This is a genomic window from Caballeronia sp. GACF4 (genome assembly GCF_023631025.1).
Lineage (GTDB): Bacteria > Pseudomonadota > Gammaproteobacteria > Burkholderiales > Burkholderiaceae > Caballeronia.
The window spans coordinates 285,699-340,726 of sequence record NZ_JALQDW010000007.1; the positions used below are offsets into that span (position 1 = coordinate 285,699).

Here is a 55,028-nt window from a genome sequence, read left to right on the forward strand (position 1 = left end):
GCGTGCCGGCATCCCGTTGCGGCCGATCGACAAACGCGCTCGTCATTCCGTTCCCGTCCCGACGAGCGCGCGTGCTTAGTGACGCTTGAAGACGAGCGAACCGTTCGTTCCGCCGAAGCCGAACGAATTTTTCACCGCGACGTCGATCTTCATTTCCCGCGCGGTGTTCGCGCAGTAGTCCAGGTCGCACTGCGGGTCCTGGTTGAAGATGTTGATGGTCGGCGGCGAAACCTGGTTATGGATCGCGAGCACGGTAAAGACCGACTCCAGCCCGCCCGCGCCGCCCAGCAAGTGGCCGGTCATCGACTTGGTGGAATTGACGACGACGCTCTTCGCGTGATCGCCGAGCGCGCGCTTGATGCCCGTGGTTTCCGCGATATCGCCGAGCGGCGTGGACGTGCCGTGCGCGTTCACGTAGTTCACTTCGTCGACATTGACCTTCGCGTTCTTCAACGCGTTGACCATGGCGCGGCGGCCGCCGTCGCCGTCTTCGGGCGGTGCGGTCATGTGATAGGCGTCGCCGCTCATGCCGTAGCCGAGCACTTCCGCATAGATCTTCGCGCCGCGCGCCTTCGCGTGTTCGTACTCTTCGAGCACCATCACGCCCGCGCCTTCGCCAAGCACGAAGCCGTCGCGGTCGGTGTCCCACGGGCGGCTGGCCGTGGCGGGGTCGTCGTTACGCTGCGAGAGCGCGCGCGCCGCCGCAAAGCCGCCGATACCGAGCGGAGAAACCGTGGCTTCCGCGCCGCCCGCGATCATCACGTCCGCGTCGCCGTATTCGATCAAACGCGATGCTTCGCCGATGCAGTGCAAACCGGTCGTGCAAGCCGTGACGATGGCCAGATTCGGACCCTTGAGACCGAAGCGGATGGACAGATGACCGGAGATCATGTTGATGATCGACGCCGGCACGAAGAACGGCGAAATACGGCGCGGACCGCGGTTGAGCAGCTCGGTTTGGGTGACTTCGATCATCGGCAAGCCGCCGATGCCCGAACCCACCACCACGCCCACGCGCTCCGCGTTTTCCTCGGTGATTTCGAGGCCGCTGTCCTGCATGGCCTGCACGCCGGCCGCAAAGCCGTAATGGATGAAGGTATCCATGTGGCGCGCTTCTTTGGCGGGCATGTAGTCTTCGATGTTGAAGCCCTTCACTTCGCCCGCGAAACGCGTGGAGAAGTTCGTGGCATCGAACTTGGTGATGTTGGCGATGCCCGACTTGCCCGCGACCAGATTCGCCCAGCCGTCGGCAACGGTATTGCCGACAGGCGAAACGAGCCCAAGGCCTGTAACAACAACTCGACGACGGCTCACGATAACCCCTTATCCATAGAATGACGAAAAACAAAAGCCACAGCGCCCACAGGAAACCGCCCTGTGTGCCCTGTGGCTGTTAAATCGGTCTGAGCAGCGACAAAACATCTGGCTCGATGAGCGATGAGTCGCTGGCGCGTCCGGCCTTAGGCCTTGACGTTGGCGCGAGCGTAGTCGATTGCTTGCTGAACCGTGGTGATCTTTTCTGCCTCTTCATCGGGAATTTCCATGCCGAACTCGTCTTCCAGTGCCATCACCAGTTCGACGGTATCGAGCGAGTCAGCGCCGAGATCGTTGACGAACGAAGCTTCGTTCTTGATTTCAGCTTCGGCCACGCCGAGTTGTTCGGCGACGATCTTCTTCACGCGCTGTTCGATGTTGTCCATGCAGCCCTCCGAGGGATAAAAAGTTCAAAAATACGAGTGCGCGCATTTTATCAGGTTTGGACCCGCAAAATACGGCGCGTCAGTTCCATGCTGCGCTGCCCGACGCGCTCCTACAAGAGGGCTTGCCGGGCTTCACAGCGATTTTTTCTGCCACCGAGTCCGGCGGTGCGCGCCATGCCTTGAGCATTTTGCGCGCCCGTCTCGGCGCGGATATTAAGCGAAAAACGGCGAAATGCCTATTGCGCCCTTTCCTCGCCTTTACAGCTTTACATGTACATGCCGCCGTTCACGTGCAAGGTCGTGCCGGTGATGTATCCAGCGAACGGCGACGCCAGGAACGACACAGCATGCGCGATATCTTCCGGGCTGCCCAGTCGGCCAAGTGGTATCTGCGCGGTGAGCGCGGTGCGCTGCTCTTCGGGCAAAACCTTGGTCATGTCGGTATCGATGAAACCCGGCGCGATGCAGTTCACCGTAATGCCGCGGCTGCCGATCTCGCGTGCGAGCGCCCGCGTCATGCCCGCCACGCCCGCCTTCGCCGCCGCATAGTTGGCCTGGCCGGGATTGCCCGACGAGCCGACCACCGACGTGATGTTGATGATGCGCCCGCCACGCGCCTTCATCATGGGGCGCAGGACGGCGCGTGATAGACGAAACACGGCGCGCAGATTGGTGTCGATGACGGCGTCGAATTCGTCATCTTTCATGCGCATGGCGAGCTGATCTTTGGTGATGCCCGCGTTGTTCACGAGAATGTTCAGGCCACCGAACTCCTTGACCGTGGACTCGATGAACGAGTCCGCGGCGGCTGCGTCGTTGACGTCGAGCACCGCGCCGCGACCCTTGCCGCCCGCTTGCTGCAACGCTTCGCCGATGCCGGCCGCGCCGCTTTCGCTCGTCGCCGTGCCGATGACCGTCGCGCCCTGCCGCGCGAGTTCCAGCGCGATTGCCCGGCCAATGCCGCGCGACGCGCCCGTGACGATAGCTACCTGATTGTCCAGATTCATTGTTCCACTCCGACTATGCAGCGATCAGTTTGCGCGTTTCTTCGAGCGATGCCGGATCGAAAATCGATCCGGCGACGAGGTTGCCGTCGATCCGCTTCGTGAGACCCGCGAGCACCTTGCCCGGACCGCATTCAATCACGTGCGTGACGCCTTCGCGCGCAATCGCCTGCACGCAATCGACCCAGCGCACCGGGCCTGCTGCCTGACGCACGAGCGCGTCCTTGATAGCGGCGGGATCGGAGACGTTTGCCACGTCGATGTTATTGATCAGCGGAATCCGCGGCGCCTCGATGTCGACCTTCGCGAGGTAATCGCGCAACTGGTCCGAAGCGGGCTTGAGCAGCGACGAATGAAACGGCGCGGAAACCGGCAGCGGCAGCGCGCGCTTCGCGCCCTTCGCCTTCGCGACTTCGCATGCCTTTTCGACGGCCGCCTTGGAGCCCGCGATCACGACTTGCGCCGGCGCGTTGAAGTTGACGGCTTCGACCACGCCCGCCGACGACGCTTCGGCGCAGACGGCGCGCACGGTGTCGTCGTCGAGACCCAGGATCGCGGCCATGCCGCCGACGCCCACCGGAACCGCGCTCTGCATTGCTTGCGCGCGGAATCGCACGAGCGGCACGGCATCCGCGAAAGCCAGCGCGCCGGCCGCGACGAGCGCGGTGTATTCGCCGAGGCTATGGCCTGCAACGATCGCCGGCTTCAGACCGGTTTGTGCTTCCCACACGCGGTAAATGGCATAAGCCGCCGTCAGCATGACGGGCTGTGTGTTGGTCGTGAGATTCAGCTCTTCGGCCGGACCTTCGGCGATCAGCTTGCCGAGATCCTGGCCGAGCGCATCGGATGCCTGCTGCACGGTGTCGCGCACGACGGCGTGATCGGCGAATGCGCTGAGCATGCCGATCGACTGCGAACCCTGGCCGGGGAAAACGAACGCAAATTTCATATCGTCCTCGTTGGATTGGAACGATCCGCCTCTCTGCGCCGGCCGGCAAATGGCCGACGCCGGCTGTGCTTGCGCCGCGCGCGCATGGTGCGGTCGCGGCGGCCTTTTCAGCGGATCGAATTCAGATTGATGGGGATCGAGAAGATTGAGGAAGAAAGCGAGTGGCTTGAGCGATCAATAGCGGAAGACCGACGCGCCCCACGTGAAGCCGCCGCCCACGCCTTCGATCAGCACGTTCTGGCCACGCTTGATACGCCCGTCGCGCACGGCGACATCGAGCGCTAGCGGAATCGACGCCGCCGACGTATTGCCATGCTCGCCCACCGTCACGACCATGCGCTCCTGCGGCAGATGCAGCTTGCGGCAAGTGCTCTGCATGATGCGGATGTTGGCTTGATGGGGGATCAGCCAGTCGATGTCGTTCGGCGTGAGCTTCGCTTTCTCCAGCGCTTCGATAGCCACTTTTTCGAGCACGTTGACGGCGAGCTTGAACACCGCCTGGCCATCCATGTGCAGGAACGCGCTGCCTGAAATCACGCCGCCGTTCACGTTGCCCGGCGTGCAGAGAATGTCGGAATAGCTGCCGTCCGCATGCAGCGCGCTCGACAGCACGCCCGCTTCCTCGGACGCCTGCAGCACGACCGCGCCCGCGCCGTCGCCGAACAGCACGCAGGTCGTGCGGTCCTTGAAGTCGAGAATGCGCGAGAACGTTTCCGCGCCGACGACGAGCGCCGTGCGATTCAGACCGCTGCGAATGAAACTGTCCGCCGTCGCGACGCCATAAGCGAAACCGGAACAGACGGCCTGCACGTCGAACGCCGCGCCGTTGTTTTTGATGCCGAGCTTGTTCTGCAAGAGACACGCCGTGCTCGGAAACACGAAGTCCGGCGTGGAGGTTGCCACGATAATGAGATCGATGGATTGCGGGTCGATGCCCGCCGCCTCGATGGCTCGTTGCGATGCGACCAGCGCGAGATCGCTCGTGGTTTGATCGGGAGCCGCGAAGTGCCGTGCGTGAATGCCGGTTCGCGCGACGATCCATTCGTCGCTCGTCTCGACGCCTTCTTTAGCGAGACGGTCCGCCAATGCCTGATTCGTAACGCGCTCGGCCGGCAGATAGCTGCCTGTGCCGAGCACTCGAGCGTAAAGATTGGATTGAGCCATTATGCCTTCGAGTGTAGCGCAGTGCCCGAGGCGTCCGGCGGATTCGGACGCGAGTTCGGCTGCGGGTTCAGTTCCGTCGCGACGCCGCTTGCGGCATCGGTGGCGGAAGTGCTCGCGGCGCCTTCGCGCGCGGCAGGCGCATTCTCCTCCATTGCGCGCACGAGACGTTCGAGCACACCATTTTTGACGGCATCATACCCGCGTTTGATGGCCCACTCAAACCCGAAGGCTTCGGCCGATCCGTGGCTCTTGATCACGAGGCCGCGCAATCCCAGCAAGGCGGCGCCGTTATATTGCGCGGGATCGACGCGCTTCTTGAAACGCTTGAGAACGGGCAGCGCCACCAGCGCCATCAGCTTGCTCGGCAGGTTGCGGCTGAACTCTTCCTTGATGATGTCGGCGAGCATTTTCGCGAGACCTTCGGAAGTCTTCAACGCGACATTGCCGACGAAGCCGTCGCAGACCACGACATCGGTCGTGCCTTTATAGATGTCGTTGCCTTCCACGTTGCCGTAGAAGTTGAGCGTGCTCGCACGCAGCAGTTCGCCCGCGCGCTTGATCGTTTCGTTGCCCTTGATGACTTCTTCGCCGATATTGAGCAAGCCGATGGTCGGCCGCTCGCGCCCTTCGATCGCCGAAACGAGCGCGTGGCCCATTTCCGCGAACTGCAGCAGATGCTCGGGTTCGCAGTCGACATTGGCGCCGAGATCGAGCACGGTGGTGTAGCCCTTCTGGCTCGGCATGGCGAACGCGATGGCCGGCCGCTCGATACCGGCGAGCGTTTTCAACACATAGCGGGAGACCGCCATGAGCGCGCCGGTGTTGCCGGCGGAGATGCAGGTTTGCGCCTCGCCCTCTTTGACGAGGTTGAGCGCGACGCGCATCGACGAATCTTTCTTCTTGCGCAGCGCGACTTCGACGGGGTCGTCCATGGCGACGACTTCGGTCGCGGGAACGACGGTCAGGCGTGGTTCGTCCAGCGCCTTCAATTTTTTCAATTGCGCGCGAATGGACTGCTCGATGCCGACGAGCATCAGATGCGCGTCGGGATGCGCGCGCACGAAATTGACGGCAGCGGGAACGGTCACGGCCGGACCGTGATCGCCTCCCATGCAGTCAATGGTTATCTTTACGGTCATGGGAAGCGACGAATTTCAGGCACAAAAAAGCGGCAGTGAAATGCCGCCTTCTTGTCGTACCGGGAAAGTGTCAAAAGCGTAGCAGGCGCGAGCGTCCGCTGTGCGGTGACGCATCAAGCCAAGCGCGAAACGCTTAGTCGTTCTTCGTCTTGACGACTTTCTTGCCACGATAGTAGCCATTCGGGCTCACGTGGTGACGCAGATGCACTTCACCCGTGCTCGGCTCAACTGCCAGCGGCGCTGCGTTGAGGAAGTCGTGGGAACGGTGCATGCCGCGCTTCGACGGCGACTTCTTGTTTTGCTGAACTGCCATGATTACTCCAGAAAAATTTTGCGAATTCTAACACAGCCCGAACCGCCGACAGCCCTCGACCTGCAGGCCATCGGGTTGATCGTGAGCGCTTCGCGCCACCAGTTTGTTGCGTGCTGCCGATCCTGCTAGAGCTTTGCCCCGGCTCATTGCCGACATTGCCAAGGCTCGAGCCTCGAGTCCGTTCAATGCTTCTTGTCGTCCTTGAGTTTCTGCAGAACGGCAAACGGATTGGGCTTGTCCGATTTTCCAGAAGCGCCCGGTTCGCCGTCCGCTTCGCCTGCTTCGTCACCGTCTTCGCCCTGGAGCAGACTTTCATGCACCTTGGGGCAGACGTTGTGCTTCGGCACGAGCGGCAAGGCCAACAACAACTCTTCTTCGATCAAGTCGATCAGATCGAACTGATGCGAGCCTACGATCACATCGACTTCATCGTCATCGAGCGGATACTCGTCCGCTTCTTCTTCCGTCGCCACGATCCGATCAGTCGCATCGACATCGAGATGCTGCGAATACGGCAAAAGACAGCGCTGGCACATCAGATAAACCGAGCCGTGCACCGCGAGGCGCAAATAAGGCTGCGGCGCTTCCGTGCCGTTGTCCTGCAATTCCGGCTGGGTCGATCCCTCGGCCTGCCAGGTGAACACCGTGTCGCGGTCTGGCGCATCTGCCGGCACTTCGGCTAACATGCGCGGCAGTTGCGAAACGCGGACCGCGCCCGCTGCCTGCCTGCCGCTCTTGGCAAAATCGTAAAGATCGAGCGCGCGCGGATTGGCGGGGCTCGCAGGTTTGCCAGGATTCTGAGTCATGTGCGCTCCTGCTATGTGCCGTGCGTTGTTCGTACGTGTTTCGTTCGGGTGCGGTCGGCGCTTCGGTTAGCGCTTGAGTCTGCAATTGGCTACGCGCCCGCTGCTACAGTCCGGTACTGCTACGAGTCAGTATGCACCGCCCGGTGCCAAAAGGCAGGCGTGGCTTGCCCGGATTTGCAGCACGACGTCAAACGTGCTTTGTTTGCGTCACCTTTGTTGCGCCGCCTTCGTTGATTCCGCGGTACTACGATACTAGTTATCCCTTACCGACTCACCGGCTAGAGCGCCCAAGCGCCGTACCGATGAAAAGCCCAAAACTATAACGGCTTTGTTCTTTCGAGTCAAACACTTAAGGACTCGTTCGCAACCCGTCGTTTTTCACCCATTTTTGCTGATTTCCCTTTATGTCCGACGTTTTTGCTTCGTCTTCGCCCACGCGACGCCTGGTTCTGGCGTCGGGTTCGCCATATCGGCGCGAGTTATTGGCGCGTTTGCGCATACCTTTCGATGTCATCGTGTCCGATGTCGATGAAACGCCGCTTGCCGGCGAATCGCCCGAGGCAACGGCCGTGCGTCTTTCCATCGCCAAGGCGCGCGCGGCGGCAGTCGAGGCGCCGGGCGCGCTCATAATCGGCTCCGATCAGGTCGCGACCTTCGACGGACGTCAGATCGGCAAGCCCGGCACGCACGACAACGCCGTCGCGCAACTGCGCGCGATGCGCGGCCGCGGCGTCGACTTCCACAGCGCGCTGTGCGTGTTCGACAGCACCACGGAAAGCGTGCAATCGGCCGACATCGTCACCCGCGTGCAGTTTCGCGATTACACGGACGCCGAAATCGAAGCCTACCTTCGCGCCGAAACGCCCTACGACTGCGCGGGCAGCGCCAAGTCCGAAGGGCTCGGCATTGCATTGCTCGATGCGATCGACTCCGACGATCCCACCGCGCTCATCGGCCTGCCGCTCATCGCGCTGAGCAAGATGTTGCGCGCGGCCGGTTTCCCCCTTCTCGGAGCGGCAGCATGAGCGGCGTCCTTTATCTGATCCCCAATACGCTTGGCGAAGGCGATGCCGAAGCACTCGCGCAAGTGCTGCCCGAGCCGGTGCGCGCGCAGGCAGCCGCGCTAGGTTATTACATCGGCGAGAACGCCAAGACGACGCGCGCATTCCTCAAGAAAGTAGGCACGACGCGGCCGATTCAGGAAATCGAGGTTCGGGAGCTGAACGTCAATACGCCGCCCGGCGAAATCGACAAACTGCTCGCGCCGATTCTCGCCGGCGCCGACGCGGGACTCGTCTCGGAAGCCGGCTGCCCCGCCGTCGCCGATCCGGGCGCGCTGCTCGTGCGGCGCGCGCATCAGCGAGGCGTGAAGGTCGTGCCGTTCGTCGGACCGAGTTCAATTCTGCTCGCGCTCATGGCGTCGGGCATGAACGGCCAGAGCTTCGCGTTCAACGGCTATCTTCCCGTGGATGCCGCCGAGCGCGGCAAGCGCCTGCGCGAGCTGGAACAACTGTCGCGCAAGGCGAACCAGACGCAGATTTTCATCGAAACACCGTATCGCAATCGGGCGATGCTGGACACGCTCATCGCGACCTGCGCGCCATCGACGCTGATCTGCGTCGCGGTGGATTTGACGCTGCCGGGCGAAACCATCGTGACGCGCACGGCAGCGGACTGGAAGAAGCAAGCCGCGCCGGAATTGCACAAACGGCCGGCGATTTTTCTGTTGCTGGGGGCTTGAGGTCGGTGCGGTCAGGCGTGGGTTTGTGCGCTGCTCGCCCTCACGCCCTCACCGCACCTGCACCTTCCCGCCAAGCGTCAACGCCCGCACCGCCGCATCGCCGACAGAAGCGCCAAAGCGCTTCACCACCTTCTCGCCGATGCTTTCCTTCTGCGTGTAATCGACGATATCCGGCTGCTTGATGATCTCGCGCGCGACGTAGCTGGCGTCGCCGAAACCATCCGCGAGTCCAAGCTGGACGCTCTTCTCGCCTGTCCAGAACTCTCCCGAAAACAAGTCAGGATCGTCCTTCAGACGCGTGCCGCGCCCCTGTTTCACCGCGTCGATGAACTGCGCGTGGATCTGATCGAGCATGTCCTGGGCGTGCGCGGTCATCTGCGGCGTCTCGGGCGAAAACGGATCGAACGAACCCTTGTTCGCGCCCGCCGTATGCATGCGGCGCTGGATGCCGAGCTTGTCCATCAGCCCGGTGAAGCCGAAACCGTCCATCAGCACGCCAATCGAGCCGACGATGCTCGCCTTGTCCACGTAAATCTTGTCCGCCGCCGCCGCGACGTAATAGCCGCCCGACGCGCACATGTCATCGACGACGACGTAAAGCGGCGTCTTCGGATACTTCGCCCGCAAACGCTTGATTTCGCGATAAATAATGCCCGCCTGCACCGGCGAGCCGCCCGGACTGTTGATGCGCAAAATCACGCCCGCCGTGCCGTCGTCCTCGAACGCGCTTTCGAGCGCGCCGCCGATGTTGTCGGCGCTGGCATCGCCATTACTCGAAATCTCGCCCTGCAAGTCGATGAGCGCGGTATGGCGCGTACTCTTGGCGACGTGGTCGCCGGTCAGATCGAACACGCGCCAGGCGATCACGGCAATCACCGCGAGAAATACGAAGCGAAAGAAAATGCGCCAGCGCCGCGCCGCACGCTGCTCGCGAACGGATGCAAGCGCGATGCGTTCGAGCGCCTCGCGCTCCCAATTGTCATTGCCGCGATCGTTACCGCGCGGGTTTTGAGGAAAGTTGTCGGACATGCGTTTGCCTTCTGGTCGTCAAACCAGCTCAAGGAAAAATGGGGATTCAGGCCGGGCGCAGCGTGTCGTCGGGCAGCCAGAAGACCGCGCGGCCTTCGGGCGTGTCGCGTTCCTCGACGGCGAGTGCGCGCAGACGCGCGCCGCGGCACGGACCGCCGACGCACTTGCCCGTGTCGGGCTCGTAGATCGCGCCGTGCGTCGCGCACATCAAGTATAGGCCCGAGCTTTCGAAGAACTGGCCTTCGACCCAGTCCAGTTCCATCGGGACATGCGCGCAGCGGTTGAGGTAGCCGAAAGGTTTGCCGTCGTAGCGCACGAAGAACACCACCGCTTCGCCGCTCGCGTCCGCCGCGTTCAGGCGCCGGCCCGCGCCGCCGTCGACGAGTTCATCGGCGGCGCACACGCGCACGGCGTTCGCGGCTTGCGTCGGCTCGCTCATGCGTGCTCCCGCAGCCAGCCCGCCAGAGACGCGATGCTATCCGCGCAGAACTTCGGTTCCAGCTTCGTCAGCGAATCTGCCGGATGCGCGCCGTAGCCCACGCCGATGCCCGCCGCGCCCGCGTTGATCGCCATCTGCAGGTCGTGCGTGGTGTCGCCGATCATCACCGTGCGCGACAAATCCTGGCCGAGTTCGCGCGTGAGTTCGTGGAGCATGGCCGGATGCGGCTTCGAAAAGGTTTCGTCGGCGCAGCGCGTGGCGTCGAAATGGCTCGTGAGGCGCGACTCGTCGAGCGCGCGGTTCAGTCCGACACGGCTCTTGCCCGTCGCCACCGCGAGAAAATAGCCCTCTTCGCGCAGTTCCCGAAGCAACTCGCGCACGCCAGTGAAAAGTTCGGTCGTCTGGCCGGTCGTCAAAAAGTGATAGCGATAACGCTCGGCCAGACGCGGATAGTCGGAAGGATCGAGCGTGGGCGCGCAAATCTGCAGCGCGTCCCTGAGGCCGAGGCCGATCACGTAGCTCGCAGATTCATCGGCCGGAACTGGCAGCCCCAGATCGCGGCATGCCGCCTGAATGCTGCGCGTGATGTGCGCGGTCGAATCCATCAAGGTGCCGTCCCAGTCGAAGACGATCAAATCGAATTGCTGCCGCGCCATGTAACGTGTCTCACTGTTGATCTTGGTTTAAGAGCTTGAGCTGGTCGATGCAGCGCCGGCATTCCGCCGGCAGCGGCGCTTCGAGCTGCAGCGGCTCGCCGGTCGCCGGATGCGTGATTTTCAGTCGATAAGCGTGCAAAAACATGCGTTTGAGCGACGGTTTCGCGTTCGGACGCGCGAGCTCCTTGTTGAGCGCGAAATCGCCGTATTTGGCATCGCCCGCAATAGGCAGGCCGAGACTCGCCATATGCACGCGAATCTGGTGCGTGCGGCCGGTTTTAAGTTCGGCCTCGACCCAGGCGTAGTCGTTCCAGCGCTCGATCAGATTGAAAACCGTATGCGACGGCAGACCGTTCTCCTGAATCCGCACGCGCCGCTCGCCGTCCGCCGCCACGTACTTGTGCAGCGGCTCCTTGACGATACGCCGCCGTCCCCAGTCGCTTGGCCAGTCGCCATGTCCGAGCGCGTAGTAACGTTTGTCGACGCGATTCTCACGAATCTGCTCGTGCAGATTGACGAGCGCCGCACGCTTTTTGGCAAGCATGAGCACACCGGACGTCTCGCGATCCAGCCGATGCACGAGTTCGAGAAATTTCGCGTGCGGGCGCGCGTTGCGCAATTGTTCGATGACGCCGAACGCCACGCCGCTTCCGCCGTGTACCGCGACGCCCGACGGTTTGTCGATGACGATCAAATGGTCGTCCTCGAAAATGATGGGGAATTCAGCGGCCGGCGCGTTCGACGACAGCGGTTTTTCATCCGGCTGCGCGACACGAATGGGCGGCACGCGCACGAGATCGCCGATTTCGAGCCGGTACGCGGAATCGATTCGGCCTTTGTTCACGCGCACTTCGCCACTGCGCAGAATTCGGTAAATATGGCTTTTGGGCACGCCCTTGCAGACGCGCAACAGAAAATTGTCGATGCGCTGACCGGCAGCGGTTTCGTCGATTTCGATCATCGACACCTGCTCGCTTGCGACCTGTTTATGGGATGTTTTGCCTAACTCATTCATTCTGAATATAATTTGCGAGCAGTCTGAAAAACAGCGTGACACGAAAACCGTGGCTGCGAACTATCAGACTGTACAGGTGCAAGCAATAAACCATCATTTTACTTGCGCCCAGGGCCGGTTGCTCGCCCGGAAAATCGAGCAACAAGTTGCACGCACGGCGATATCACCGGCAGGGACGGGGCCCACAGGCGCGTTCGGTCGAGTGATCGTCGATCGGTAACGGATTTTTGGTCAAAAAGAATTTTTATCGGCGAGAAGCGATGGCGCCCGGTCGTTGAAGCCGGTCGCCCGCCCAGATTTTCCCCTGCCATCGAGCAACGGGACGAACGGCAAATCGAAGCTCGCCGATTGCGAACAACTCGCGACGACATCGCGGCTGCGCTGATTCCGGCGAAGCGCGATAGCAGTTAAAAAACGTCGCAGTGAGGCGAGACATGCGGCACGCCAGCGGAGCTTTCGGGTCTGCGGCCGTGCCAGCGCGGTCAGGCAAGGGTCGAGGTCGGCGAAGAAGCATCGCGCGAAATTACGCGAGGCCGCCCTCCTGCATTGCCGCCGTCGGAGGAGAAGGCTCTGTTCGAAGAGCGCAGCGGGTTTGGCGCGTCTAATTTGAGACGCGAAACCCCCGGCGCCGCCGTTTTTCCTCGACGCGTTTTACCGCGCAGCGCACCGTATCGGCGCGCCTCCCAGTTGTCGCAAGGTGCCCCACGGCCCGGCCCGCTCATGCGCCCGTGCCCGCTTTCGGCAATTCTCCCGCCAGAAGTCCCGCTCCAGCGTGCTTTGTGACAACACACAAAAAGCGCGGCACGCTCGCCCTCCCGCTTCGCCCGCCGATGTTCGACCACGGGTTCGAACTCCGCGCCGATTCGCAAGATGAGGGACGGCAGAGCCGCTCTGGAGCCGTTCAATGAAACGCATGCTGTTTAATGCGACGCAGCAGGAAGAACTCCGCGTCGCCATCGTCGATGGGCAGAAGCTCATCGATATCGACATCGAAACCGCCGGGCGCGAACAGCGCAAAGGCAACATCTACAAGGGAGTCGTCACCCGCATCGAGCCGTCGCTCGAAGCCTGTTTCGTCAACTACGGCGAGGACCGCCACGGTTTTCTGCCGTTCAAGGAAGTAGCCCGCCAATATTTTCGCGACGGCATCGAGATGCGCTCCGCGCGCATTCAGGACGCGCTGCGCGAAGGCCAAGAACTGATCGTTCAGGTCGAAAAGGAAGAGCGCGGCAACAAGGGCGCGGCGCTGACCACGTTCATTTCGCTCGCCGGACGCTATCTCGTCCTGATGCCGAACAACCCGCGCGGCGGCGGCGTGTCGCGCCGGATCGAAGGCGACGAGCGGCAGGAACTGCGCGAAACCATGGCGCAGCTCGAACTGCCGGAAGGCATGAGCATCATCGCGCGCACGGCGGGAATCGGACGCTCGGCCGAAGAACTCCAGTGGGACCTGAATTACCTGATGCAACTGTGGCGCGCGATCGAAGCCGCGTCGCAGAGCGGCGTCGCCGGCCAGCCCATGCTGATTTATCTCGAATCGAGCCTCGTCATTCGCGCGATTCGCGACTATTTCCAGCCGGATATCGGCGAAATTCTCATCGACACGACCGAAATCCATGATCAGGCGCGCGCCTTCATGGACATCGTGATGCCCGACAACCTGCAAAAGGTGAAGCGCTATCACGACGACGTGCCGCTGTTCTCGCGTTTCCAGATCGAGCATCAGATTGAAACCGCGTACTCGCGCACGGTGCCGCTGCCTTCGGGCGGCGCGATCGTGATCGATCACACCGAGGCGCTCGTCGCCATCGACGTGAACTCGGCGCGCGCAACCAAGGGCGCCGACATCGAGGAAACCGCCACGCGCACCAATCTGGAAGCCGCCGACGAAGTCGCGCGCCAGTTGCGTCTGCGCGATCTGGGCGGGCTGATCGTGATCGACTTCATCGACATGGAGTCGGCAAAAAGCCAGCGCGAGGTCGAACAGCGCCTGAAAGACGCGCTCAAGCACGACCGTGCGCGCGTACAAATGGGCAAGATTTCGCGCTTCGGGTTGATGGAACTGTCGCGTCAGCGGCTGCGTCCGGCACTCTCCGAAGGCAGCCACGTCACCTGCCCGCGTTGTAACGGCACGGGCCATATCCGCGATACCGAGTCGTCCGCGCTGCAAGTGCTGCGGATCATTCAGGAAGAAGCGATGAAGGAAAACACCGCGGCGATTCATTGCCAGGTGCCGGTCGAAGTGACCGCCTTCCTGTTGAACGAAAAGCGCTCGGAAATCAACAAGATTGAGTCGCGCTTCAAGGTCAACGTCGTTCTGATTCCGAACAAGCATCTGGAGACGCCGCATTACAAGCTGGAGCGTCTGCGTCACGACGATGCCCGTCTCGACGAACCGCGCGCCTCGTGGAAGATGGCAGTGGAAGCGGCAACCGAGATGGAATCGGAAACCGGCTACAGCAAACGCACCGAGGAAGTAAAGCCGAAGCAGGAAGCGGCGGTCAAGGGCATCACGCCCGAGAAGCCCGCGCCGAGCGCGCCGGTCAAACCGGCGCCGGTCGAGGCCGCGCCCGTTGCAGCGACGCCGGAGCCGGCGAGCGGCGGGTTCATCGCGTGGATCAAGAACCTGTTCGGCATTCAGCCTGAAGTCAAACCGGCGCCCGCGCCGGTCGAAGCGCAACCCGCCACGCGCGCGCCACGCGAGCGCCCGGAGCGCGGCGAACGCACGGGCGGCGGCGATCGCAACCGTAATCGCCGTGGCGGTGCGAATCGCGATGGCGCGGCCGTGGGCGCCGCTGCCGGCGCAAACGGCGTGAATGGCGCGGTTGGCGGCGGCAATGGCACGGGCCGTCAAGGCGCACGCCGTGAAGACCGCGAGGCGCGTCCGGGTCGCGAAGGCCGTGAATTGCGCGAAGTTCGTGAGCCGCGTGAAGCACGCGAAGGACGTGAAGGACGCGAGCCGCGCGAGCCGCGTGAGGCACGTGAGCCGCGCGAACGCAATCAGGACCGAAACGCCGAACGCGCACCGCGCGCCGAGGCTGCGGAGCGTCCGGAACGACGCGAGCGTGCGGATCGCGGCGAGCGTGGTGAACGTGGCGATCGTCCGGAACGCACCGAGCGTCCGGAACGTGGCGAGCGTCGCAAGCCGCAAGCCGAAACCGCCGTCGAAGCACTGACGCCAAGCGAAGCGGTGCCGTCGGAGATCGTCGAAACGGCGCAAACCGACGACGACTTCGCGCAGCAAAACGGTCTCGACGCGGTGTCGGCGGAACAAGCCGCGCGTGATGGCGAAGAGCGTCGTCGCCGCCGTCGCGGTCGTCGTGGCGGTCGTCGCGAACGTGAAGATGACGGCACGACGGTGAATCACGCCGCCGATGTCGCCGAAGCGGAAGGCGCAGCCGAAAGCATGTCGGCGCAAGCTGGCGTGTTCGATGCCGAAGCCGCGCAAGAAGCCGCCGCGCGTCGCGAACCGCGTCCGGCCGTTGCCGCGCCGCAGCCTGTCGCCGAACGCAGCGTGGAGAAGGCGCCCGAGCAAGCCGTCGCTGCACCGGTGCAAGCGCCTGTGCGCGTCGAGCAGCCGTCGCAGACCGAGGCTATCGAAGCGAACGCGCAGTTGAAGGCGACGACGCCCGAACCGGCGCCGGAGTTTTTCGCGAAGCCGGACGCGTCGCTCGCGGTCGATAACCCGTTCGGCCCGACGCCGAAACTCGCGGAAACGAAGCCCGCCGATCCTTTCGCGCCTGCCACGTCTGCTGCTCCCGCAGCCGTGGAAGAAGCGAAGCCTGTCGAAGTGGCCGCGCCTGTCGAAACCGCGAAGCCAGTCGAAACGGCCAAGCCGGCCGAAGCTCCGGCTGAGGCAATCGCGGAAACGCCGTCCGCCGAAGCCGCGCCGGTACGGGCCGAACCCGCCGAACCCGTCAAGGTCGCCGCGGTTGCAGCGACGCCTGAGGCGACTTCGGTTCCGCCCGTGCAGGTCCAGGCCGTGGAAACGGTGACGACTGAAAGCGTGATCGAAACGGCAGTGGCTTCGCAGCCCGTCGCAGTGGAAGCAGAGCCGGTGAAAGCCGCCGCGCCCGCGGCTGCACCGGCCGCGACGCCGGTATCGACGGAAGCGTTGCAGCCGATGCTCGAATCCGCCGGCCTCGTCTGGGTCAACACGGACGCCAGCAAGCTGCGCGACGCCAACGCCGCAGCCGAGCGCGAAGCCGCGCCGGCACGCGTGCCGCGCGAGCGCAAGCCGCTGCCGCCTGTGAGCGCCGCGCCGATGCAGCAAGTGGAAACCGGCAAAGACGCGCAGTAAGCGTAGTGCCGCCGCCGGGCGTTCCACGGAACGCCCGGTTGCGCAGGAAAAACGCCATCGGCTAACGTCGATGGCGTTTTTTTTTGACGCCTAGGTATGGAAAGCCTGTACCAAAGGGTAAGACGACTGGTTCGCCGCGTTCCGCTAAAATGACTGCGTGCTTCTACTATTCGAACAAGCCTCCGAGCCGAGCAAGACCGCCGCCATGTCCCGACGCATCATCCCCTTAGCCGATGTCAGCGCCATTCCGGATTTTTCCGGCGCGGTGGCATTGCCATCCGGGTTGCTGACGGACACGCTCGCGCGTCCGCTGCGCGATCTGCGCATCTCGGTCACGGATCGCTGCAACTTCCGCTGCGTCTACTGCATGCCGCGCGACGTGTTCGACAAGGACTACCCGTTTCTGCCGCATTCCGCCCTGCTCTCGTTCGAGGAAATCGAGCGGCTGGCGCGCGTCTTCGTGGCCCACGGCGTCGAAAAAATCCGTTTGACGGGCGGTGAGCCGCTACTGCGCAAGAACATCGAATTTCTGATCGAACGACTCGCGCTTCTGCGCACGCCCGAAGGCCGTCCGCTCGATCTCACGCTGACCACCAACGGATCGCTGCTCGCGCGCAAGGCACGTTCGCTCAAGGATGCGGGGCTGTCGCGCGTCACGGTCAGTCTGGATGCGCTCGACGACACGCTTTTTCGCCGCATGAACGACGCCGATTTCGCCGTGGCCGACGTGCTCGACGGCATCGAAGCCGCGCAGTCGGCGGGCCTTTTGCCGATCAAGGTCAACATGGTCGTCAAGCGTGGCACGAACGATCAGGAAGTCGTGCCGATGGCGCGTCACTTCAAGGGCAGCGGCGTGGTGCTGCGCTTCATCGAATACATGGATGTCGGTGCGTCGAACGGCTGGAACATGAGCGAGGTGTTGCCGTCCGCGCAAGTCGTCGAGCGGATCGCCGAGCACTTCGCGCTCGCGCCGCTCGAAGCGCATACGGCCGCCGAAACCGCGCAACGCTGGGGCTATCTCGACGGCAGCGGAGAGATCGGCGTGATTTCGAGCGTCACGCGCGCGTTCTGCGGCACTTGCACGCGCGCGCGGCTCTCGACCGAAGGCAAGCTGTACCTCTGCCTTTTCGCCACGTCCGGCCACGATCTGCGCGCGCTCATTCGCGGCGGCGCGAGCGATGCCGACGTCGCCAACGCCGTTGCGCACATCTGGCACGCGCGCGGCGATCGCTATTCGCAATTGCGCGGCAGCGCGGCGGGAAACGCGCGCCGTGAAGCGCCGCGCGTCGAGATGTCGTACATCGGCGGTTGATGGCCGTGGCTCCGGAAAATCAGACTACCGGACTCGTGCTCGCGGGCGGGCGCGGCTCGCGCATGGGCGGCGTCGACAAGGGACTACAGCTCCTGCGCGACGAACCGCTCGCGTTGCATGTGCTGCGCCGCCTCGCGCCGCAGACGGACGCCATGCTCATCAGCGCGAATCGTTCGGGCGACGACTACGCTCGGCTCGCTATGCGTTTCGATGCACGCGTCATCGCCGATTCGCTCGCCGATTATCCCGGCCCGCTTGCCGGCATCGCCACTGCATTGCGCGCGGCGCACACCGAGTTCGTGCTGACCGCGCCTTGCGACGCGCCTTTCGTCGATCCGCAACTCGGCACCACGTTGCGACGCGCGCTCGACGAACATGGCGCGGACATCGCTTATGCGGCGACCGTCGATACGGACGAAACGCGCATCGCACATCCGGTTTTCGCGCTGATTCGAACCTCGCTCGCCGACGATCTCGACGCCTGGCTTGCCGCTGGCGAACGCAAGGTCCGTGCGTGGTACGCGCGCCACAAGGCGGTGCAAGTGCCATTTCACGATCATCGCGCGTTTTACAATATCAATGATTTGCATCAGCTAGCTGAACTGGCGCGTCGTTAGCCACGCGCATTCGTTCAGGTTCAGCCGGTTCCAGCATCGCTGTCCTTCCCGACTTCGGTCGCGACCATTCCGATTCATGACCACGTCCAGGCCCTTCTCCGCTTGCGTCACTTACTACGATCCGAACGCGCTGCCGGTTGCGGCCGCGCAGGAAATCGTTCGTCAGTGGGCCATGCCGCGTGGAAATGCCGGGCGTGTCGGACGCGTAAGTCTTTATGAAGCGCTCGGCCGCGTGCTCGCCGAAGACGTGATCTCGCCCATCGATGTCCCGGCATTCGACAACTCCGCAATGGACGGCTACGCGTTCAAAAGCGCCGCGCTCAATGCCGCGCGCGATGCCGTCGAACTGAACGTCGCGGGTATCGCGCTCGCCGGACGTCCTTTCAGCGCCGAACCCAACTCGGCTCAATGCGTGCGCATCATGACGGGCGCGCTGATTCCGCCGGGCTGCGACACCGTCGTGCCGCAAGAACTCGTCACGCGCGATGACGACGTCATTCGCTTCCCATCAACCGTCGTAAGCGAAGGCCAGAACCGGCGGCTCGCTGGCGAAGACTTGGCTCGCGGCAAGGCCGCTTTGCAAGCAGGCCGTATCGTGCGGGCGTCCGACCTCGGTTTGCTCGCGTCGCTCGGAATCGCCGAAGTCGCGGTGCGGAAGCGTCTCGTCGTCGCGTTCTTTTCCACGGGCGACGAGTTGCGCTCCGTCGGCGAACCGCTTGCGCCCGGCAGCCTTTACGACAGCAACCGCTACACCCTTTTCGCGATGCTGCGCCGCCTCGACGTCGAGACGGTCGATCTGGGCATCGTGCGCGACGACCGGGCATCGTTGGAGAAGGCGTTGCGCGAAGCGGCGCAAGCAGCGGATGTCGTCATTAGTTCGGGGGGCGTCTCGGTTGGCGACGCCGATTTCACGCGCGAACTGATGAACTCGCTCGGCGACGTCGCGTTCTGGAAGATCGCCATGCGTCCCGGCCGTCCGCTCGCATTCGGCCGCTTGTGGTCGGGACCGCGCGCGGGCACGGGCGAATCGGCGCTCTTCTTCGGCTTGCCGGGGAACCCCGTTGCCGTGATGGCCACGTTCTACTTCATCGTCCGTGAAGCCTTGCTGGCCATGTCGGGCGCCGCACGCCAGCCGCTCATCGAGATTCGCGCGACCTGCGCCGAGCCGATCAAAAAGCGCGCGGGCCGCACGGAATTTCAGCGCGGCGTTGCAAGCCGCCGCGCCGACGGTCAATGGAGCGTCGTGACCACCGGGCCGCAAGGTTCAGGCGTGCTGAGTTCCATGAGCCGGGCCAATTGCTTCATCGTGCTCGAACACGATCGCGGCAATCTCGAAACGGGCGATTCCGTGGATATCGTGCCGTTCGACGGCCTCGTTTGAGCGCGCCAAAAAGTACGGCGACGCGATCACCACCATTTTTTATCGATAGACGGGTTTTTAGTCCATGAAAAAGCAGATCTCATCCATTGCACCCGGACAGACGGCCAAGGCCCTGATCCTCGTGTATCTGACTTTCAGCGTGCCGATCGTGCTGCTCGGCGTGGTGGTCGCGTTCGTGCGATACGGCTCGGTGGAAGTGAGCACGGTCACGAGCGCGCTGCTGCTCAACGCAATCCTTGGCTTCGTGCTGTTGTGGATTGCGTGCCATGCTTATAACTGGGTGGCGTCGCGTTTTGGCGGCATAGAAATCGTGTTGTCCGACGCACCGGAGGAAGCGTGAGCGGCGCGTCGATTCGCCCCGCCACGCCCGCCGATATCGGCGCGATCTACGCGCTGATGTACGAACTCGCGGAATTCGAGAAGCTCACGCATCTGTTTATCGCGACCGAAGACGGCGTGCGTGATGCGCTCTTCGGCGCGCGTCCGTCAGCCGAAGCGCTGGTCGCGGAACAGGCGGGCGAAGCGGTCGGCTATGCGCTCTTCTTCCATAACTTCTCCACGTTTCTCGGCAAGCGCGGGCTGTATCTGGAAGATCTCTACGTACGCCCGACGTTGCGCGGCAGCGGCCTCGGCACGCAGATGCTCAAGCGGCTTGCGGCACTTGCGGTCGAGCGTCAGTGCGGCCGCTTCGAATGGTCGGTGCTGGACTGGAATCAGAACGCCATCGACTTCTATGAAAAGATGGGCGCAACCGTATTGCCGGACTGGCGCATCGTGCGTATCACGGGTGAGTCGCTGGAGCGGTTGGCGTCTTAGACGCGGTTGCATCGCTGACGCGCAGGCCGCTTATCCATCTGAAGCTCGTCAAAGCTCGTCGTCCCCGTCTCGCGGCAGCGCGGCCTCGTCATCCCCGAGCAGACCGCGCGCTTCCTCACCCGGAAGTGCTTCCACATCGCGCAGGCGCTTGCCCATTTGACGCGTGCGCGTCTGCGCCGCTTCGATCGAGCGCGTGACGGTTTCGAGTTGCGACTTCGTTTTCGCGAGTACATCGCCGAACTTGTTGAACTCGGTTTTCACCGCGCCGAGCACCTGCCACACCTCGCTCGACCGCTTTTCGATAGCGAGCGTCCTGAAGCCCATTTGCAGACTGTTGAGCAGCGCCGTGAGTGTAGTCGGACCGGCCACGCTCACGCGATGCTCGCGCTGTAGATAGTCGGTCAGACCCGGACGCCGCAACACTTCGGCATACAAACCCTCGGTCGGCAGAAACAGCAACGCGAAGTCGGTCGTATGCGGCGGCGACACGTACTTCTGCGCGATGGAGCGCGCCTCCGCGCGCAAGCGTCCTTCGAGGGCACGCGCGGCCTCTTCCACACCGACGGGATCTGCGCGATCTTGCGCATCGACGAGACGCTCGTAGTCCTCGCGCGGAAACTTGGCGTCGATAGGCAGCCACACCGGCGTCGCGGCATCACCCGGCGCGCCCGGCGTGTCGTGACGGCCCGGCAATTTGACTGCAAACTCCACGCGTTCGTTGCTCTTGGGCACGGTCACGACGTTCTTCGCGTATTGATCCGGCGTGAGCAACTGTTCAAGCAACGACTCCAGCTGCACTTCGCCCCAAATGCCGCGCGTCTTGACGTTGGTCAGCACCTTCTTCAGATCGCCGACGCCCGCCGCGAGCGTCTGCATCTCGCCCAAGCCCCGATGCACTTGTTCGAGCCGGTCCGACACCAGCTTGAACGATTCGCCGAGCCGCTGCTCCAGCGTGGAATGCAGCTTTTCATCGACGGTGCGCCGCATTTCATCGAGCTTCGCCGAGTTGTTCGCCTCGATGTCCTTGAGGCGCGCTTCGAGCGTCGCGCGCACTTCGCCGAGCCGCCGTTCGTTCGCTTCCGATAGCTGGCCAAGATGCAAAGTCATGGAGTCGGCGAAGCGCTTGAGCGCGTTGCCCTGATCGTCGCGCGCCTGCTGACTCTGCTGCGCGAGTTGCTGCGCAAGCGCGTCGAACTGCGCGTTCTGCACGCTCGATGTGCTCGCCAGCTGCGTCGCGAGCGTCTGATGAAACTGTGTGAAGCCGCTTTGCGATTCCATGCGCGAGACGCGCGCGCTCTCCGCGATATCGCCACGCAAGCCGCGTTCGAGCCGCTCCTGCGCGCGCGCCTGCGCCTCGCCCATGTCGTTCACGCGGTCGGTGAGCGCGACGAATTCCTCTTGGATATCGACACGGGACGTGCGCCGCATCGTCGCAAACAGGACGACGAGCGCAACCAGAAGCGCAGTCGCCAGGAGCGCGATCGCGCCGTACAACAGTTCGATCATTTTTACAGCACGTCCGGGTTGATCGGATTCGGCGGATTGCCGGCGCGCGGTCCTTCACCCAAACCGGCGATGAGATTGTCCGCGGCGAGATTCGCCATCGCGCGGCGCGTCGACTCGGTGGCGCTCGCGATATGCGGCGTCAACGCGACGTTGTCGAGCAACAGGAAATCGGGATTGAAGTCGGGTTCGCCTTCGAACACGTCGATCCCCGCCGCCGCGATACGCTTCTCGCGCAGCGCGGCGATCAACGCCGAATCGTCGACGATTCCGCCGCGCGCGATGTTGGTAAGCGTGGCCGTCGGCTTCATCAACGCGAGTTCGGCCGCGCCGATGGTGTGATGGTTCTCCTTGGTGTAAGGCAGCACGAGCACGACGTGATCCGCGCGCTTCAACAAGTCTTCCTTCGACGCGTACTCCGCGTTGAGTTGCGACTCGATCTCCGGCGCGACGCGCGAACGGTTGTGATAGATCACGCGCATGTCGAAGCCCACCGCGCGGCGCGCCAGCGCTTGCCCGATCCGGCCCATGCCGATCACGCCGAGCGTCGAGCCGTACACGTCGGTGCCGAGGAACGAATCGAAACTCCACTTCTGCCATTTGCCCGCGCGCAGAAAGTGCTCGGATTCGGTGACGCGCCGGGCCGCTGCCATCATGAGCGCCCAGCCGAAGTCGGCGGTGGTTTCGTTCAGCACGTTGGGCGTGTTGGTGCCGAGCACCTTGTGCGCATCGAAGGCGTGCATGTCGAAGTTGTTGTAGCCGACCGCCATGTTCGCGACGACTTTCAGGTTCGGCGAGCCCGCCAGTTCCGTTTCGCCGACCATCTCGCCGGCAGTGAACGCGCCGTCCTTGTCGGCCAGACGCGCGCGAAATTCCTCCTGGCCAAGCACGTCGCCCGGATTCAGATCGACTTTGAAATACTGTTTCAGACGTTCGACCACATCGGGAAAAGTGGGACGCGCAACAAGCACCTTCTTCATCGAATTGCTCCTAGAAAAATAGCCAGCCCAAGACGGCGAATAACGGCAACAGGACGATGCCAGACCATCCCATATAACCGAAGAAGCCCGGCATGCGAATGCCGCGCGATTCGGCGATTGCCTTCACCATGAAATTCGGCGCATTGCCGATATACGTGTTCGCGCCCATGAAGACCGCGCCCGCCGAGATTGCCGCGAGTGTGGACGCGCCCGTGGTCATGAGCGTGGGAGCGTCGCCGCCCGCGAGATTGAAGAACACGAGATACGTCGGCGCGTTATCGAGGAACGAAGACAGGATGCCCGTGGCCCAGAAATAGGCGAGATCGTGCGGCTTGCCTTGGTCGGACACCGCGTGCACGATGCCCGCGAACGCGCCCGACTCGCCCGCGCGCAGAATCGTGATGACCGGCGCGATGGTGATGAAAATGGCCGCGAAAAGCTTCGCCACTTCTTCGATAGGCGCCCAGTCGAACGCGTTGCCCTCGCGCGCGCTTTTCGGCGTGAGCACGAGCGATGCGAGCAGCACGATCACCAGAGCCGCGTCGCGCACGACGTTCTGCAAATGCAGATGCGTGCCGTACACATCGAACACGACGTCCGGCTTCCAGATGCCGCTCATCAGCACCAATGCGACGACCGCCGCGAGCAGCAAAAAGTTGATCCTGCCGTCGATGTGAACTGCAATCGTCCCGACCAAGCCGGGCTGCGTTTTTTCTTCCTTGCGCCAGAAATAAGTATCCAGCGCGTAGAACAGCGCGAGGAGAACGACGGAGACGAGGAGCATCGGCAGAAAGAGATGCGTGGTCGTCCAGAAGAAACCGACGCCGTTCAGAAAGCCGAGGAACAAAGGTGGATCGCCGAGCGGCGACAACGAGCCGCCCACGTTCGCCACGAGAAAGATGAAGAACACGACCACATGCACGACATGCCTGCGGTTTTCGTTGGCGCGCAAGAGCGGGCGGATCAGCAGCATGGCCGCGCCGGTCGTGCCCATGAGGCTTGCCAGCACGGTTCCCAGCGCGAGCAACGAGGCATTCAGACGCGGCGAGCCGCGAAGATCGCCGTGCACGCAAATGCCGCCCGCGACCGTGTACAAGGAAGCCAGCAAAACGATGAACGGTATGTACTCTTCGAGCATCGCGTGAACGAATACGCCGAGCGCCGTGCCGCCGCCGAACGCAGCCGCGAAGGGTACGAGAAACGCGAGCGCCCAGAGCAACGCGATCTTGCCGAAGTGGTGATGCCAGAGCTTCGCCGCGACGAGCGGAAACACCGCGATGGAAAGCAGCATGCCGAAGAACGGAACGCCCCACGCCGCCGACAAGCTCGCGCCATCGACCGTGGCCGCCGACGCGTTCGACATCGCGCCGAGCAATGCCATGCAGCCGAGGAGAAGAGACCGCACTGCGCTCACGCTTCGGTCACGACGATTACATGCACGCGATACGGCCCATGCGCGCCCAGCACGATGGTCTGCTCGATATCGCCGGTGCGCGACGGCCCGGAAACGAAGTTCACCGCACGCGGCAGTTCGCCCCGTTCCGCGCGAATCAGTGCGAAGGCGTCTTCATGCGCCGCGACGATGCGCGAAGCCGGCACGACCGCGATATGCGTCTGCGGCAAGAGCGCGCCGGACGCGGGCGTATCCGGGCCGGACAGCAACACGAGCGACCCGGTTTCCGCCGTCGCGCAAAAGCAGCCCGTGATGCCGACGAGATCCGCGTCTTCCGGCTTGCGTAACGACGCCTGAATGCCCGCCTGGGCCCACGGCAACTCAGCCAACGCAGGCCATGCGACGGCATCGGTGGCAAGGTTCAACGAGCGGAGGTAGCGCGCGGCTTCGGCGGGAGCATCGCCGAGCGCGGCGACTTCGGCGACGGTCGTCGAGAGCCGTTCGGCTTCGAGCCGGAACCGCGCGATGAGCGCGTCGCGGGTGTCGGGCAACGGCGGGCGCGGACCTTCGGGATGACGCGTCAGATAGTCGTTCGCGGTGGCACGCTCGGCTTCGGTCGGCTCACCGCGTCTGCCCTGCGCGCTGCGTATGCGCGCGAGAATATTGCGGCGCGCCGCCGATGTGTCCATGGTGCCGTCCTTACGAGTGCGAGAGTGTTCCGGATGCGTGCGCGCCACGAGTCCTGGCGGCACGATGGAATTATATCGAGCGGTCTTGAGCGCGCGAACCTCGGCCGAAAGGCATAGGCCGCGCGCGGGAACAAAGCACGAACCAAGCGTCAGTCGGTCTCGCCCGCTTGCTTCTCGATGCCGAACACTTGCCTCAGATAAGCAAGATATGCCTTGTCGTCGCACATGTTCTTGCCGGGGGAATCGGAGAGTTTCGCCACCGGCTGACCATTGCAGCGAACCATCTTGATGACGATCTGCAATGGCTGATAGCCCAGGTCATTCGTGAGATTCGTGCCGACGCCGAACGCGAGCTGACAGCGCCCGCGGAAACGCTCATACAGTTGCAGCACCTTCGGAATATCCAGCGCGTCCGAGAACACGAGCACCTTGGTGCGCGGATCGCAGCGGTTTTCCTCGTAATGCCGGATGAGGCGTTCGCCCCAGTCGAAGGGATCGCCGGAATCGTGACGCGCGCCGTCGAAGAGCTTGCAGAAGTACATGTCGAAGTCGCGCAGGAACGCCTTCATGCCGTAGACATCCGACAGCGCGATACCCAGGTCGCCGCGATATTCCTTCGCCCACATCTCGAAGCCGAAGATCTGCGAGTCGCGCAGACGCGGGCCGAGTGCCTGACACGCTTGCAGGTATTCATGCGCCATGGTGCCGAGCGGACGCAAACCATGCTTCATCGCGTAGAACACGTTGCTCGTGCCCGCGAACTGTTCGCCGAGCCGCTCCTTGAGCGTTAGCACGACTTCCTCGTGCCATTGGCCCGAAAAGCGGCGGCGCGTGCCGTAATCGGCAATCTTGCAGTCCGAATATTCGGGCGGTGTGGCGAGCAGTTTGATCTTGTCGCGCAGACGTTCGCGCCCGGTTTCGTACTCGGGCTTTTTCTGCGTATTGCGGAAATACACTTCGTTGACAATGGCCAGCACCGGAATCTCGAAGAGAATGGTGTGCAGCCAAGGCCCTTCTATTTCGATGTCGATCTCGCCGTTGCCCTTCTTCGACGGCGCGATGCGAATGGACTTCTCGTTCAGATGAAAGAGCGCGAGAAAGTCGATGAAGTCGCTCTTGATGAAGCGCATTCGCCGCAGATAGTCGAGCTCTTCTTCCTTGAAGCGCAGGTTGCAGAGTTGACGCACCTCGTCCCGAATCTCGTCGATGAACGGCACCAGATCCACTTCCGGCGTGCGGCAGCGAAAGCGATACTCGACGTGCGCCGCCGGGAAATGATGCAAGACCACCTGCATCATGGTGAATTTGTAGAGATCGGTATCGAGCAGCGAATTGATGATCATGGTTCTGGCTTGTACATCGATGCAAGGATGCCCGCGCGCTGTATCGGCCGCTACCGACCGCTATTGACGAGACGCGCCGCGCGCTATCCGTTCATGTTACCCGAATGCGTGCACGGCATCCTGCGCCCCGGCCCTTTTAGGAAAGCCGCATACATTAATCACGAATCGATATAAGGCGCATGGCGCGGCGCTCGCGTCGCCTTTTACCGTTACGCTACAATATGCGTTTTGGCGAGCGAGCCGCGCACGGCCCTGTGCCGCTGCCCATATGGTCATCTAAAAACGCCGCCCTCCCCCGAATTGCGCATGCAGGAGCCTGAATGACTCACGTTGTGACCGAAAGCTGCATCAAGTGCCGCTACACCGATTGTGTGGACGTGTGCCCGGTGGATTGCTTCCGCGAAGGTCCCAACTTTCTCGCGATCGATCCGGACGAATGCATCGACTGCGCCGTGTGCGTGGCCGAATGCCCGGTGAATGCAATCTATGCCGAAGAAGACGTTCCCGGCGACCAGCAGCACTTCACCGAACTGAACGCGGAACTCGCGCGCAACTGGCCGAGCATCACGAAGACCAAGGCGCCGCTGCCGGAAGCCGACGAATTCAAGGACGTGAAGGAAAAGCTGGATCTGCTGGAGCGCTAAGCGGCTGTATTTGCCGCCGTGTCATTTGTCGGACGCGCAGGATCAATCAATTTCGATGCAAAAAACCGTTATTGAATGAAGATTGAGCGTTGACAGCGCAGAAAGCGCTCCCTATAATTTCGTTTCTCTGCAGTAGATGTTCCCCGATAGCTCAGTTGGTAGAGCGCCGGACTGTTAATCCGTAGGTCCCTGGTTCGAGCCCAGGTCGGGGAGCCACTCAGTATCGAGCAGGTTCCAGACAGAATCAAAGGAAAACCCAGCCGAGTTGTGAGCTGGGTTTTTTGTCTCATCAGAGACTCGTTTCAAGCGTAGTAGCTGTTCCCCGATAGCTCAGTCGGTAGAGCGCCGGACTGTTAATCCGTAGGTCCCTGGTTCGAGCCCAGGTCGGGGAGCCACCCAGTTTCATTCAAAAAGCCCAGTCATTCGACTGGGCTTTTTTTGTTTGCGCAAATAGCAGTAGCGCTCTTCTAAGCATCTAAGCAGCAAGCCAGACAACCGTCAGCGATCGCACGCCCTGTGCGCCGCGAATCAGCACGCCCTCGATATCCGCCGTGGCCGAAGGCCCCGTCACCAGCACCGCATAACGGGCCGACTGAAAATCGGGTCGTCGATAAACCTGCTGCAAGCCTTCGACGAGCTGCGAAGGATCGAGCAGCACGACGAGATGCTGCACGATATAGCCGATTGAATTGACGACGTACTCCTTTTCGCTGAACCACACGGAGCCAGTCTCCGCCACGCCGAAGCGCCCTCTCACGACGCCCACATCGACATCCTGAAGCGACGACGGAACGGTATCGACCGTAATCGGCCGCGTGCCTTCGATTCCCGCCACCGCCGACGCCACCGCTGCGCCATCGCCGAAACGTTGCGCGATCATCGCGCCGACTTCGTCCAGGCTCTGCGCTTCCACGCATGTTCCACCCATGGCGATAAGCGCGGTTTCGAAGCGCGTGCGCAGATCGCCCTCGGGCGTCGCGAAGACGGGCACATCGGGAAGCGGACGCGAAGCGGGCTGCGCCGCGCGGATCTTCGACAGAAAAGCTTCGCGAGTCGTCATTTGGCGATCTTCCGGTTTTTCTTGTACCACTCGTGGAAGGTGTCGGCGGGCACTTCGGGCAAGTCACGCTGCCGGCCCCAGATGTTGAGCGGGTTGTACAGCACGAAGTTCGGCAGCCGCTTGAGCGCGCCGCCAAGCGATGCCACCGTCGCGCGATAAAGCGTCGGACTCGCGAGCAGCCGTCCCGCCATCTTCAGCACTTCCTGTTTCACGAACGGCACTTCGTGGCGTTCGGCGATTACCTCGCGCCACTTGTAAATCTGTTCATGAATATTCACCTTTACCGGGCAGACGTTGGTGCAACTGCCGTTCATCGTCGAGGCAAACGGCAAGCTGCTATAGCGCTTGAGATCGTGCGTCGGATTGATGATCGCGCCGATCGGCCCCGAGTACGTGCCGCCGTACGATAGCCCGCCGCTTCGCCGATACACCGGACACGTATTCATGCACGCGCCGCAGCGAATGCACTTGAGCGAGAACCAGAAGTCGTCGAGCGCGAGGCGTTCGGAACGGCCGTTATCGACGAGGATGTAATGCATCTCCGTGCCCGGCCGAGGCGCGCGAAAGTGCGACGTGTACTGCGTGATCGGCGAGCCGAGCGCGCTGCGCGAAAGCATGCGTACGAACACGCCGAGATCGGCAATACGCGGAATGATCTTCTCGATGCCGATGGACGCGATATGCAGCGGCGGCACGTTCGCCGAGAGATCCGCGTTGCCTTCGTTCGTGCAGACGACGACCGTGCCGGTTTCCGCCACCGCGAAATTGCAGCCCGTCATGCCGGCCGTCTTCTCGCGCACGAAGTACGGCCGCGTGTCCATGCGCTGGCTTTCGGCGAGATAGTGGATGTCGCTGTTGTCCGGATCGGTGCCGATCGTGCGTCCAAAAAGCTCGGCCACATCCGCGCGCAGCTTGTGCACGGCTGGTACGACCATATGGCTCGGGTCCTGGTGATCCAACTGCTGAATGCGTTCGCCAAGATCGGTTTCCATCACCGTGATGCCACGCGGTTCGAGATAGTCGCGCATGTAGCATTCGTCGGTGAGCATGGATTTGCTCTTGACGAGCGTAGTCATGCCGCGTTCGCTCATCAGCTTGTGGACGAGCGCGTTGTGCTCTTCCGCGTTGGCCGCGAAGTGCACCACGACGCCGTTCTTCTCCGCCTGATCCGCGAACTGCGCGAGGTATTCGGAGAGATTGGACAGCGTATGTTCCTTGATGCCCGACGCGAGATTGCGCATCTCCTCCCATTCGGGAATACCGTGCGCCTGCGCGTCGCGCTTGCTGCGCAAGTCCCACAGCCGCTTGTCGTGGAACGCGACGTGATCCGACTTCTGCAGAAACGCGCCCGCCGCCTTCGCGTGATCGATTCTCACCGACTTGCCCGAGGTCTTGCTCATGCGCGCGCTCCGTTGAGAACCTGCGCGATATGGATGAAACGCGCATCGAGTTTGAGACGCTCGGCGCATCCCTGCTGATGCATGAGACACGACATGTCGCCCGACACGATGTACTGCGCGCCCGCGCCGACGTGATCGCGTACTTTGTCCTGACCCATGCGCACGGACACGGCTTCCTCGGTCACGGAGAACGTGCCGCCGAAGCCGCAGCATTCGTCGGGTCGCGCGGGCGTGACGAATTCGATGCCCTTCACGCCTTCGAGCAGCGCGCGCGGCTTGGAAAACGGCGCCGCCGCCACTTCCGAATTCGAGGTTTCGCGCAAGTGCCGCACCGCGCTGCAACTGTTGTGCAGCCCGACGCGATGCGGGAATTCGGCCCACGGAAACTCGCGCACCTGCAAGACGTCGTGCAGGAATTCGACGAGCTCGTAGGTGTTTTTTCTGACCTTCGATACCGCGCTCGTCTGTTCGATGGCCGTGAAGTGCTCGCGCACGTGATGCACGCAACTCGCCGACGGTCCGACGACGTAGTCGTAATCCGCGAAGTTACGCGCAAACACGCGCTCGGCGCCTGCGGCTTCCTTGTGAGCGCCGCTATTGGCCATCGGCTGGCCGCAGCAGGTTTGATCCTGCGGGTAATCGACATCGAGTCCGAGGCGTTCGAGCAGTTCCAGCGTGGCGACGCCGATCTGCGGGTAGAAGGCGTCGATGAAACAGGGCACAAACAGGGCGACTTTCATGGGATCCGAAACGGCGACTTGAGGATTGGGGGCCGGATTTTGGTAAGCTTGGTCTGACCAAGACTTTAAAGAGATGGCCCTTTCGTGTCAAACTCCGAAAGTCCCGATTTACCTCCACTGCTCGAACGATGCCTTTTCAGCCCGTCCACTCGCATTCCTACGCCCGCGTGCGCTTGTCGGACGTGGTGTCGGGGCAGATACGCGAGTTGATCTCGAACGGCACGCTCCTGCCTGGCCAGCGCCTCCCCGCCGAGCGCGATCTGGCGGAACAACTCAACGTTTCGCGGCCGTCGCTGCGCGAGGCGCTTATTCGGCTGGAGTCGGACGGCTTCATCCGCGCGGTGGCGCGCGGCGGCTTCGTCGTGTCGGATGTGACGGCGCCGCTCGTGTCGCATCCACTCGCCGCACTCCTCGAACAGCAACCCAACGCCAGCGCCGATGTCCTCGAATTGCGTCATGGCCTCGAAACGCTGTCCGCTGCCTACGCCGCCGAGCGCGCCTCCGAGGCGGATCTGACGCGCATCGCCGATGCATTCCAGGCGCTCGAAGCCGCGGTGGCCGACAAGAGCACGCGCATCGCCGAAAAAGACGCCGCGTTTCATCTGGCTATCGCCGACGCCACGCACAACGTCGCGCTGGCGCACGTCATGCACGGTCTCAACGAATTGGTGCGCGAGTCCATGCTGACATCGCACCGTCTGGTCGATTACGACGATGAAGTCGAAGCGAACTTGCTCGCCCAGCATCGCGCCATGTTCGATGCCATCGCCGCCCGCGACCCCGCCCGCGCCCGCGAATGCGCCGGAGCGCATCTCGATTACGTGCGCACGCTGTATCGGGATCAGCCGGCGCGCAGGATTCGCGTGATGGAATGACCAATCGTAACGTGCCGGTAAGAGAGCATAGGACTGCGCCTACACGTATTTAGGACACACACGGCTAACGCCGCGCGCGCTTCCTCGCGATACTGGAATCGTCAAAAACAACACGCGAAGGAGGACGACATGCCTTACCTACTCGGATGGCTGCTCGGTGTGCCGGTCGTGGTTCTGGTGATCCTGTATTTGATCTTCCATTGAATCGCCGATTGGCCGAATGCTTGCGGGAAAACAGCAAGGGCGTCGATACAATACGACGCCCTTTCTCTTTTTCCGAAGGATCACGATGAACCGCACTCTCCTCACCGCTACCGCTGCGGCGCTCGTTACCTTGTTCGGCGCGGCAACAGCGCAGGCCGAGGAAATCGCGAGCGTCAACACCAACTTCCGTTTCACCGGTTCCGACCGCGTGACCGTCGAAGCCTATGACGATCCGCTCGTCGCGGGCGTCACCTGCTACGTGTCGCGGGCGCGCACGGGCGGCGTGAAAGGCACGCTCGGCATCGCGGAAGATCCGACGGAATCGTCTATCGCCTGCCGTCAGGTCGGGCCGATCAAATTCACTCAGCCGCTCAAGCAGAAGACCGATGTCTTCTCCGACCGCATGTCGTTCATCTTCAAGACGCTGCACGTGGTGCGCGTGGTCGACGCCAAACGCAATACGCTCGTCTACTTGACCTACAGCGACCGCATTGCGACCGGCAGCCCGAAGAACAGCGTGACGGCGGTGCCGGTTCCCGAAGGCACGACCATTCCCGTGAAGTGAAGGAAGTGAAGCGATGCGCGCGCCCCGCCGCGCTCACAATGAAGTTGTAAACTGTACGACTTGCCGGCAGGCTGGTTGAAACCGTCACGCGAGCCACGAGCGCCGCACGATCGTACAAGCCCGATGCGTACTGCATGCCTTATCCTCCCGGCGACCGATATGACTGCCCAAGCGCTCGTATTGGCTTATAACGGAGGCACGATTTGAAAGCAGTATCCACCCCCGCGCTGCGGGAATTCGCCGCCGGCGCGCGCGACACCATTCCAATGATGGTCGGCGCCGCGCCCTTCGGCGTCATCTTCGGCACGCTCGTCACGGCGAGCCCGCTCACGCTCTGGCACGGCCAGTTGATGTCGCTCGCGGTGTTCGCGGGCTCGGCGCAGTTCATCGCCATCGGCATGATCGCGGGACACGCGAGCTTCATCGTGATCTGGGCGACGACCTTCGTCATCAACTTGCGGCACGTCCTTTATTCGGCGACGCTCGCGCCTTATGTCGCGCATCTGCCCGCGCGCTGGCGCTGGACGCTGTCGGGTCTGCTCACCGACGAAGTGTTCGCCGTCGCTTATGCGCATTACCAGAAGCGCGCGCCGGGCGAAATCGGCCCGCACTACTTCTTCGGCTCCGGCCTCTCGATGTATCTGAACTGGCAACTGTGGACGCTCGTCGGCTTGCTCTTCGGCGCCGCATTCCCAGGGCTCAAGTCGCTCGGGCTGGACTTCGCGATGGTCGCGACGTTCATCGCCATCATCGTGCCGCAACTGGTGGCCGTGCGCTTTGTCGCGGCGGCGATGGCATCGGGCGTGCTGTCGTTCGCGTGGCAGGACTGGCCATACAAGCTCGGCTTGCTTGCGGCGGTGCTGGTGGGAATCGGAGTCGGCATGGCGATCACGCTGATGGAACGACGCGAGCGTGAATCGAACGGCGATAACCGCAAGGAGCGCGCACGATGACCACATCGAACTATGTGCTGCTGATTCTCGGCATGGCGCTCGTCACGTATCTGATCCGCGCGGCCGTCTTCGTGCTGGGCGAGCGGTTGCCGTTTCCGCCCATCGTGCGCACGGCGCTCGGCTTCGTGCCGGTGACGGTGCTGACCGCGATCATCGTGCCGATGACCGTCTCGCCGCATGGCAACGGCGCGGAAATCACGTGGCGCAACCCGCAACTCGTGGCCGCCGTGGTTGCGGTGGCCGTGTGCGCGTGGACCAGGCGGCCCTTACTTACCATCGGGGTGTCGCTCGCGGTTTTCTTCGTTTGGCAGTTCGTCGTCTTGCGTTAAAGGCTTCTTCGCGCAACGGCTTTCAGAACACCCTCAAGTTCCCGGCTGTAACGCCGTTATCAGAAACGAATGGACTCCGCCGTCGAAGCGGACGCCAAAGGCATTTCCCGCCATCGGGCCATCCGAGCGCGGAACCGGGAACCAACATGCGTCAAATAACCCTATCGTTTCGCGACGAGACCATCGCTTCATTGCATCGCGACTATGAGGCGTTCATGCGCCTGTCGCTCAAGCTCGACCCGCAGTTCGTCACGCCGACGTTCGAGGACTTTCTGCGCGCCAAGCTGCTCGACAATCCGACGCCGCTGACCGAGCAGGCGGTGCAGCGCATGCTGTCGCAAGGCCAGTACGCGTGGGCCAAGCGCGCGCTCGACAAGGAATTTCCGGATGTCGTCGAGATTTTGATCCGACAGGCGGCCGAACACGGTTTCGCGTTCGCGATCCGCTCGGACTGGAACGCCGAGGATCTCGTGAAGGCATCGCGCGAATGGGCGACGGCCATCGTCACCGAGGCGAAGGGCGATGCTTCGCAAGTCGATGTGCTCGCCTCGCAGATCAAGTCAGCCGCGATGGATATCCGCGAAGTCGAGGAGAAGATGCAGACGCCCGCATGGCGCCTCGCCGATTCGCTGCGTCAGCGCACCTATGAGACGAAGATCGCGGTGGAAAACAGCGTTGGCTCGAATGCGCGCGAGAAGCTCGGTGAATTGCGCTGTCTGCTGCGGCTCGGCATTTTTTATGGGTCGATTCAGAAGCAGGAAGCGCAGCAGGTACTCGAATACATTCGCTCGCTGCGGCCGGAGTTGTTTGTCGATGAACCTTATGATGGGTTCACGCGGTTTGCCGCATGGCTACGGAGCATCTTTGCGCCGGCGCCGCGCGTGCCGAAGACTTCGCGGGCGCAGCGTTAGGCGTGGACCGGGCGCCGCTTACCGCTAATCCCACATCCCCTTCAAGCGCGCCGCGATATCGATCTTCGCCTTAGCCGCGGCCGCGAGTCCCGCCGCCGTCGGCGCGGCGGCGACCGGAACCGGCGGCCACGCGGTGGCTTCGAAGTTCTGCATCAGATGCTGCGGAATGAAGCGCGTGCGTTGCGCCCACACGTGCCGGTCGCCCAGATGCGTCTGGTTGTGCACGTAAAAGCGCTGCGGCGTGACGATATGCAGATCTTCCTTCGCGCGCGTCATCGCTACATAAAGCAGCCGCCGCTCTTCGTCGATTTCCTCGTCGCTACCCGTGCCCAGATCGGATGGAATGCAGCCGTCCACGCCGTTCAGCACGAAAACATTGCGCCATTCCTGCCCCTTCGCCGAATGGATTGTCGAGAGAATCAAATAATCTTCGTCGATGAGAGGCACGCCGGACTCGTCGCTGGTCGCATCGGGCGGATCGAGCGTGAGTTCGGTGAGAAAGCGCTCGCGCGTGGGATAGGTCGACGCGATGCTCTCCATCTGCAATACGTCGCCAATACGGATGGCCGCGTCTTCGTGATTGCGTTCGAGATGCGGCTCGTACCACCGGCGGATCATTTCGAACTCCGCCGGCCAGCCGCTCTCGCGGCCGCAGAGTTTCGCCATCAGGCCGACGAAACGCGGCCAGTCTTCGCTGGCGCGGGCGGGCGCATGGAAGGCGGCAATCGCATTCGATGAACGTTCGGCTTGCGCCACGCTGTCCAGCAGCCGCCCGGCGATGGCCGGCCCGACGCCCGGCAGCAATTGCGCCACGCGAAAGCCGGCGACACGATCGCGCGGATTTTCCGCCCAGCGCAATACGGCGAGTACGTCCTTGACATGCACGGAGTCGAGAAACTTGAGCCCGCCGAACTTCACAAACGGAATGTTCTTGCGCGTGAGTTCGATTTCGAGCGTCGCGCTGTGATGCGCCGCGCGAAACAGCACGGCCTGCGACTTGAGCTTCATGCCGCCCTCGCGCGCCTCCAGCACTTGCTCGACGATATAGCGCGCCTGATCGGCTTCATCGGCGACACTCACCACGCGCGGTTTTTGCGCCGATGCCTTGTCGGTCCAGAGGTTCTTCGTATAGCGCTCGGTGGCCATGCCGATCACCGCGTTGGACGCTTCGAGAATGGGCTGCGTCGAACGATAGTTGCGATCGAGCGTGACGGTCGCGGCGGGCGGGTCGAAGTGCCGCGGAAAATCAAGGATATTGCGCACCGTCGCGCCGCGAAACGAGTAGATGGACTGCGCATCGTCGCCGACGACGGTGAGGCCGCGGCCGTCCGGTTTCATCGCCAGAAGAATGGTGGCCTGAAGGCGGTTGGTGTCCTGATATTCGTCGACGAGCACGTGATCGAAGCGGCTCGACAGATCGGCGGCGATCGTCGGCTCGGCCGCGAGATGCGACCAGTAAAGCAAGAGGTCGTCGTAATCGAGCACGCTTTGCGTCTGTTTGGCCGCGACGTAGGCGGCGAAGAGACGCTTCAAGTCCGCCTCCCACTCGCGGCACCACGGATACGACTGATCCAGCACGTTGGCAAGCGAGGCGCCCGTGTTGACCACCCGCGAATAAATGCTGAAGCACGTGGACTTGGCGGGAAAGCGCTTCTCTTTCGACGATAACCCGAGTTCGTGGCGCACGAGGTTCATGAGATCGGCGGAGTCTTCGCGGTCGTTGATGGTGAACGACGGCGCGAGCCCGACGAGATCGGCGTAATCGCGCAGCAAACGCGCGCCAACGCTATGGAACGTGCCTGACCACGTGAGACCTTGCGCGATGGCGGCCTTGGTGCCCAGCGCGTTCATGGCGATGCGCGTGACGCGACGCGTCATCTCGACGGCGGCGCGGCGCGAGAAAGTAAGCAAAAGGATGCGATGCGGGTCGGCGCCTTTCACCAGCAGATGCGCGACGCGGTGCGCCAGCGTGTTGGTCTTGCCAGACCCCGCGCCCGCGATGACGAGAAGCGGCCCGCCGCAGCGGTTGGGTTCATCGGCGCCGAATTCGACGGCGTGGCGCTGCGCCTCGTTGAGCTTGGCGAGATAGGCGACGACCTGGGCTTCGGCTGCGTCGGCGGTGGCGGTGGCGGTTTCTTCAGGGAGCGTCAGCACGGGAAGAGGCGCAAAAAAGTGTGACGTGTACTGTATATCCATACAGACTGGAGACGCAAGGGTTTGCGCTCACCGATTGGTTGGGCAAAAAAAACGGCCCAGCGGGTTGCACCCGACTGGACCATTCGCACTACCCGAACAACCGTCCTGCTAATCCGCCTTCTTCGCGTTCTTGAGCTTCGCATCCGCAGCCGCTTCGTTCGCTTCCGACTGCGCTTCGGTTTTCTTCTTGTCGGCCTTGGCCTGAGCGACGGCCGCGTCCTTGTTGGCCTCGGCCTGCTTTTTCGATGCCTTCTTGTCCGCGCTGCTCGGCTGCTGATCGCTCGTCGTCTGCGCGAACGAAACCACTGAGACGCTCGCAAGCGTCCCGGCAATCACGGCGGCCAACACTGCATTCTTCGATCGAGTCATGGTGTGTCCTCCCTTTCTCAAGCCTCATGAAGCGCGCGCCACGGCACTGCGGCGCGCGTCCAACGCATCGAAATCAATGCTGCAAGCCCGTGTCCTTCGGCGTGTTGGATTCCGTCGCGTTCAACTCATCCTTGGCGGCGTCCTTATCCGCCTTGCGATTGATCTTCGCGTTACGCACCTGCTCCTTGTACTGCGCCTTCGCCTGCTTGTTCGCGGCCTTCAGGTCGGCCTGCGAAGCCTTCTTCGATGCCTTGTACTCCGCGTTCGCCTCGGCGTTCGCGTTGCGGCGCTGGACCAGCGGATCGGTCGGCGCAGGCGCGACGAGATTTTGCGGCGCAGGTGTCGCCGGTTGTGCCGGCACGGCGTCCGTGGTTTGGGCGAAAGCGCCCGAAGCGGCGGTCAGGGCAGCGAATGCGGTGCCGATCATCAGATTTCGAGTCTTAATCATGAGCGAGGTCCTCTCTTGGTTTAAGCGTCGGCGGCCATGAACTGCGATGACGCACGACTTTTGTCGATTGGAAAGATGACCGAAGCTGTATCGATCAAACTATCGGACTCGGCGATGCGCGTCCAAGTTCGACGAACCGAGTCGTTGTTACCGACCGTTTCATCTGGCTACAATTGCCATCGTGCCTGCCTTCAACACGATGACAGCGCGCGCCGAAGTCCGTCATGCACCAGCACGGCGCGTGCCCAGCTATTGAGGGCGGCTACTGGTTTATCATTGACGCCTTCGCCCCGAATCCATCTCGAATCCACCTCGAATCAACCCGAGTAATCTCCGCGCCCGTCATGCCACCGCTTCAATTCACCCTTACGGGCGACTACGTCGAACTTCATAACCTGCTCAAGCTGATGGGGCTCGCCGACAGCGGCGGCTCCGCGAAAGCGCGCGTTGCCATGGGCGATGTCCGCGTCGACGGCAAAGTCGAGATGCGCAAGACCTGCAAGATTCGCGCGGGTCAGGTCGTCGCGCTCGATGGTCAGAAGATCCAAGTCCGCGCGCCGGAATAAACCGTCGCCACGAATGGCCGCTCAAGACATGCAATCCCATTTCACGCGCGCGGCGGCGCATCCGCCGAGTTTTTCGCGCCATGCCGTCGATACGGCGCGGCTCGCGGCGCCGCTCGCCATCGCGCAACTCTCGCAAATGGCGATGGGCGTCACCGACACCATCCTGCTCGGCTCGTTAGGCCCCGATGCGCTCGCTGCCGGCGGCCTGGGCGCGAACGTGTTCTTCGTGATCGTGACGCTGCTGCAGGGCGTGCTTACGTCCGTCAGCGTATCGGTGGCGCATGCGCGTGGCGCGAACGCCGAACATCAGGTGCCGGGCATCTACTGGACGGGGCTCGTGTTGTCGGTGCTGCTTGCGGTGCCCGCGTTCGTGCTCCTGAGCTACGCCGAGGCGATTCTCCTCGCGTTCCATGAACCGGCTACGCTCGCCCGGAATGTCGGTGAGTATTGCGCCGTGCTGCGCTGGGGCACGCCGGGCAGCCTCATCGGCATTGGATTGATGCGCGCGTTTCTGCCGGCTATCGGCGCGGCGCGCAGGCTTTTGTGGGTGTCGATCGGCGGTGTGTTCGTCAACGGTTTCCTCAACTACGGGCTGATTCACGGCGCCTGGGGCCTGCCGCGCGAAGGGTTTCTCGGTTCGGCTGCGGCGACCACGATCACCATTTGGGGCATTGCGCTCGCGCTCGTCGCGCTGTTGCATCTGCGGCCGCGCTATCGTCATTTCGTCGTCGCGGCGCGTCCGCGCATGCCGCTCATGGGCGAACTCTTCGGCATCGGCTGGCCGGTCGCCATCACGTATGGCGTCGAATCCACGCTGTTTCTCGCCACCGGCCTCATGGTCGGCTTGCTTGGCGAAGCGCCGCTCGCCGCGCACCAAATCGCGATCAACGTGGCGTCGGTGGCCTTCATGGTGCCGCTTGCCATCGGACAGGCGGCGAACGTGCGCGTGAGCTATTGGGTCGGCGCGGGCGTGCCGCTCGCGGCGCGTCATGCGGGCTTCGTCGCGCTCGCGCTCGGCGTCGGCTTCATGGTGCTGTCGGGACTCGTGCTGATTACCGTGCCGCGCGCGATCGTCGGGCTGTATCTGCATCTCGGCAATCCGAAAAACGCGCAGACGGTTGCGCTCGCGGCCTCGCTGCTGGGTGTCGCCGCCGTGTTCCAGATCGTCGATGGCATGCAGACGGTCGGTTCCGGCTGCCTGCGCGGCCTCAAGGACACTCGCGTGCCGATGCTCGCCGCCGCGTTCGGTTACTGGGGCGTCGGTTTTCCGACGGGTTATGTGCTCGCGTTCCACTTCGAACTGGGCGCGAAGGGCTTGTGGTGGGGCCTCGCGGCGGGGCTTGCGAGCGTCGCCATGCTGATGACGCTGCGTTTTCATCGAATCAGCCGGCGGATGGTCGAGACGGGAAGCGTGAAGGTTGCGGATGGCGCGACCGCGCCGGTTCACGGCCCGACCTGAGCGCGTAGTTCGAGCAAATAAGCATCACAACCGCTTTCCCACATACATAGCACGAATCCTTGGTTGGAGAGACCAGCAGGCATTGTTAGGATGAACCCGTCTCCTCCTTGAGACTCCAGTGACAGGGGTTCAAGCCCGCTCCACCCGAGCGGGCTTTTTTTCGTCCGCGCTCCGGCGCCGATACGCGGGTTCGCATACTGCCTTTCCGGGCGAATCGTCCAATTTCCCATAGAATATTTTCGAGACCAGCACCGGCGAGAACGGTAATTGCTACGTCGCGAAACCGAGCATCGGCATCGTCATGAATGCCGGGCCGTATCGAGACCACGAAAAAGAGGAATGACAGTGTCGCGAAACCGGGGAATGGATGAAGCTGCCATCGGTGCAAGTGCAAGTGCAAGTGCAAATGCAAGAACGAGCAGCACGAGGAAGATTTCGAGTCGCACCGCGCGCCTCTTCGCAACGCTTGCACTAACGGCACTTTGCGCCGCTTGCGCGACACGCCCGCCCGCCACGGCGTTCGATCGCCCGGTGAGCCAGGCATTGCCGGCCAGCGAAAGCACGCCGCTCGGCGACGCGCTCGCGCCGCTCGAACGCAAGCACCCGGACCAGTCCGCCGTGCGTCTCCTGCCAAGCGGCACGGAAGCGCTGCAGGCGCGCATTGCGCTCGCGCGCGCGGCGACGAAAACGCTCGACATGCAGTACTACATCGCCGAGGAAGACAACACCGGCAAGCTGCTGCTCGCCGCCGCGCTCTACGTGGCGGACCACGGCGTGCGCGTGCGCATGCTCGTCGACGACCTGAACTTCAAGGACATCGACCGCATCATGGCGGCGCTGAACACGCATCAGAACATCGAGATTCGCGTGTTCAACCCATACGGCAGCGCGCGCGAGAGCTTCACCGAACGCACGCAGAACTTCTTCTCCAATGTCGATGGCTTCACGCGCCGCATGCATAACAAGGCGATGATCGCGGATAACCAGATCGCCATCGTCGGCGGCCGCAATCTCGGCGACGAATACTTCAGCGCGAGTCCGACGCTGCAGTTCCGCGATCTCGATGTCTTCACCGCCGGACCCATCGCGCAAAAAGTCTCCGCGAGTTTCGACGACTACTGGAACAGCGCGCTGTCGTATCCGCTGCGCGTGTTGAACAAGCAGAAATTCGACGCGTCCGAGCTAGACAAGACGCGCGACGATCTGCGCGCACACTGGCGCGCGCAAGCCGAACCGCTCAATGCCAAGCCGCTGAACGCGACGCCGCTCGCGCAGCAGATCGCGCAGGAAGATCTGGAACTCGTGTGGGCAGAGACCGAGTTCTGGGCCGATTCGCCGTCGAAGATCGAGAACCCGAGCGAGGACTACAAGAGTCCGCCGATGGCGCGTCTCGCCGACCTGCTGAAGAGCGCGCAAAGCGAATTCCTGATTCTGTCGCCCTACTTCGTGCCGCACGATGCAGGCGTGAAGGCGCTCGCCGATGTCACGCGGCGCCACGTGCGCGTCGCCGTGCTGACCAACTCCCTCGCCGCCACCGATGCCGTCGCGGTCCAGGCGGGCTACGCGCCGTATCGCATTCCTCTGCTGCAAAACGGCGTCGAACTGTACGAATTCAAGCCGATTCAGATTCAGGGCGAAGGCCGTCCGCGCGCCGGGCTGTTCGGCTCGCAATCGCGCGCGAGTCTGCATGCAAAGGCGTATGTCATCGATCGGAGTATCCTCGTGATCGGCTCGATGAATCTCGATCCGCGCTCGGCGCTGCTCAACACCGAACTCGCGCTCGTGATCCATAGCCAGCCTATCGCCGATCAGACCGCGAAGCTGTTCGATCGAGGCATCACGCCCGAGGTGAGCTATCGCGTGGAACTGGCGAGCGCGGCGGTCATTGCGAGTCTGCAGCGCACCGGTTCGCCGCAATCCGGCCTCGTCTGGACGACGAAGGGCAAGGACGGCATGGTCACCTATAACTTCGATCCCGAAGCGGGCTTGTATCGAAACGTGATGACGGGCCTCTTCATGCTGCTGCCAGTCGACAAGCAGTTGTGAAGCGGGCGGCTCGCATCGGCACCGAATCTGACTCTCGTAAGGAGCTTCAAGCAATGACACAGAACGCAAAGGGCGATGTACGCATGGAGAAGGACACGTTCGGCGAGATTGCCGTGCCGAACGACAAGCTTTGGGGCGCGCAAACGCAGCGCTCCTTGCAGAACTTCAAGATATCGACTGAAAAGCAGTCGCCCGAGCTGATCACGGCGCTCGCTATCGTCAAGCACGCAGCCGCCGACGTGAACGAAGAGCTGAAGGTGCTCGACGCCAAGAAAGCCAAGGCGATCAAGGAAGCCGCGCAGGAGATCATCGACGGCAAGCATCCGGACGAGTTTCCGCTCGCCGTGTGGCAGACGGGCTCCGGCACGCAGACCAACATGAATCTCAACGAGGTGATCGCGAATCGCGCAAGCGAGCTGCTCGGCGGTGAGCGCGGCGAAGAGCGCCTCGTGCATCCGAACGACGACGTGAATCGCGGACAGTCGTCCAACGACGTATTTCCGACGGCCATGCATGTCGCCGCCGCATTTGCCATCGTCAAGCATCTCGTGCCGGCGCTCAAGACGCTGCGCGACACGCTCGACAAAAAATCGAAGGCCTTCGCGGATATCGTGAAAATTGGCCGCACGCACTTGCAGGACGCAACGCCGCTCACGCTCGGCCAGGAATTCTCAGGCTATGTCGCGCAACTCGATCAGGGCATTCGTCACGTCGAGGCAACCTTGCCGCATCTGTATCAGCTTGCGCAAGGCGGCACGGCCGTCGGCACGGGGCTCAATGCGCATCCGCAGTTCGCGGTGAAGGTCGCGGCGGCCATCGGCAAGCTGACCGGCCTGCCGTTCGAAACCGCGCCCAACAAATTCGAAGTGATGGCCGCCGCCGATGCGCTCGTCGCCGCGCACGGCGCGTTGAAGACGGTCGCCGCCGGGCTCATGAAGATTGCCAACGACATCCGCTGGCTCGCGAGCGGTCCGCGCTGCGGCCTGGGCGAACTTTCGATTCCGGAAAACGAGCCGGGCAGCTCGATCATGCCGGGCAAGGTCAATCCCACGCAGTCCGAAGCCGTGACCATGCTCTGTTGTCAGGTTTTCGGCAACGACGTGGCGGTGAACTTTGGCGGCGCGAGCGGCAACTTCGAACTGAACGTGTTCCGGCCGATGATCGCGCATAACGTGCTGCAGTCCGTGCGTCTGCTCGCGGATGGCGCGCTCAGTTTCAACGACAACTGCGCGGTCGGTATCGAGCCGAACGAGAAGCGTATCGAGAGTCTCCTGAACGAATCGCTGATGCTCGTGACGGCGCTCAATCCGCATATCGGCTACGACAAAGCCGCGCAGATCGCAAAGAAGGCGCACAAGGAAGGCACGACGCTGAAGGAATCGGCGCTGGCGCTCGGACACGTGACCGAGCAGCAGTTCAATGAATGGGTCAAGCCGCAGGACATGGTCGGCAACAAGTAGCTTGTCGATCGATCACGAAGCCCGCGTGCGCATGCGCGGGCTTCACCGGTCAATGCGCTTCAAACCTTCCCCGCCGCGACCTCTTCCGGCTTCAGTTCGACGATAGCGTCGAGCGCATCTTTCACGTCCATCGCATAGCGCGCGAGACGCTTCTCTTCGTCCGATTCCGGCACGAACGCGGGCACGGGCGTCGGTTGACCTTTTTCATCGACGGCGACGAAGACCATCAGGCAATCGGTGGTCTGTTCGAGCTCGCCGACTTTCGGATCGCCCGCGTGCACGGAGATGTGGATATGCATGCTGGTGCGCCCGGTCGCCACCACGCGCGCGCGTAGTTCCACGAGATTGCCGACGAGAATCGGCCTGCGAAAGCGGATATTGCCGACGCTCACCGTTACGGCATACCGCCCGGACCACATCGCCGCGCATGCGTACGCGGTTTCGTCGATCCACTTCATCAACGCGCCGCCGTGCACCTTGCCGCCGAAGTTCACCGAAGTCGGTTCGGCGAGAAAACGAAACGTGGTTTCGGCGCGGCCCGCGCGAAGGGCGCCGGGTTCGGCGGGAGCGAAAGTGGAAATGGGCGTATTCATGGGCGTTCCGTTTTATCGAAGTTGCACGCGCTCTTCAAGGCGCATACGCCCAATTATAGGGTCGGCAAAAAGCTCGGCTAATTGTGCACGGTCACGCCTTCGTCGATGGTGCCGTACATCGTGATGCTGCCGCCGCCCGCGCCCGCCGAAGAAGGCCCGCCCGCGCATCCGGCGACAAGCGCGATCAATCCGGCGACGACGGTGACTGTGATGAATCTGATCATGCGAACTCCTTGCTGCCGCGAATACCGATACGAAGGGCTATTCTAGCGCCGGCTGCGGATGCATCGACGTTTCACCGGGCAGTGAAACATCGCGTGCGATTGCGCGCTAGAGTATCTGAAACGGTTCCGGAGAAGCGCCATGAACTCAAGCCCCGAAGACTCTCGTTCCCGCCACTTTCCCGGCCTTTCGCGCATTGGGGCGTTGCTCGCCGATCCGGGCCGCGCGGCCATGCTTTGGTCGCTGATGGACGGCACCGCGCGCCCCGCCGGCGAACTCACGATGATCGCGGGACTCTCGCCTTCGGCGGCGAGCGGACATCTCACGCGTCTGACCGAAGGCGGGTTGCTGGCGCTGGAAGTGAGCGGGCGGCATCGCTATTACCGGATCGCGACCGCCGATATCGCCGCCGCGATCGAAGCGCTCGCCAATCTCGCGCGCGCGAGCGCGCCGGAGCGCGAGCCGCAGCGGCCGCCGAGCGCGGTGCCACTCGACATGCGCTACGCGCGCACGTGCTACGACCATCTGGCGGGCGAACTGGCGGTGCGTGTCTTCGATACGATGATCGCTCGCGACTGGCTCGCCGCAGACGGCGCCACCGAACTCGAAGCCACGAAAGACGGCGCGCAGGCCTTCGCGCAACTGGGTATCGACCTGACGGCACAGCGGGCGCGCCGCAGACGTTTTGCGTGTACGTGCATCGACTGGAGCGAGCGGCGGCCGCACTTAGGCGGCGCGCTTGGCGCGGCGTTTCTCGACGCTTGCGAAGCGCATGGCTGGATCGAACCGACATCGAAACGCCGTGTGCTGCGCGTAACGCCCTCAGGACAGCAACACTTCCAACAATTTCTGTCGATGCGCTGAGCCAAACAAAAACGCACGGTTTTGAGCCGTGCGTCTTTGCGTCCTGCATGAGAAAGCGATAATCAAACCGCCATCGGCGCCTTCAAAGCTTCATGGTGTTTATAACCTTCGAGCGCAAAGTCTTTCGGCTCGATTTGTTCCAGCCATTCCGGTTCATAGCGTTTCGTGACAGCGTAATCCGGCACGCGATCCGAAATGATGAGCTGGGGACTCGGAAAAGGCTCGCGCTTCAATTGCTCGTTCAGCATATCGAGTTGATTCTCGTAAATATGCGCGTCACCGATGAAATACGTGAACCAGCGCGGCTTGAAACCGGTCAGCCGTCCGACGAGATGCAGCAGCGCCGCGCCTTCGGTCAGATTGAACGGCGTGCCGAGCCCGACATCGTTACTGCGGATATAAAGACACAGCGAAATCTCGCGCGTCGTTACGTTCGGGATGAATTGATACAGCAGATGACACGCGGGCAAAGCAATCTCGTCGAGCTTGGCCGGATTCCACGCATGAAAAAGAATGCGCCGGTCGGTGGGACGCTCGATAATCGTATCGAGACATTGCCTCAACTGGTCGATCGCCTTATACAGCAGCACCTGCTCGCGGCCGTTTTCGACGAAGCTCGTCACCAATTGATAGCCGCGATTGGTGGCGTCGGCGATCTGGTCGCCCGCGCAGGCATCCACGAGCTTGTAGGCGGGCCATTTACGCCATTGCACGCCATACACGTCGCCGAGATCGTCCTCGCCCTGGCGATACGGATTCTCGAGCCACTGCGGATTTTCATTGGCGTTCGCGTCCCAGACCTTGCAACCGAGCGCGCGGAAGTCAGCGGCGCTCTTCGAGGCACGCAGAAAGCCGACCATTTCGCCGATCGCCGACTTGAACGCGAGCTTCTTCGTCGTAACGGCAGGGAAGCCTTGTTGCAAGTCGAAGCGCAACATCGCGCCCGGAATGCCGATAGTGCGGATGCCCGTGCGGTTTTCCTGCCACGTACCGGTATCGAGAATCGTCTGGACGAGCTCGAGATACTGTTTCATTCGATGATCCTTGGAGGCGCGACGCGCCTGAGCGAATGCCGGCGCAAAGAAGCAATTTTACCAAGCGCAGCGCGCGGACGCTCTTCGTGACACAAAAGAAACGGGCGCTTGAAGCGCCCGTTCGAATGTCCTGCCAAGCCTGAGCCTTAGCCGCGCGTGGCGTGCTCCGGCGGCGCATCCACCTCGATATGGCGCATGCCATGCGCACTCAGCAACCGATACAGCGTGACGCGCGAGATGCCGAGTTCGTGCGCGGCATCGCCAAGACGCCCGCGATGACGCAGCAATGCGAGTTCGATGGCTTGACGTTCCGCCGCCTCGCGCGCTTGCGCAAGCGACACCGGCGCCACTTCGACGTATTCGCCCAATTCGAGATCGCGCGCGGTGATCTGCCGCCCTTCCGACATGACGATGGCACGCCGCACGCGGTTGATGAGCTCGCGCACGTTGCCCGGCCAGCCGTAGTTGTGGATCGCGGCGATGGCGCACGGCGAAAAGCCGCGCAGACGCCGGCTTGCGTCCTTCTTGAAGCGATCGAGCATGTGCTTCGCGAGCAATTCGATGTCTTTACCGCGCGCACGCAGCGGCGGCTCGTCGATCTGCAACACGCACAGGCGGTGATACAAGTCGGCGCGAAAACGCCCTTCGATCATCGCGGTTTGCATATCGACGTGAGTCGCCGAGATGATGCGGACATCGACGGGCGTCGAACCGTGACCGCCCAGACGCTCCACCTTGCGCTCCTGCAGGAAGCGCAACAGGCTCGCTTGGCTTTCGAGCGGCAGATCGCCGATTTCATCGAGGAACAGCGTGCCGCCGTTGGCCGCTTCAACGCGCCCGATCTTGCGCTGATTTGCGCCCGTGAATGCACCGCGCTCGTAGCCGAACAGCTCCGATTGCAGGAGATGCGCAGGAATCGCGCCGCAGTTGATGGCCACAAACGGTTGATCGCGACGCGCGGAGCGCTCGTGAATGGCAACCGCCGTCAGTTCCTTGCCCGTGCCCGATTCGCCCGAGATGAACACGGGCGCGTCCGTCATGGCGACTTTGCGGATGGAGCGAAACAGCGCCAGCATGGCGTCGCACGATCCGACCATTTCGCCTTCGGCGCGGCCCTCGCTGCGCGAATCGTTCGATGCCGCGTCATGCAGCGCGACCATGCCGTAGGCGTGTCCCACGGAATCGACGATGCGATCGTTCGAAGTCGGCATCGTGACGTAGTCGAAACAATAGTCGCGAATCAGCCGGCGCACGGCGGCGTCTTCCAGTTGTCCGGAAACGGTGGCGGCGACCCAGCCGACGTTCGTCATGGTCAACGACGACTCGAACGCCGCCAATTCGTGAGACTCGAAGTGACTCGACAAGTCCAGCAGACCACCGATTGCCATATCGCTACGCAGGGCTTTCTTCGTGTCGCGCGCGCTCGCCACGATTTCGATTTGCCAGCCGCGTTCTTCGAAGCGCGCGCATAGCATCTCGCTGGGATCGCGAGTCACATAGATAAGTTGCCGCCGAGCGACGTCCATTATTCAGATCCTTTCTTCAACATTCGTTGAAAAGGTCGCGTAGTTCAGGCTCTCGCTGCATGCAGGAATCAATGTCCTCGCGCTGTGTGGCGAGCGGACTCGCGTTTCGATTCGTTGCCTCCGGGAACGACGCATCTGGCGCCGTGAACCCTTCCACGAATCCCTATTGACCGATTCTGCGCCATTTTCGAGAGACTACTATAACCCATAAACCCCGCAAACAAATATCGTCAAGGCCCATTGGACTGGTCACAAAACCCTGACAGGACGGGGTTGGCAAGAATTTCTCAATGAATTATTAAAAGCAAATGAGACGTTTTAATAAGACAAAATCTTATACCTGATTCACAGGAAATTCATGTTTTTCTCCCTTCGCGTTTCACGTGTGAAACGTTTTCGTCCATTCGGCCACGATGATTTTCTGCCGTTTTCATCATGATCTTTGCACGGTAACGGATTGCGACTGTTGGCATGTATCTGGCTATATTCGACGCATGCGGACAGGTAAGAAATGCAAGCCGCATTTCGTTTCGTCAGCAGATTTTCAGCCTGGTCGCATCTCAACTCGATATACCAGCCGCCTGACTGTTTTATTCCCGAAACACTTCCGGGAATACTTACTCGGATATGTCGCCACGATGGCCTTCGATCATTCTTTACCGGATTGCGCGCCGACTTCCCGTTCGTCGGACGAAGACGAGCGACGCGCCTTGTCGTGGACAAATGCGCGGGATGCAGCGAACACGAGCGACGCCGAATCGCACCAAGGGCAGTCTTCGAACTACGGCGTGAGCGTCACGCTATGGGACGAGTTCACGCCCGAGCGGCCGGGCTTCGATCGGACCAAAGGCTGAGTCGAGGCAAGACAGCGGCGGGCGTCGGTTAAAATCGCGGCACGGTCGCGCCTCCTGCGCGCCTCACTCCTGCACGACTTTCCGACTACATGACGACGCTGACTCTAATCGTCGCCCGCGCGCGCAATGGCGTGATCGGACGCGACAACGACCTGCCCTGGCGCCTCCCCGAGGATCTCGCTTTCTTCAAGCGCACGACGATGGGCGCGCCGATCATCATGGGACGCAAGACGCATGAATCGATTGGCCGGCCGTTGCCCGGGCGGCGGAATATCGTCGTGTCGCGCGACGCCACGCGTCGCTATACCGGCTGCGATACCGTCACGAGCTTGGCCGATGCCCTCTCGCTCGCCGCCGCCGACCACGCAAGCGAGGCCTTCGTGATCGGCGGCGCGCAGTTGTACGGCGACGCCATCGCGCAGGCGGACAAGCTGATCGTCACCGAGATCGATGCCGATTTCGAAGGCAACACGCATTTTCCGGCGCCGGACGCCGCGCACTGGCAGGAAGTCGCGCGCGATCCGCGGCGCGCCGCGCCACCGAACGCGTTCGACTTCGCGTTCGTCACGTATCGACGCCGGGCGGACGCATGAACGAAGGCCCCGGATAGCTCGCGCCATCCGGGGCCTTTTTCTTAAACCACGTCTGAGTTTTACTGCCCCGCGATGGTCATCCGTTCGATCAGCACCGAGCCGATTTCCTTCGTGCCGCGCACGACCGTATCCGCGCCGATCGCCTCGATGTGGCGGAACATTTCCTGAAGCGTGCTCGCGACCGTGATTTCCTCGACCGCGTGCTGAATCTCACCGTTCTCCACCCAAAAGCCCGACGCACCGCGCGAATAGTCGCCCGTCACGTAGTTCACGCCCTGCCCCATCAGTTCGGTAAGCAAAAGGCCGGTGTCGAGCTTCTTCAGCATGGCCTCGAAGTCGTCTTCCGGCTTCGTATTCGAGCTTGTCATCGTCAAATTATGCGAGCCGCCCGCGTTGCCGGTGGTCTTCATGCCGAGCTTGCGCGCCGAATACGTGGACAGGAAATAGCCCTGCACGACGCCGTCATCCACCACATTACGACGTTCGGTGCGCACGCCTTCCTCGTCGAACGGCGCGCTGCCCATGCCGCCCTTCACGTGCGGATCTTCGACGATCTGAACGTGCGGCGCGAACACCGGCTTGCCGAGGCTGTCGACGAGAAACGTCGTCTTGCGATACAACGCCCCGCCGCTCACCGCTTGCACGAACGAGCCGAGGATGCCCGCAGCCAGCGGCGCTTCGAACAACACGCGGCACTTGCGCGTGTCGAGGCTCTTCGCGTTCAGACGCGCGAGCGCGCGTTCGGCGGCGTAGCGTCCGACGGCTTCCGGTGCGGCGAGTTCGGTGGCATTGCGGCGCGACGTGTACCAGTCGTCGCGCTGCATGTCGCGTCCGCTCGCGGCAATGGGCGCGCACGCGATGTAATGCCGCGAGTACGGATAGCCCGCGAGGAAGCCGCGCGAGGTCGCGAGCACGAACTGCGAATGCTGCGCCGATACGCTCGCGCCCTCGGAATTGGTCACGCGCTTATCCACCGCGAACGCGGCGGCTTCGGCGCGGCGTGCGAGCTCGGCGGCCTCTTCGGCGTCGATGACCCACGGATGATAAAGATCGAGGTCCTGAGGCGACTTCTCCAGCAAGTCTTCTTCCGCAAGCCCGGCGGCGCTGTCTTCCGCCGTGAAACGCGCGATGTTGTAGGCGGCCGCAACCGTATCGCGCAGTGCTTCGCGCGTGAAGTCCGCGGTGCTCGCATTGCCGCGCTTCTTGCCGATGAAGACGGTCACGCCCACCATCTTGTCCCGGTTGTGCTCGATGGTCTCGACTTCGCCGCGCCGCACGCTTACCGAGAGGCCATCGCCTTCGGAGATTTCGGTGGCGGCATCGGTCGCGCCGAGTTCCTTCGCGTGACGCAGGATGTCGGAGGCAATCTCCTTGAGTTCGTCTTGCGTATGCGGGAAAAAGCGTTGCTTGACGTCCATGTCTGCTGCCATTTTGTGTGTGCCTTAGGAGGTCGGGGGCGCCGCGCGCCCGCGCGTGTCGTTGCAAGAGGATTCCCGCTTTCGTCCGGCCTTTCGATGAAGCAGACGGCGGGGTCGATTCGATCGACGCATGCTGCGATCATAGCAAGGACCGCGCACCCGCACCGCATGCACGATGCATCGCGCTTGGCGTGCGCGAGCCGAGCGCTGCGACGCGCAAGCTACAATATCGCCATGAACCGTAAAACCCGCATTCAACCGATCGAAGCCGAGCCGGAAGTCGACGAAAACGGCTACGATCGCCCGAGCAAATCCCAGCTCAAGCGCGACATGCACGCGCTGCAGGAACTGGGCGAGGCGCTGATCGCGCTGCCGAAAGACGCGCTCAAGCGCATGCCCATGCCTGAGAAGCTGAACGACGCCGTGCGCGAAGCGCGTCGTATCACCGATCACGAAGGCAAGCGCCGTCAGGTGCAATACGTCGGGCGCGTCATGCGCACGCTGCTCGAAGACGAAGTCGCCGCGCTGCGCACCGCGCTCGACACGCATCGCGGCGTGAACAAGGCAGAGACCGCGCGCCTGCATTGGATCGAACGCTCGCGCGACAAGCTGCTCGCAAATGACGCCGCGCTGACCGATTTCATCCGCGAGCATCCAGGTGTGGACGCGCAGGAAGGCCGCACGCTGATCCGCAATACGCGCAAGGAGCGCGAGCTGCAAAAGCCGCCGCGCTATTACCGCGAATTGTTCCAGTGGATCAAGAACGCAGCGGGCGTGGAGCAGGAAGACGAGAGCGACAGCGACGAGGAAAACCGTGACGACGACGAAGCGTAATCATCCGGACGAGTTGCTCGTCGGACTCGTTTCGATCAGCGATCGCGCCTCGCAAGGCGTGTACGAGGACAAAGGCGTGCCGTCGCTCGAAGCATGGCTCGGAGAAGCGCTGAGCTCACCCTGGCGCGCGCAAACGCGGCTGATTCACGACGATGCCGCCACCATCTCGGCCACGCTCATCGAACTGGTCGACACACACGGTTGCGATCTCGTGCTGACCACGGGCGGCACCGGTCCCTCGCGCCGCGACGTGACGCCGGAAGCGACGCTCGCCGTCGCCACCAAGCCGATGCCAGGCTTTGGCGAACAGATGCGCCAAATTAGCCTGAACTTCGTGCCGACCGCCATTCTCTCGCGTCAGGTTGCCGTGATTCGTGAGACGGAGGATCACGCCGCGCTCATCATCAATTTGCCGGGACAGCCGAAGTCGATCAGGGAAACGCTCGAAGGTCTGAAGGACGCCGACGGCAAGACGCGCGTGCCGGGCATCTTCGCGGCAGTGCCGTATTGCATCGATCTGATCGGCGGGCCTTACATCGAAACGAAGCCGGAAGCGGTTGCCGCGTTCCGGCCTAAGAGCGCCATTCGAAAGTCAGGCGCTTCCAAACCTCAAGCCTGAGCCGACGATGCCGACGCCGCGGGAATCAGGAAGTGCTCGCGGTAGTACTTGAGTTCGTCGATGGACTCGTGGATATCGGCGAGCGCCGTGTGCATCGCGCGCTTCTGAAAGCCCTTGTAGATGGCCGGCTGCCAGCGGCGGCACAGTTCCTTGAGCGTGCTCACGTCCAGATTGCGATAGTGAAAGAACGTCTCCAGTTCCGGCATCCAGCGCGCCATGAAGCGGCGGTCCTGGCAAATGGAATTGCCGCACATCGGCGACTTGCCGGGCGGCACGTACTGACCGAGGAATTCACGAATCTGACGCGTGGCTTCCGCTTCATCCACCGTCGATGCCTTCACGCGTTCCGTCAGCCCCGAGCGGCCATGCGTATTGCGATTCCACTCGTCCATGCGGCCAAGTGCTTCTTCCGACTGATGGATCGCAAACACCGGCCCTTCCACCAGCTTGTCGAGCGTCGAATTCGTCACGACCACCGCGATCTCGATGATGCGATCATTGTCGGGATCGAGCCCGGTCATCTCCATGTCGAGCCACACGAGATTCATGTCGCTGCGCGCGAGGACGGGTTCGGGTTGGTCGAGAGAATCGGTCATGGAAAGTACCTGGAAGAGGTTCGAGTAACGCTGATGTTAGTGTCTTGAGGCGCATGAAGCCCAGTCGCCGCGCGGGCTTTTCGGCAACCACGCGTTGTGGCAACGCGAGCACGGCCTAGAACCTATAATTCTCGCATAGTTCAATCGGAAGCCCTGCATGGCCAACCTCACACTCGCTTTTTCGACGATCTTCGTCGTCGCCCTCGTTGCGATGGTTTCAACGAAGCTCTGGCTGGCCTCGCGCCAGATTCGCTACGTCGCGGCGCATCGCAACGGCGTGCCGCCGCAGTTCACCGGCACGATCCCGTTGACGGCGCACCAGCGCGCGGCGGACTACACCGTCGAGCGCACGCGCCTCACGATGATCGAAGTCGTCACCAGCGCCATCGTGCTGGTCGCGCTGACCTTGCTCGGTGGCTTGCAGGCACTCGATATCGCCATTACGGAGTCGCTCGGGCGCGGCTATCTCGGACAGATCGCGCTGGTCGCGGCGGTCATCGCAATTACGAGTCTCATCGACCTGCCGTTCGACTATATCCGCCATTTCGTGATCGAGGAAAAGTTCGGCTTCAATCGTATGTCGAAGAAGCTGTTTTTTCTCGATCTCGTGAAGGGCACGGTGCTGGGCGCGATCATCGGTGCGCCGCTTCTGCTGCTCGTGCTCTGGATGATGGATCGCGCCGGCAGCTACTGGTGGCTCTACACGTGGATCGTCTGGGTTGCGTTCCAGTTGCTCGCGATGATCATCTATCCCACTTTCATCGCGCCGCTTTTCAACAAGTTCGAGCCGCTCAAGGATGAGGCGCTGCGGGCTCGTATTGAGAATCTGATGTCGCGCACCGGCTTTGCGGCAAAGGGCTTGTTCGTCATGGACGGCAGCCGCCGTTCCGCGCACGGCAACGCGTACTTCACGGGCTTCGGCGCGGCGAAGCGCATCGTCTTCTTCGATACCCTGCTTGCGCGCCTTTCCGGCAGCGAGATCGAAGCCGTGCTTGCGCACGAACTCGGCCACTTCAAGCGCCGTCACGTGCTCAAGCTGTTGGTCGTGATGTTCGCCATCAGCCTCGCCATGCTCGCGCTCCTCGGCTGGCTCGTGCAGACCGTGTGGTTCTACGAAGGCCTCGGCGTGCATCCGTCGCTCGTCGGCGGCAACAACGGACTTGCGCTCGTCCTGTTCATGCTCGTGCTGCCGGTGTTCATGTTCTTCATCACGCCGCTCGGCAGCCTGAGCTCGCGCAAACACGAATTCGAGGCCGATGCCTTCGCGGCCAGCCAGACCGATCCGAAGGATCTCGTCAACGCGCTCGTCAAACTGTACGAAGACAACGCGTCCACGCTCACGCCCGATCCGCTCTACACCGCGTTTTATTACTCGCATCCGCCCGCTTCGCAGCGCATCGACCGCTTGATGCAACACACCGCATGACGGCGCGTGGCGTGTCATCGGGCCGCGGCGCGCGTCAAGGCGGCGCGGCTTCCGCGGAGGCCCGACTGGAAGGCACCGTGATCGCCGCGCACGGCCGGCACTATCTCGTCGCGCCGCACGACGGCGGCGCGAAGCTGCAATGCTTCCCGCGCGGCAAAAAGAGCGAAGTCGCCGTCGGCGATCGCGTGATCTACGAGCAGTCTTCGGCGGATCAGGGCGTGATCGTCGAAATCGGCGAGCGGCGCAACCTGCTTTACCGGTCCGATCAGTTCAAGTCGAAGCTCTTCGCGGCGAACCTCGATCAACTGCTGATCGTGCTCGCCACCGAGCCGCATTTCAGCGAAGACCTGCTCGGGCGCGCGCTGATCGCCGCCGAGGCGCACGGGCTCGAAGCGCTCATCGTGCTCAACAAGATCGACGTGGAAAGCGCGTTGCCCCTGGCGCGCGAGCGACTTGCGCCCTATCGCGCGCTGGGCTACACGGTGATCGAACTGTCCGCGAAGATGGCGCCCGGCGAAGTGCATCCGCAACTGGATGAGCGCCTGAAAGATCGCTCGACGATCTTGCTCGGCCAGTCGGGCATGGGCAAATCGACGCTCGTGAATCTGCTCATCCCCGACGCCGACGCCGCCACGCGCGAGATTTCGTCGGCGCTCAACAGCGGCCGGCATACCACCACATTCACGCGTCTGTACGAATTGCCAGGCGGCGGCTCGCTCATCGATTCACCTGGCTTTCAGGAGTTCGGCCTGCATCACTTGTCCGAAGGTCAACTGGAACGCGCCTTCGCTGACTTCCGGCCGTATCTAGGGCATTGCCGCTTCTACAACTGCCATCATCTGCAGGAGCCGGGCTGCGCTGTACTCGCAGCGGTCGAAACCGGCAAAATCCGGCCGGCGCGGCATGCGCTTTATGCGCAGCTCGTCCACGAAGCAAGCCAGATCGTTCGATGAAACGGCTCACGCGCGCACCGAACCTCATCACGGCGCAACACTGGATGAACGTGCTCGCGACCGCAGGTGTGCCTTGCGAGTTACACAATCGGTATTTGAACGGCGCGCTGGGTGACATTCCGGCGGATCAATGCGCGCCGGAAATCTGGATCGTCGATGAACGCGACGAAGCGCTGGCCACTCGCCTTCTGGAGCGTGCAAAGCGCGGACCGGAAGCGAATGCCCGGCCCTGGCGATGCCGTCAGTGCGGCGAATGGCTCGAAGCGCAGTTCACCGTGTGCTGGCAGTGCCAGACGGACCGCGACCCGCTGGACGATTGATGCCTTGCTATGCCAGCCAGACGGCAATGGTCAGCATGAGCAGGATCAACATCCACAAGATCACCGCGCGCCACACTAAGCCAACCGCCGATTGGAGCGTGCGTGGCGTGCAGTCGTCACCGACGGGCAGCGGGCTTGCATCGCCCACGGCGAGCGCCTCGACGCTCAGCGGTTCGGCGAGCGGTCCTGCGAGACGCGCGCCCAACGCGCCGCTGCCGGCCGCGAGCAACACGCCTTCGTTCGGGTCCGGCCACTGACGCGCGTGATTGCGCCACGCGTAGATCGCATCCTCGAAATTGCCGACGATTGCGAAGCCGAGCGCGGTGAGCCGCGTAGGAATCCAGTCGATCACTAAAAACGCACGCTGCGCGAACGATGAGAACGCTGCGGTCCGCTCGGGATTCGGCTCCGTCCACGCACGCGCCAGATACTCGGCGATCCGATAAAACACCGCGCCAGCCGGCCCGATGGGAATCAGAAACCAGAAGAACACGCCGAACACATGCCGATGCGACGCGATTACCGCGTGCACGAGCGTGTGGCGCACGATCTCGCTTACCGGCATGTCGACGGTATCGAGACCGGTCCACTCCGTGAGCACCTCGCGGGCGCGCGGCACGTCGTCGTTATTGAGCGCGAGATGGATATCGGTGAAATAGTGG

At 62.6% G+C, this 55,028-nt stretch carries 57 protein-coding genes and 2 tRNA genes (2 of these 59 cut by a window edge); 28 read left to right on the top strand and 31 right to left on the bottom strand.

From position 1 onward, the window contains the following. From NCR40_RS09505 to NCR40_RS09545, 9 genes are all read right to left on the bottom strand, one after another. On the bottom strand, window positions 1–46 hold the start of the coding sequence (locus NCR40_RS09505) for a protein YgfX (RefSeq protein WP_250509304.1). Its footprint begins 419 nt before the window's first position; only the first 46 of its 465 coding nucleotides appear in the window; it begins with the start codon at window positions 44–46; the stop codon falls past the left edge of the window. Between the two features lie 29 nt (window positions 47–75). Continuing rightward, on the bottom strand, window positions 76–1,314 hold the full coding sequence (gene fabF, locus NCR40_RS09510) for a beta-ketoacyl-ACP synthase II (RefSeq protein WP_250509305.1): 1,239 nt from the start codon (window positions 1,312–1,314) through the stop codon (window positions 76–78). 146 nt (window positions 1,315–1,460) lie between these two features. After that, a complete protein-coding gene (gene acpP / locus NCR40_RS09515) occupies window positions 1,461–1,700 on the bottom strand; it encodes an acyl carrier protein (RefSeq protein WP_004197638.1) in 240 nt (79 codons plus the stop codon). A 266-nt stretch (window positions 1,701–1,966) separates the two neighbouring features. Then, the gene (fabG, locus tag NCR40_RS09520; protein ID WP_244825814.1) at window positions 1,967–2,707 is read right to left on the bottom strand and encodes a 3-oxoacyl-ACP reductase FabG; all 741 of its coding nucleotides are present in this window, start codon (window positions 2,705–2,707) and stop codon (window positions 1,967–1,969) included. Between the two features lie 13 nt (window positions 2,708–2,720). Then, complete coding sequence (gene fabD / locus NCR40_RS09525) at window positions 2,721–3,653, bottom strand: ACP S-malonyltransferase (RefSeq protein ID WP_250509306.1); 933 nt, start codon at window positions 3,651–3,653, stop codon at window positions 2,721–2,723. A 174-nt stretch (window positions 3,654–3,827) separates the two neighbouring features. Next, a complete protein-coding gene (locus NCR40_RS09530; protein WP_244825818.1) occupies window positions 3,828–4,817 on the bottom strand; it encodes a beta-ketoacyl-ACP synthase III in 990 nt (329 codons plus the stop codon). After that, window positions 4,817–5,956 (bottom strand): phosphate acyltransferase PlsX, encoded by a 1,140-nt coding sequence (gene plsX / locus NCR40_RS09535; protein WP_244825820.1) that lies wholly within the window; start codon window positions 5,954–5,956, stop codon window positions 4,817–4,819. Before plsX ends, NCR40_RS09530 begins: the two co-directional genes overlap by 1 nt. A 133-nt stretch (window positions 5,957–6,089) precedes the next feature. Continuing rightward, window positions 6,090–6,269: a 50S ribosomal protein L32 gene (rpmF, locus tag NCR40_RS09540; RefSeq protein ID WP_007741736.1), complete on the bottom strand. Its 180-nt coding sequence runs from the start codon at window positions 6,267–6,269 to the stop codon at window positions 6,090–6,092. Between the two features lie 182 nt (window positions 6,270–6,451). Then, window positions 6,452–7,075 (bottom strand): YceD family protein, encoded by a 624-nt coding sequence (locus tag NCR40_RS09545; RefSeq protein ID WP_244825822.1) that lies wholly within the window; start codon window positions 7,073–7,075, stop codon window positions 6,452–6,454. 404 nt (window positions 7,076–7,479) lie between these two features. Here NCR40_RS09545 and NCR40_RS09550 point away from each other — a divergent pair, with 404 nt between their 5' ends. Together NCR40_RS09550 and NCR40_RS09555 are read left to right on the top strand one after the other, a co-directional pair. After that, on the top strand, window positions 7,480–8,100 hold the full coding sequence (locus NCR40_RS09550; protein WP_250509307.1) for a Maf-like protein: 621 nt from the start codon (window positions 7,480–7,482) through the stop codon (window positions 8,098–8,100). Continuing rightward, entirely contained in the window at window positions 8,097–8,816 is a 720-nt protein-coding gene (locus tag NCR40_RS09555) for an SAM-dependent methyltransferase (protein ID WP_250509308.1), read from the top strand. The genes NCR40_RS09550 and NCR40_RS09555 overlap by 4 nt, the downstream gene beginning before the upstream one ends. A gap of 48 nt (window positions 8,817–8,864) precedes the next feature. On the opposite strand, the gene NCR40_RS09560 is transcribed toward NCR40_RS09555, so the two are convergent. From NCR40_RS09560 to NCR40_RS09575, 4 genes are read right to left on the bottom strand one after another with little or no spacing between them, the layout of a single operon-like run. After that, the gene (locus NCR40_RS09560; protein ID WP_244825826.1) at window positions 8,865–9,845 is read right to left on the bottom strand and encodes a S49 family peptidase; all 981 of its coding nucleotides are present in this window, start codon (window positions 9,843–9,845) and stop codon (window positions 8,865–8,867) included. Between the two features lie 46 nt (window positions 9,846–9,891). Next, entirely contained in the window at window positions 9,892–10,284 is a 393-nt protein-coding gene (locus NCR40_RS09565) for a Rieske (2Fe-2S) protein (protein WP_244825828.1), read from the bottom strand. Continuing rightward, window positions 10,281–10,940 carry an HAD-IA family hydrolase gene (locus NCR40_RS09570; RefSeq protein WP_250465272.1) on the bottom strand — a complete coding sequence of 220 codons (660 nt, stop codon included), beginning with the start codon at window positions 10,938–10,940 and terminating at the stop codon, window positions 10,281–10,283. Before NCR40_RS09570 ends, NCR40_RS09565 begins: the two co-directional genes overlap by 4 nt. A 10-nt stretch (window positions 10,941–10,950) precedes the next feature. Next, window positions 10,951–11,955 (bottom strand): RluA family pseudouridine synthase, encoded by a 1,005-nt coding sequence (locus tag NCR40_RS09575; RefSeq protein WP_250509309.1) that lies wholly within the window; start codon window positions 11,953–11,955, stop codon window positions 10,951–10,953. 904 nt (window positions 11,956–12,859) lie between these two features. On the opposite strand from NCR40_RS09575, the gene NCR40_RS09580 reads away from it, so the two are divergent. The 6 genes from NCR40_RS09580 (at window position 12,860) to NCR40_RS09605 (ending at window position 20,381) form a co-directional block, all read left to right on the top strand. After that, the gene (locus NCR40_RS09580; protein ID WP_250509310.1) at window positions 12,860–16,255 is read left to right on the top strand and encodes an Rne/Rng family ribonuclease; all 3,396 of its coding nucleotides are present in this window, start codon (window positions 12,860–12,862) and stop codon (window positions 16,253–16,255) included. Window positions 16,256–16,460: 205 nt separating this feature from the next. Beyond that, complete coding sequence (gene moaA, locus NCR40_RS09585; protein ID WP_250465275.1) at window positions 16,461–17,567, top strand: GTP 3',8-cyclase MoaA; 1,107 nt, start codon at window positions 16,461–16,463, stop codon at window positions 17,565–17,567. Next, window positions 17,567–18,184 (top strand): molybdenum cofactor guanylyltransferase MobA, encoded by a 618-nt coding sequence (mobA, locus tag NCR40_RS09590; RefSeq protein ID WP_250509311.1) that lies wholly within the window; start codon window positions 17,567–17,569, stop codon window positions 18,182–18,184. Before moaA ends, mobA begins: the two co-directional genes overlap by 1 nt. A 76-nt stretch (window positions 18,185–18,260) precedes the next feature. Further along, the gene (gene moeA / locus NCR40_RS09595; protein WP_250509312.1) at window positions 18,261–19,565 is read left to right on the top strand and encodes a molybdopterin molybdotransferase MoeA; all 1,305 of its coding nucleotides are present in this window, start codon (window positions 18,261–18,263) and stop codon (window positions 19,563–19,565) included. Between the two features lie 64 nt (window positions 19,566–19,629). After that, window positions 19,630–19,905, top strand: coding sequence for a hypothetical protein (locus tag NCR40_RS09600; protein ID WP_049655276.1), 276 nt, complete (start codon window positions 19,630–19,632; stop codon window positions 19,903–19,905). Then, window positions 19,902–20,381, top strand: coding sequence for a GNAT family N-acetyltransferase (locus NCR40_RS09605; protein ID WP_350029294.1), 480 nt, complete (start codon window positions 19,902–19,904; stop codon window positions 20,379–20,381). The genes NCR40_RS09600 and NCR40_RS09605 overlap by 4 nt, the downstream gene beginning before the upstream one ends. Window positions 20,382–20,429: 48 nt before the next feature. On the opposite strand, the gene NCR40_RS09610 is transcribed toward NCR40_RS09605, so the two are convergent. The 5 genes from NCR40_RS09610 to pncB form a co-directional block, all read right to left on the bottom strand. Continuing rightward, complete coding sequence (locus NCR40_RS09610; protein WP_250509313.1) at window positions 20,430–21,887, bottom strand: DNA recombination protein RmuC; 1,458 nt, start codon at window positions 21,885–21,887, stop codon at window positions 20,430–20,432. Window positions 21,888–21,889: 2 nt separating this feature from the next. Further along, window positions 21,890–22,864 (bottom strand): 2-hydroxyacid dehydrogenase, encoded by a 975-nt coding sequence (locus NCR40_RS09615; RefSeq protein WP_250509314.1) that lies wholly within the window; start codon window positions 22,862–22,864, stop codon window positions 21,890–21,892. 10 nt (window positions 22,865–22,874) lie between these two features. Further along, window positions 22,875–24,245, bottom strand: coding sequence for a sodium:proton antiporter (locus tag NCR40_RS09620; protein WP_250509346.1), 1,371 nt, complete (start codon window positions 24,243–24,245; stop codon window positions 22,875–22,877). Window positions 24,246–24,274: 29 nt separating this feature from the next. Further along, window positions 24,275–24,946 carry a LutC/YkgG family protein gene (locus NCR40_RS09625; RefSeq protein WP_250509315.1) on the bottom strand — a complete coding sequence of 224 codons (672 nt, stop codon included), beginning with the start codon at window positions 24,944–24,946 and terminating at the stop codon, window positions 24,275–24,277. A gap of 149 nt (window positions 24,947–25,095) precedes the next feature. Next, window positions 25,096–26,289 carry a nicotinate phosphoribosyltransferase gene (gene pncB, locus NCR40_RS09630; protein ID WP_250509316.1) on the bottom strand — a complete coding sequence of 398 codons (1,194 nt, stop codon included), beginning with the start codon at window positions 26,287–26,289 and terminating at the stop codon, window positions 25,096–25,098. A gap of 320 nt (window positions 26,290–26,609) precedes the next feature. Here pncB and fdxA point away from each other — a divergent pair, with 320 nt between their 5' ends. The 3 genes from fdxA to NCR40_RS09645 all read left to right on the top strand — a co-directional run bounded on the left by fdxA (window position 26,610) and on the right by NCR40_RS09645 (window position 27,328). After that, window positions 26,610–26,933 carry a ferredoxin FdxA gene (gene fdxA / locus NCR40_RS09635; protein ID WP_062633607.1) on the top strand — a complete coding sequence of 108 codons (324 nt, stop codon included), beginning with the start codon at window positions 26,610–26,612 and terminating at the stop codon, window positions 26,931–26,933. A 140-nt stretch (window positions 26,934–27,073) separates the two neighbouring features. Continuing rightward, window positions 27,074–27,149, top strand: a tRNA-Asn gene (locus NCR40_RS09640). A 103-nt stretch (window positions 27,150–27,252) separates the two neighbouring features. Then, window positions 27,253–27,328, top strand: a tRNA-Asn gene (locus tag NCR40_RS09645). Window positions 27,329–27,408: 80 nt separating this feature from the next. On the opposite strand, the gene NCR40_RS09650 is transcribed toward NCR40_RS09645, so the two are convergent. The 3 genes from NCR40_RS09650 to NCR40_RS09660 are packed head-to-tail and all read right to left on the bottom strand — an operon-like array spanning window position 27,409 to window position 30,133. Continuing rightward, a complete protein-coding gene (locus NCR40_RS09650; protein ID WP_244825844.1) occupies window positions 27,409–27,993 on the bottom strand; it encodes a LutC/YkgG family protein in 585 nt (194 codons plus the stop codon). Further along, on the bottom strand, window positions 27,990–29,393 hold the full coding sequence (locus NCR40_RS09655) for a lactate utilization protein B (protein WP_250509317.1): 1,404 nt from the start codon (window positions 29,391–29,393) through the stop codon (window positions 27,990–27,992). The genes NCR40_RS09650 and NCR40_RS09655 overlap by 4 nt, the downstream gene beginning before the upstream one ends. Continuing rightward, window positions 29,390–30,133 carry a (Fe-S)-binding protein gene (locus tag NCR40_RS09660; RefSeq protein WP_244825846.1) on the bottom strand — a complete coding sequence of 248 codons (744 nt, stop codon included), beginning with the start codon at window positions 30,131–30,133 and terminating at the stop codon, window positions 29,390–29,392. Before NCR40_RS09660 ends, NCR40_RS09655 begins: the two co-directional genes overlap by 4 nt. A 128-nt stretch (window positions 30,134–30,261) precedes the next feature. Between NCR40_RS09660 and NCR40_RS09665 the strand changes: the two genes are divergently transcribed. From NCR40_RS09665 to NCR40_RS09685, 5 genes are all read left to right on the top strand, one after another. Further along, window positions 30,262–31,008: a FadR/GntR family transcriptional regulator gene (locus NCR40_RS09665; protein WP_244825847.1), complete on the top strand. Its 747-nt coding sequence runs from the start codon at window positions 30,262–30,264 to the stop codon at window positions 31,006–31,008. A gap of 289 nt (window positions 31,009–31,297) precedes the next feature. Further along, on the top strand, window positions 31,298–31,777 hold the full coding sequence (locus NCR40_RS09670; RefSeq protein ID WP_250509318.1) for a CreA family protein: 480 nt from the start codon (window positions 31,298–31,300) through the stop codon (window positions 31,775–31,777). 266 nt (window positions 31,778–32,043) lie between these two features. Then, window positions 32,044–32,730: an AzlC family ABC transporter permease gene (locus NCR40_RS09675; protein WP_250509347.1), complete on the top strand. Its 687-nt coding sequence runs from the start codon at window positions 32,044–32,046 to the stop codon at window positions 32,728–32,730. Continuing rightward, window positions 32,727–33,059 (top strand): AzlD domain-containing protein, encoded by a 333-nt coding sequence (locus tag NCR40_RS09680; RefSeq protein WP_250465282.1) that lies wholly within the window; start codon window positions 32,727–32,729, stop codon window positions 33,057–33,059. Before NCR40_RS09675 ends, NCR40_RS09680 begins: the two co-directional genes overlap by 4 nt. A gap of 146 nt (window positions 33,060–33,205) precedes the next feature. Further along, window positions 33,206–33,970 (top strand): DUF4088 family protein, encoded by a 765-nt coding sequence (locus tag NCR40_RS09685; RefSeq protein ID WP_244825852.1) that lies wholly within the window; start codon window positions 33,206–33,208, stop codon window positions 33,968–33,970. A gap of 24 nt (window positions 33,971–33,994) precedes the next feature. Here NCR40_RS09685 and NCR40_RS09690 read toward each other — a convergent pair whose 3' ends face one another. The 3 genes from NCR40_RS09690 to NCR40_RS09700 form a co-directional block, all read right to left on the bottom strand. Continuing rightward, entirely contained in the window at window positions 33,995–36,124 is a 2,130-nt protein-coding gene (locus NCR40_RS09690; RefSeq protein WP_250509319.1) for an ATP-dependent helicase, read from the bottom strand. A 150-nt stretch (window positions 36,125–36,274) separates the two neighbouring features. Further along, complete coding sequence (locus tag NCR40_RS09695) at window positions 36,275–36,535, bottom strand: hypothetical protein (RefSeq protein WP_244825855.1); 261 nt, start codon at window positions 36,533–36,535, stop codon at window positions 36,275–36,277. A gap of 73 nt (window positions 36,536–36,608) precedes the next feature. Next, a complete protein-coding gene (locus NCR40_RS09700) occupies window positions 36,609–36,983 on the bottom strand; it encodes a hypothetical protein (protein ID WP_244825857.1) in 375 nt (124 codons plus the stop codon). Window positions 36,984–37,327: 344 nt separating this feature from the next. Between NCR40_RS09700 and NCR40_RS09705 the strand changes: the two genes are divergently transcribed. From NCR40_RS09705 to fumC, 4 genes are all read left to right on the top strand, one after another. Then, window positions 37,328–37,549, top strand: coding sequence for an RNA-binding S4 domain-containing protein (locus NCR40_RS09705; RefSeq protein ID WP_244825859.1), 222 nt, complete (start codon window positions 37,328–37,330; stop codon window positions 37,547–37,549). 28 nt (window positions 37,550–37,577) lie between these two features. Beyond that, complete coding sequence (locus NCR40_RS09710) at window positions 37,578–39,008, top strand: MATE family efflux transporter (RefSeq protein ID WP_250509320.1); 1,431 nt, start codon at window positions 37,578–37,580, stop codon at window positions 39,006–39,008. Window positions 39,009–39,371: 363 nt separating this feature from the next. Then, the gene (locus NCR40_RS09715; RefSeq protein WP_250509321.1) at window positions 39,372–41,054 is read left to right on the top strand and encodes a phospholipase D family protein; all 1,683 of its coding nucleotides are present in this window, start codon (window positions 39,372–39,374) and stop codon (window positions 41,052–41,054) included. Window positions 41,055–41,107: 53 nt separating this feature from the next. Then, window positions 41,108–42,514 carry a class II fumarate hydratase gene (gene fumC, locus NCR40_RS09720; protein ID WP_250509322.1) on the top strand — a complete coding sequence of 469 codons (1,407 nt, stop codon included), beginning with the start codon at window positions 41,108–41,110 and terminating at the stop codon, window positions 42,512–42,514. Window positions 42,515–42,573: 59 nt separating this feature from the next. On the opposite strand, the gene NCR40_RS09725 is transcribed toward fumC, so the two are convergent. Next, the gene (locus tag NCR40_RS09725; protein WP_250465286.1) at window positions 42,574–43,107 is read right to left on the bottom strand and encodes an acyl-CoA thioesterase; all 534 of its coding nucleotides are present in this window, start codon (window positions 43,105–43,107) and stop codon (window positions 42,574–42,576) included. A 77-nt stretch (window positions 43,108–43,184) separates the two neighbouring features. Beyond that, window positions 43,185–43,331, bottom strand: coding sequence for a hypothetical protein (locus NCR40_RS09730; RefSeq protein WP_244825866.1), 147 nt, complete (start codon window positions 43,329–43,331; stop codon window positions 43,185–43,187). Window positions 43,332–43,470: 139 nt separating this feature from the next. Here NCR40_RS09730 and NCR40_RS09735 point away from each other — a divergent pair, with 139 nt between their 5' ends. After that, window positions 43,471–44,193 (top strand): ArsR/SmtB family transcription factor, encoded by a 723-nt coding sequence (locus NCR40_RS09735; protein ID WP_250509323.1) that lies wholly within the window; start codon window positions 43,471–43,473, stop codon window positions 44,191–44,193. Between the two features lie 62 nt (window positions 44,194–44,255). Here NCR40_RS09735 and NCR40_RS09740 read toward each other — a convergent pair whose 3' ends face one another. Both NCR40_RS09740 and NCR40_RS09745 read right to left on the bottom strand, forming a co-directional pair. After that, a complete protein-coding gene (locus tag NCR40_RS09740; protein ID WP_244825868.1) occupies window positions 44,256–45,227 on the bottom strand; it encodes a thymidylate synthase in 972 nt (323 codons plus the stop codon). Between the two features lie 146 nt (window positions 45,228–45,373). After that, window positions 45,374–46,753, bottom strand: coding sequence for a sigma-54 dependent transcriptional regulator (locus NCR40_RS09745; RefSeq protein WP_244825869.1), 1,380 nt, complete (start codon window positions 46,751–46,753; stop codon window positions 45,374–45,376). A gap of 710 nt (window positions 46,754–47,463) precedes the next feature. Between NCR40_RS09745 and NCR40_RS09750 the strand changes: the two genes are divergently transcribed. Beyond that, complete coding sequence (locus NCR40_RS09750; protein ID WP_250509324.1) at window positions 47,464–47,607, top strand: hypothetical protein; 144 nt, start codon at window positions 47,464–47,466, stop codon at window positions 47,605–47,607. 89 nt (window positions 47,608–47,696) lie between these two features. After that, entirely contained in the window at window positions 47,697–48,200 is a 504-nt protein-coding gene (locus NCR40_RS09755; protein ID WP_250509325.1) for a dihydrofolate reductase, read from the top strand. A gap of 59 nt (window positions 48,201–48,259) precedes the next feature. Here NCR40_RS09755 and pmbA read toward each other — a convergent pair whose 3' ends face one another. Further along, on the bottom strand, window positions 48,260–49,630 hold the full coding sequence (pmbA, locus tag NCR40_RS09760; RefSeq protein ID WP_250509326.1) for a metalloprotease PmbA: 1,371 nt from the start codon (window positions 49,628–49,630) through the stop codon (window positions 48,260–48,262). 222 nt (window positions 49,631–49,852) lie between these two features. Here pmbA and yjgA point away from each other — a divergent pair, with 222 nt between their 5' ends. Together yjgA and mog are read left to right on the top strand one after the other, a co-directional pair. Next, window positions 49,853–50,452, top strand: coding sequence for a ribosome biogenesis factor YjgA (gene yjgA / locus NCR40_RS09765; protein WP_250509327.1), 600 nt, complete (start codon window positions 49,853–49,855; stop codon window positions 50,450–50,452). Continuing rightward, window positions 50,433–51,071, top strand: a complete 639-nt coding sequence (gene mog / locus NCR40_RS09770) for a molybdopterin adenylyltransferase (RefSeq protein WP_244825874.1) — start codon at window positions 50,433–50,435, stop codon at window positions 51,069–51,071. The genes yjgA and mog overlap by 20 nt, the downstream gene beginning before the upstream one ends. Here mog and orn read toward each other — a convergent pair. Continuing rightward, on the bottom strand, window positions 51,062–51,667 hold the full coding sequence (orn, locus tag NCR40_RS09775) for an oligoribonuclease (protein ID WP_250465290.1): 606 nt from the start codon (window positions 51,665–51,667) through the stop codon (window positions 51,062–51,064). The genes mog and orn overlap by 10 nt on opposite strands. 157 nt (window positions 51,668–51,824) lie before the next feature. Between orn and NCR40_RS09780 the strand changes: the two genes are divergently transcribed. The 3 genes from NCR40_RS09780 to NCR40_RS09790 are packed head-to-tail and all read left to right on the top strand — an operon-like array spanning window position 51,825 to window position 54,366. After that, window positions 51,825–53,093: a M48 family metallopeptidase gene (locus NCR40_RS09780; protein ID WP_244825878.1), complete on the top strand. Its 1,269-nt coding sequence runs from the start codon at window positions 51,825–51,827 to the stop codon at window positions 53,091–53,093. Window positions 53,094–53,104: 11 nt separating this feature from the next. Then, the gene (gene rsgA / locus NCR40_RS09785; RefSeq protein WP_250509328.1) at window positions 53,105–54,046 is read left to right on the top strand and encodes a ribosome small subunit-dependent GTPase A; all 942 of its coding nucleotides are present in this window, start codon (window positions 53,105–53,107) and stop codon (window positions 54,044–54,046) included. Next, window positions 54,043–54,366, top strand: coding sequence for a putative signal transducing protein (locus NCR40_RS09790; protein ID WP_244825881.1), 324 nt, complete (start codon window positions 54,043–54,045; stop codon window positions 54,364–54,366). Before rsgA ends, NCR40_RS09790 begins: the two co-directional genes overlap by 4 nt. Before the next feature lie 7 nt (window positions 54,367–54,373). On the opposite strand, the gene NCR40_RS09795 is transcribed toward NCR40_RS09790, so the two are convergent. Further along, a protein-coding gene (locus NCR40_RS09795; protein ID WP_250509329.1) for a CobD/CbiB family protein crosses the window boundary here: on the bottom strand, window positions 54,374–55,028 show its 3' portion. Its footprint extends 284 nt past the window's final position; 655 of the gene's 939 nt are visible here — the last part of the coding sequence; the start codon falls outside the window, past its right edge — the gene reads right to left on this strand; the stop codon is at window positions 54,374–54,376.

Excerpts from the sequence above, each read along its gene's own strand:
- fabD (WP_250509306.1), bottom strand. The coding sequence starts at position 3,653 with ATGAAATTTGCGTTCGTTTTCCCCGGCCAGGGTTCGCAGTCGATCGGC.
- fabG (WP_244825814.1), bottom strand. The coding sequence starts at position 2,707 with ATGAATCTGGACAATCAGGTAGCTATCGTCACGGGCGCGTCGCGCGGC.
- NCR40_RS09735 (WP_250509323.1), top strand. The coding sequence starts at position 43,471 with ATGAACTCAAGCCCCGAAGACTCTCGTTCCCGCCACTTTCCCGGCCTT.
- NCR40_RS09560 (WP_244825826.1), bottom strand. The coding sequence starts at position 9,845 with ATGTCCGACAACTTTCCTCAAAACCCGCGCGGTAACGATCGCGGCAAT.
- NCR40_RS09565 (WP_244825828.1), bottom strand. The coding sequence starts at position 10,284 with ATGAGCGAGCCGACGCAAGCCGCGAACGCCGTGCGCGTGTGCGCCGCC.
- NCR40_RS09625 (WP_250509315.1), bottom strand. The coding sequence starts at position 24,946 with ATGGACACATCGGCGGCGCGCCGCAATATTCTCGCGCGCATACGCAGC.
- NCR40_RS09725 (WP_250465286.1), bottom strand. The coding sequence starts at position 43,107 with ATGAATACGCCCATTTCCACTTTCGCTCCCGCCGAACCCGGCGCCCTT.
- NCR40_RS09695 (WP_244825855.1), bottom strand. The coding sequence starts at position 36,535 with ATGACTCGATCGAAGAATGCAGTGTTGGCCGCCGTGATTGCCGGGACG.
- NCR40_RS09660 (WP_244825846.1), bottom strand. The coding sequence starts at position 30,133 with ATGAAAGTCGCCCTGTTTGTGCCCTGTTTCATCGACGCCTTCTACCCG.
- NCR40_RS09670 (WP_250509318.1), top strand. The coding sequence starts at position 31,298 with ATGAACCGCACTCTCCTCACCGCTACCGCTGCGGCGCTCGTTACCTTG.
- moaA (WP_250465275.1), top strand. The coding sequence starts at position 16,461 with ATGTCCCGACGCATCATCCCCTTAGCCGATGTCAGCGCCATTCCGGAT.
- NCR40_RS09650 (WP_244825844.1), bottom strand. The coding sequence starts at position 27,993 with ATGACGACTCGCGAAGCTTTTCTGTCGAAGATCCGCGCGGCGCAGCCC.
- fdxA (WP_062633607.1), top strand. The coding sequence starts at position 26,610 with ATGACTCACGTTGTGACCGAAAGCTGCATCAAGTGCCGCTACACCGAT.
- pmbA (WP_250509326.1), bottom strand. The coding sequence starts at position 49,630 with ATGGCAGCAGACATGGACGTCAAGCAACGCTTTTTCCCGCATACGCAA.
- NCR40_RS09530 (WP_244825818.1), bottom strand. The coding sequence starts at position 4,817 with ATGGCTCAATCCAATCTTTACGCTCGAGTGCTCGGCACAGGCAGCTAT.
- NCR40_RS09580 (WP_250509310.1), top strand. The coding sequence starts at position 12,860 with ATGAAACGCATGCTGTTTAATGCGACGCAGCAGGAAGAACTCCGCGTC.
- moeA (WP_250509312.1), top strand. The coding sequence starts at position 18,261 with ATGACCACGTCCAGGCCCTTCTCCGCTTGCGTCACTTACTACGATCCG.
- NCR40_RS09600 (WP_049655276.1), top strand. The coding sequence starts at position 19,630 with ATGAAAAAGCAGATCTCATCCATTGCACCCGGACAGACGGCCAAGGCC.
- NCR40_RS09665 (WP_244825847.1), top strand. The coding sequence starts at position 30,262 with ATGCCTTTTCAGCCCGTCCACTCGCATTCCTACGCCCGCGTGCGCTTG.
- NCR40_RS09570 (WP_250465272.1), bottom strand. The coding sequence starts at position 10,940 with ATGGCGCGGCAGCAATTCGATTTGATCGTCTTCGACTGGGACGGCACC.
- NCR40_RS09555 (WP_250509308.1), top strand. The coding sequence starts at position 8,097 with ATGAGCGGCGTCCTTTATCTGATCCCCAATACGCTTGGCGAAGGCGAT.
- NCR40_RS09700 (WP_244825857.1), bottom strand. The coding sequence starts at position 36,983 with ATGATTAAGACTCGAAATCTGATGATCGGCACCGCATTCGCTGCCCTG.
- pncB (WP_250509316.1), bottom strand. The coding sequence starts at position 26,289 with ATGATCATCAATTCGCTGCTCGATACCGATCTCTACAAATTCACCATG.
- NCR40_RS09680 (WP_250465282.1), top strand. The coding sequence starts at position 32,727 with ATGACCACATCGAACTATGTGCTGCTGATTCTCGGCATGGCGCTCGTC.
- NCR40_RS09705 (WP_244825859.1), top strand. The coding sequence starts at position 37,328 with ATGCCACCGCTTCAATTCACCCTTACGGGCGACTACGTCGAACTTCAT.
- NCR40_RS09575 (WP_250509309.1), bottom strand. The coding sequence starts at position 11,955 with ATGAATGAGTTAGGCAAAACATCCCATAAACAGGTCGCAAGCGAGCAG.
- NCR40_RS09780 (WP_244825878.1), top strand. The coding sequence starts at position 51,825 with ATGGCCAACCTCACACTCGCTTTTTCGACGATCTTCGTCGTCGCCCTC.
- NCR40_RS09740 (WP_244825868.1), bottom strand. The coding sequence starts at position 45,227 with ATGAAACAGTATCTCGAGCTCGTCCAGACGATTCTCGATACCGGTACG.
- fumC (WP_250509322.1), top strand. The coding sequence starts at position 41,108 with ATGACACAGAACGCAAAGGGCGATGTACGCATGGAGAAGGACACGTTC.
- orn (WP_250465290.1), bottom strand. The coding sequence starts at position 51,667 with ATGACCGATTCTCTCGACCAACCCGAACCCGTCCTCGCGCGCAGCGAC.
- NCR40_RS09755 (WP_250509325.1), top strand. The coding sequence starts at position 47,697 with ATGACGACGCTGACTCTAATCGTCGCCCGCGCGCGCAATGGCGTGATC.
- acpP (WP_004197638.1), bottom strand. The coding sequence starts at position 1,700 with ATGGACAACATCGAACAGCGCGTGAAGAAGATCGTCGCCGAACAACTC.
- NCR40_RS09610 (WP_250509313.1), bottom strand. The coding sequence starts at position 21,887 with ATGATCGAACTGTTGTACGGCGCGATCGCGCTCCTGGCGACTGCGCTT.
- NCR40_RS09655 (WP_250509317.1), bottom strand. The coding sequence starts at position 29,393 with ATGAGCAAGACCTCGGGCAAGTCGGTGAGAATCGATCACGCGAAGGCG.
- NCR40_RS09730 (WP_244825866.1), bottom strand. The coding sequence starts at position 43,331 with ATGATCAGATTCATCACAGTCACCGTCGTCGCCGGATTGATCGCGCTT.
- NCR40_RS09620 (WP_250509346.1), bottom strand. The coding sequence starts at position 24,245 with ATGGCATTGCTCGGCGCGATGTCGAACGCGTCGGCGGCCACGGTCGAT.
- NCR40_RS09685 (WP_244825852.1), top strand. The coding sequence starts at position 33,206 with ATGCGTCAAATAACCCTATCGTTTCGCGACGAGACCATCGCTTCATTG.
- NCR40_RS09675 (WP_250509347.1), top strand. The coding sequence starts at position 32,044 with ATGATGGTCGGCGCCGCGCCCTTCGGCGTCATCTTCGGCACGCTCGTC.
- NCR40_RS09710 (WP_250509320.1), top strand. The coding sequence starts at position 37,578 with ATGCAATCCCATTTCACGCGCGCGGCGGCGCATCCGCCGAGTTTTTCG.
- rpmF (WP_007741736.1), bottom strand. The coding sequence starts at position 6,269 with ATGGCAGTTCAGCAAAACAAGAAGTCGCCGTCGAAGCGCGGCATGCAC.
- NCR40_RS09545 (WP_244825822.1), bottom strand. The coding sequence starts at position 7,075 with ATGACTCAGAATCCTGGCAAACCTGCGAGCCCCGCCAATCCGCGCGCG.
- NCR40_RS09550 (WP_250509307.1), top strand. The coding sequence starts at position 7,480 with ATGTCCGACGTTTTTGCTTCGTCTTCGCCCACGCGACGCCTGGTTCTG.
- NCR40_RS09745 (WP_244825869.1), bottom strand. The coding sequence starts at position 46,753 with ATGGACGTCGCTCGGCGGCAACTTATCTATGTGACTCGCGATCCCAGC.
- yjgA (WP_250509327.1), top strand. The coding sequence starts at position 49,853 with ATGAACCGTAAAACCCGCATTCAACCGATCGAAGCCGAGCCGGAAGTC.
- NCR40_RS09715 (WP_250509321.1), top strand. The coding sequence starts at position 39,372 with ATGGATGAAGCTGCCATCGGTGCAAGTGCAAGTGCAAGTGCAAATGCA.
- plsX (WP_244825820.1), bottom strand. The coding sequence starts at position 5,956 with ATGACCGTAAAGATAACCATTGACTGCATGGGAGGCGATCACGGTCCG.
- NCR40_RS09615 (WP_250509314.1), bottom strand. The coding sequence starts at position 22,864 with ATGAAGAAGGTGCTTGTTGCGCGTCCCACTTTTCCCGATGTGGTCGAA.
- mobA (WP_250509311.1), top strand. The coding sequence starts at position 17,567 with ATGGCCGTGGCTCCGGAAAATCAGACTACCGGACTCGTGCTCGCGGGC.
- NCR40_RS09790 (WP_244825881.1), top strand. The coding sequence starts at position 54,043 with ATGAAACGGCTCACGCGCGCACCGAACCTCATCACGGCGCAACACTGG.